This is a genomic window from Alcanivorax hongdengensis A-11-3 (assembly GCF_000300995.1).
Taxonomy (GTDB): Bacteria; Pseudomonadota; Gammaproteobacteria; order Pseudomonadales; family Alcanivoracaceae; genus Alcanivorax; species Alcanivorax hongdengensis.
In genome coordinates this window covers 1-53,982 of record NZ_AMRJ01000023.1, presented here as the reverse complement: position 1 = coordinate 53,982, position 53,982 = coordinate 1, and the positions used below count along the sequence as shown (strand labels likewise).

The 53,982-nt window shown below is 61.2% G+C and carries 40 protein-coding genes and 1 tRNA gene; 15 read left to right on the top strand and 26 right to left on the bottom strand.

Annotation, left to right across the window (positions count from 1 at the left end):
* Positions 1 to 24 precede the first annotated feature (24 nt).
* Complete coding sequence (locus A11A3_RS13150) at positions 25 to 900, bottom strand: tyrosine-type recombinase/integrase (RefSeq protein WP_008929802.1); 876 nt, start codon at positions 898 to 900, stop codon at positions 25 to 27.
* A gap of 308 nt (positions 901 to 1,208) precedes the next feature.
* On the opposite strand from A11A3_RS13150, the gene mutS reads away from it, so the two are divergent.
* Positions 1,209 to 3,731, top strand: coding sequence for a DNA mismatch repair protein MutS (gene mutS, locus A11A3_RS13145; RefSeq protein ID WP_008929801.1), 2,523 nt, complete (start codon positions 1,209 to 1,211; stop codon positions 3,729 to 3,731).
* A gap of 165 nt (positions 3,732 to 3,896) precedes the next feature.
* Positions 3,897 to 4,232 (top strand): ferredoxin FdxA, encoded by a 336-nt coding sequence (gene fdxA, locus A11A3_RS13140; protein WP_008929800.1) that lies wholly within the window; start codon positions 3,897 to 3,899, stop codon positions 4,230 to 4,232.
* A gap of 636 nt (positions 4,233 to 4,868) precedes the next feature.
* On the opposite strand, the gene A11A3_RS13135 is transcribed toward fdxA, so the two are convergent.
* From A11A3_RS13135 to arsS, 4 genes are all read right to left on the bottom strand, one after another.
* Entirely contained in the window at positions 4,869 to 5,207 is a 339-nt protein-coding gene (locus A11A3_RS13135; protein ID WP_008929799.1) for an Hpt domain-containing protein, read from the bottom strand.
* A gap of 86 nt (positions 5,208 to 5,293) precedes the next feature.
* A complete protein-coding gene (locus tag A11A3_RS13130) occupies positions 5,294 to 5,923 on the bottom strand; it encodes a TIGR04282 family arsenosugar biosynthesis glycosyltransferase (protein WP_008929798.1) in 630 nt (209 codons plus the stop codon).
* Positions 5,910 to 6,590, bottom strand: coding sequence for a TIGR04283 family arsenosugar biosynthesis glycosyltransferase (locus A11A3_RS13125; protein ID WP_008929797.1), 681 nt, complete (start codon positions 6,588 to 6,590; stop codon positions 5,910 to 5,912). Before A11A3_RS13125 ends, A11A3_RS13130 begins: the two co-directional genes overlap by 14 nt.
* A 2-nt stretch (positions 6,591 to 6,592) precedes the next feature.
* Positions 6,593 to 7,549: an arsenosugar biosynthesis radical SAM (seleno)protein ArsS gene (arsS, locus tag A11A3_RS13120; protein ID WP_008929796.1), complete on the bottom strand. Its 957-nt coding sequence runs from the start codon at positions 7,547 to 7,549 to the stop codon at positions 6,593 to 6,595.
* Positions 7,550 to 8,512: 963 nt separating this feature from the next.
* Here arsS and A11A3_RS13115 point away from each other — a divergent pair.
* The 3 genes from A11A3_RS13115 (at position 8,513) to A11A3_RS17520 (ending at position 10,165) form a co-directional block, all read left to right on the top strand.
* Positions 8,513 to 8,589: transfer RNA gene (locus A11A3_RS13115), tRNA-Arg, on the top strand.
* Positions 8,590 to 8,697: 108 nt separating this feature from the next.
* The gene (locus tag A11A3_RS13110) at positions 8,698 to 9,891 is read left to right on the top strand and encodes an MFS transporter (protein WP_040297197.1); all 1,194 of its coding nucleotides are present in this window, start codon (positions 8,698 to 8,700) and stop codon (positions 9,889 to 9,891) included.
* A gap of 97 nt (positions 9,892 to 9,988) precedes the next feature.
* Positions 9,989 to 10,165, top strand: a complete 177-nt coding sequence (locus A11A3_RS17520; RefSeq protein WP_008929794.1) for a PLDc N-terminal domain-containing protein — start codon at positions 9,989 to 9,991, stop codon at positions 10,163 to 10,165.
* On the opposite strand, the gene A11A3_RS13105 is transcribed toward A11A3_RS17520, so the two are convergent.
* Both A11A3_RS13105 and A11A3_RS13100 read right to left on the bottom strand, forming a co-directional pair.
* A complete protein-coding gene (locus tag A11A3_RS13105) occupies positions 10,110 to 10,868 on the bottom strand; it encodes an SRPBCC family protein (RefSeq protein ID WP_008929793.1) in 759 nt (252 codons plus the stop codon). The two genes, A11A3_RS17520 and A11A3_RS13105, sit on opposite strands and share 56 nt — an antisense overlap.
* A 160-nt stretch (positions 10,869 to 11,028) precedes the next feature.
* Entirely contained in the window at positions 11,029 to 12,480 is a 1,452-nt protein-coding gene (locus A11A3_RS13100; protein WP_008929792.1) for a phospholipase D-like domain-containing protein, read from the bottom strand.
* Positions 12,481 to 12,544: 64 nt separating this feature from the next.
* Between A11A3_RS13100 and A11A3_RS17790 the strand changes: the two genes are divergently transcribed.
* Positions 12,545 to 13,555, top strand: coding sequence for a helix-turn-helix transcriptional regulator (locus A11A3_RS17790; protein ID WP_008929791.1), 1,011 nt, complete (start codon positions 12,545 to 12,547; stop codon positions 13,553 to 13,555).
* Between the two features lie 341 nt (positions 13,556 to 13,896).
* A complete protein-coding gene (locus tag A11A3_RS13090) occupies positions 13,897 to 15,243 on the top strand; it encodes a KamA family radical SAM protein (RefSeq protein ID WP_008929790.1) in 1,347 nt (448 codons plus the stop codon).
* Positions 15,244 to 15,358: 115 nt separating this feature from the next.
* Here A11A3_RS13090 and A11A3_RS13085 read toward each other — a convergent pair whose 3' ends face one another.
* Positions 15,359 to 16,756, bottom strand: a complete 1,398-nt coding sequence (locus tag A11A3_RS13085; RefSeq protein ID WP_008929789.1) for an aminotransferase-like domain-containing protein — start codon at positions 16,754 to 16,756, stop codon at positions 15,359 to 15,361.
* A gap of 177 nt (positions 16,757 to 16,933) precedes the next feature.
* On the opposite strand from A11A3_RS13085, the gene A11A3_RS13080 reads away from it, so the two are divergent.
* The 4 genes from A11A3_RS13080 to recD all read left to right on the top strand — a co-directional run bounded on the left by A11A3_RS13080 (position 16,934) and on the right by recD (position 26,885).
* A complete protein-coding gene (locus tag A11A3_RS13080; RefSeq protein WP_008929788.1) occupies positions 16,934 to 17,629 on the top strand; it encodes a LysE family translocator in 696 nt (231 codons plus the stop codon).
* Positions 17,630 to 17,787: 158 nt separating this feature from the next.
* The gene (recC, locus tag A11A3_RS13075) at positions 17,788 to 21,171 is read left to right on the top strand and encodes an exodeoxyribonuclease V subunit gamma (protein WP_008929787.1); all 3,384 of its coding nucleotides are present in this window, start codon (positions 17,788 to 17,790) and stop codon (positions 21,169 to 21,171) included.
* A complete protein-coding gene (gene recB, locus A11A3_RS13070) occupies positions 21,168 to 24,794 on the top strand; it encodes an exodeoxyribonuclease V subunit beta (protein WP_008929786.1) in 3,627 nt (1,208 codons plus the stop codon). Before recC ends, recB begins: the two co-directional genes overlap by 4 nt.
* 144 nt (positions 24,795 to 24,938) lie before the next feature.
* A complete protein-coding gene (gene recD / locus A11A3_RS13065; RefSeq protein ID WP_008929785.1) occupies positions 24,939 to 26,885 on the top strand; it encodes an exodeoxyribonuclease V subunit alpha in 1,947 nt (648 codons plus the stop codon).
* A 71-nt stretch (positions 26,886 to 26,956) separates the two neighbouring features.
* Here the strand turns inward: recD and A11A3_RS13060 are convergent, their stop codons facing one another.
* Positions 26,957 to 28,063, bottom strand: coding sequence for an OmpA family protein (locus A11A3_RS13060; protein WP_008929784.1), 1,107 nt, complete (start codon positions 28,061 to 28,063; stop codon positions 26,957 to 26,959).
* 391 nt (positions 28,064 to 28,454) lie between these two features.
* On the opposite strand from A11A3_RS13060, the gene A11A3_RS13055 reads away from it, so the two are divergent.
* Together A11A3_RS13055 and A11A3_RS13050 are read left to right on the top strand one after the other, a co-directional pair.
* Positions 28,455 to 31,661 (top strand): Ig-like domain-containing domain, encoded by a 3,207-nt coding sequence (locus tag A11A3_RS13055; RefSeq protein ID WP_008929783.1) that lies wholly within the window; start codon positions 28,455 to 28,457, stop codon positions 31,659 to 31,661.
* Positions 31,662 to 31,690: 29 nt separating this feature from the next.
* Entirely contained in the window at positions 31,691 to 32,566 is an 876-nt protein-coding gene (locus A11A3_RS13050; RefSeq protein WP_008929782.1) for an OmpW/AlkL family protein, read from the top strand.
* Positions 32,567 to 32,637: 71 nt separating this feature from the next.
* Here A11A3_RS13050 and A11A3_RS13045 read toward each other — a convergent pair whose 3' ends face one another.
* The 8 genes from A11A3_RS13045 to A11A3_RS13010 all read right to left on the bottom strand — a co-directional run bounded on the left by A11A3_RS13045 (position 32,638) and on the right by A11A3_RS13010 (position 41,564).
* Positions 32,638 to 33,369 carry a PepSY-associated TM helix domain-containing protein gene (locus tag A11A3_RS13045; RefSeq protein WP_008929781.1) on the bottom strand — a complete coding sequence of 244 codons (732 nt, stop codon included), beginning with the start codon at positions 33,367 to 33,369 and terminating at the stop codon, positions 32,638 to 32,640.
* Positions 33,366 to 33,920 (bottom strand): FMN-binding protein, encoded by a 555-nt coding sequence (locus A11A3_RS13040; RefSeq protein WP_008929780.1) that lies wholly within the window; start codon positions 33,918 to 33,920, stop codon positions 33,366 to 33,368. Before A11A3_RS13040 ends, A11A3_RS13045 begins: the two co-directional genes overlap by 4 nt.
* Positions 33,920 to 35,572, bottom strand: coding sequence for a lipoprotein insertase outer membrane protein LolB (locus tag A11A3_RS13035; protein ID WP_008929779.1), 1,653 nt, complete (start codon positions 35,570 to 35,572; stop codon positions 33,920 to 33,922). The genes A11A3_RS13040 and A11A3_RS13035 overlap by 1 nt, the downstream gene beginning before the upstream one ends.
* A 53-nt stretch (positions 35,573 to 35,625) precedes the next feature.
* Positions 35,626 to 37,320 (bottom strand): AMP-binding protein, encoded by a 1,695-nt coding sequence (locus A11A3_RS13030; RefSeq protein WP_008929778.1) that lies wholly within the window; start codon positions 37,318 to 37,320, stop codon positions 35,626 to 35,628.
* Positions 37,321 to 37,325: 5 nt separating this feature from the next.
* Positions 37,326 to 38,237 carry an oxygenase MpaB family protein gene (locus A11A3_RS13025; protein WP_008929777.1) on the bottom strand — a complete coding sequence of 304 codons (912 nt, stop codon included), beginning with the start codon at positions 38,235 to 38,237 and terminating at the stop codon, positions 37,326 to 37,328.
* Between the two features lie 123 nt (positions 38,238 to 38,360).
* Positions 38,361 to 38,984 (bottom strand): TetR/AcrR family transcriptional regulator, encoded by a 624-nt coding sequence (locus tag A11A3_RS13020; protein ID WP_008929776.1) that lies wholly within the window; start codon positions 38,982 to 38,984, stop codon positions 38,361 to 38,363.
* A gap of 230 nt (positions 38,985 to 39,214) precedes the next feature.
* Positions 39,215 to 40,348, bottom strand: coding sequence for an acyl-CoA dehydrogenase family protein (locus A11A3_RS13015; RefSeq protein WP_008929775.1), 1,134 nt, complete (start codon positions 40,346 to 40,348; stop codon positions 39,215 to 39,217).
* 13 nt (positions 40,349 to 40,361) lie between these two features.
* Positions 40,362 to 41,564 carry an acyl-CoA dehydrogenase family protein gene (locus tag A11A3_RS13010; protein WP_008929774.1) on the bottom strand — a complete coding sequence of 401 codons (1,203 nt, stop codon included), beginning with the start codon at positions 41,562 to 41,564 and terminating at the stop codon, positions 40,362 to 40,364.
* A 197-nt stretch (positions 41,565 to 41,761) separates the two neighbouring features.
* Between A11A3_RS13010 and ylqF the strand changes: the two genes are divergently transcribed.
* Complete coding sequence (gene ylqF, locus A11A3_RS13005; protein WP_008929773.1) at positions 41,762 to 42,700, top strand: ribosome biogenesis GTPase YlqF; 939 nt, start codon at positions 41,762 to 41,764, stop codon at positions 42,698 to 42,700.
* A 26-nt stretch (positions 42,701 to 42,726) separates the two neighbouring features.
* On the opposite strand, the gene A11A3_RS17505 is transcribed toward ylqF, so the two are convergent.
* From A11A3_RS17505 to A11A3_RS12965, 9 genes are all read right to left on the bottom strand, one after another.
* Entirely contained in the window at positions 42,727 to 42,975 is a 249-nt protein-coding gene (locus tag A11A3_RS17505; protein ID WP_202802688.1) for a YhfG family protein, read from the bottom strand.
* Complete coding sequence (locus tag A11A3_RS13000; protein ID WP_008929772.1) at positions 42,936 to 43,646, bottom strand: M48 family metallopeptidase; 711 nt, start codon at positions 43,644 to 43,646, stop codon at positions 42,936 to 42,938. The genes A11A3_RS17505 and A11A3_RS13000 overlap by 40 nt, the downstream gene beginning before the upstream one ends.
* Position 43,647: 1 nt before the next feature.
* The gene (locus A11A3_RS12995; RefSeq protein ID WP_008929771.1) at positions 43,648 to 43,977 is read right to left on the bottom strand and encodes a helix-turn-helix domain-containing protein; all 330 of its coding nucleotides are present in this window, start codon (positions 43,975 to 43,977) and stop codon (positions 43,648 to 43,650) included.
* Positions 43,961 to 44,314, bottom strand: a complete 354-nt coding sequence (locus A11A3_RS12990; RefSeq protein ID WP_008929770.1) for a hypothetical protein — start codon at positions 44,312 to 44,314, stop codon at positions 43,961 to 43,963. The genes A11A3_RS12995 and A11A3_RS12990 overlap by 17 nt, the downstream gene beginning before the upstream one ends.
* Before the next feature lie 219 nt (positions 44,315 to 44,533).
* Entirely contained in the window at positions 44,534 to 47,686 is a 3,153-nt protein-coding gene (locus tag A11A3_RS12985; RefSeq protein WP_008929769.1) for a type I restriction endonuclease subunit R, read from the bottom strand.
* A complete protein-coding gene (locus A11A3_RS12980; RefSeq protein ID WP_008929768.1) occupies positions 47,673 to 48,431 on the bottom strand; it encodes a hypothetical protein in 759 nt (252 codons plus the stop codon). Before A11A3_RS12980 ends, A11A3_RS12985 begins: the two co-directional genes overlap by 14 nt.
* An 88-nt stretch (positions 48,432 to 48,519) precedes the next feature.
* Positions 48,520 to 49,806, bottom strand: coding sequence for a restriction endonuclease subunit S (locus tag A11A3_RS17295; RefSeq protein ID WP_008929767.1), 1,287 nt, complete (start codon positions 49,804 to 49,806; stop codon positions 48,520 to 48,522).
* A complete protein-coding gene (locus A11A3_RS12970) occupies positions 49,799 to 51,541 on the bottom strand; it encodes a type I restriction-modification system subunit M (protein ID WP_008929766.1) in 1,743 nt (580 codons plus the stop codon). Before A11A3_RS12970 ends, A11A3_RS17295 begins: the two co-directional genes overlap by 8 nt.
* 82 nt (positions 51,542 to 51,623) lie before the next feature.
* The gene (locus A11A3_RS12965; RefSeq protein WP_008929765.1) at positions 51,624 to 52,331 is read right to left on the bottom strand and encodes a restriction endonuclease; all 708 of its coding nucleotides are present in this window, start codon (positions 52,329 to 52,331) and stop codon (positions 51,624 to 51,626) included.
* Positions 52,332 to 52,525: 194 nt separating this feature from the next.
* Between A11A3_RS12965 and A11A3_RS12960 the strand changes: the two genes are divergently transcribed.
* Complete coding sequence (locus A11A3_RS12960; RefSeq protein WP_008929764.1) at positions 52,526 to 53,914, top strand: tyrosine-type recombinase/integrase; 1,389 nt, start codon at positions 52,526 to 52,528, stop codon at positions 53,912 to 53,914.
* Positions 53,915 to 53,982 lie beyond the last annotated feature (68 nt).

Genomic DNA, 53,982 nt, shown 5'->3' with positions numbered 1-53,982 from the left:
TTGGTGTCCGGATTCATTAGACCACTACACTTCGCCTGTCCGACACCCAGTCCAAAGCGTAAAGCGCATGACATTTTTCTGGGTAGGGGAATAACCTGAACCCGGCAGCCAGGCCAGTACAGACGCCAGCTCTTTGTCCGAAAGCACCCTCTTACCCTTGTTGGGACTCATACGAATCCTGGCAGTCTTCAAGCTGGCCTTAGCCAACCAGGCCGGGTTAGGGAAATCGTCAGGCAGGCGTTCAAGCCCAATGGCGTACTCATAGGCAGCGATGAACTCCCTTAGCACATTCCCGGCCTGGACCCGCGCACCTCGATCCAGGATCTCCTTGATCAGGTCGACGACATCCTTCCGCTTTACCTCCGCCGCTGGCTTGTGACCCAATACCCGAACGGCGTCATTATGGAGGGTACGCCGCACCTCCCACTGCCCCTTGGGCTTCCTGGCCCCTGGCACCCGACGCTTCTCCCCGGTTCTGGGGTCCGTCACCGTCCGATCTTCAATAACCTCCGTCAGATACTGCTCAACCAGATCCGTCACCGTATAGGCAGTAACGGCCTCAGCCTTCGCCCGTGCAGCCTTTGCTTCCTTCTCCGCCTGGAGCTGGCGATCCCGCTCGGCTTTGGGGCAGATTCCTTTGGCCCTGAGCTCCTTCATCTTGGAGACCTCAAGGCGGGCCTCAGCCAGCTTCATCCCTGGGAAATTACCGATCTTGACCTGAACCAGCTTGCCAGTCTCGGGACTACGGTAACGATAAGTGAAAGTTTTCAGACCCGAGGAGCCGCAGGTAACCCGCAGCCCGGTATTCTCAGCCCCGTCGGTTTTGACCTTATCCCCTGGCCGCATTGCCTCAATGGCACGGACCGATAGTTGCTTGCTTCCTTGTTTGCTATGCTCCATCGCTTTGATCCACCAACACTAACGCTTTCAAGCAAATCCCCGCATCGCAGGCCCCGTCTGACCTGCAGAGGATTTGGTATAGGTTTTTGACAGTATATCACCTTCAAAATCACCTTTTCGAAGGAAAAACCAAAAAGCTATACTAAAACCTATACTAATTTTGCGGATTGGGGTGGATTTCCGTGGACCTCCACGGACACTACCGGAAATTACGAATTTCGCTAACCAATTGAATATATAGCGAAATAAAAGGAAAAACAGGCTGAAACGCAGATATGACGAACCCCGATTTATCCGCACACACACCTATGATGCAGCAATACCTGCGTATCAAGGCCGAGCACCCGGACCAGCTGGTGTTCTACCGCATGGGGGATTTCTACGAACTGTTCTTCGGTGACGCACAAAAAGCCGCACGGCTGCTGGACATTACCCTGACCCAGCGCGGGCAGAGTGCCGGCAAACCGATTCCCATGGCGGGCATTCCCTACCACGCCGCCGAGGGCTACCTGGCCCGGCTGGTGAAGCTGGGCGAATCGGTGGCCATCTGCGAGCAGATCGGTGACCCGGCGCTGGCCAAGGGGCCGGTGGAGCGCAAGGTGGTACGTATTGTCACGCCGGGCACGGTCAGTGACGAGGCGCTGCTGGAAGAACGGCGCGACAATCTGCTCTGCGCGGTCTGCGAGCAGCAGGGCCAGTATGGCTGCGCCAGCCTGGATGTGGCCGCAGGCCGCTTTACCGTCACTCAGGTGACCGGGGCCGAACAACTGCAGGCGCTGCTGGAACGCTGGGCACCGGCGGAGCTGCTGTTCAGTGAAGACCAGAGCCTGCCCGGGCGCTGGGCAGAGCAACCGGGCAGCCGCAAGCGCCCGGACTGGGAGTTCGATGAAGAGTCCGCTCGCCGCCAGCTGTGCCAGCAATTCCAGGTGCAGGACCTGTCCGGCTTTGGCGAGCCCTCACCGGTGGCGGTGGCCGCCGCCGGCGCCCTGCTCGGCTATGCCCGGGAAACCCAGCGTGGCGACCTGCCCCATGTGACCGGCCTGGCGGTGGAAAGCTTCGACGACACCGTGGCCATGGATGCTGCCACCCGGCGCAATCTGGAGTTGACCGAAACCCTGGACGGCCAGGAGCAACACACCCTGGCCTGGGTGCTGGACAGCACCAAAACCGCCATGGGCGCCCGTCAGCTCAAGCGCTGGGTGCACCAGCCGCTGCGCAACCGCACCACGCTCGGCCAGCGCCAGGACCAGATCGCCGCCCTGCGCCAGGGCTGGTGCTTCGAGTCCGCCCGCGATGTGCTCCATGACATCGGCGATATGGAACGGATTCTCGGCCGGGTGGCACTACGCTCCGCCCGCCCGCGGGATCTGACCCGCTTGCACGCCAGCCTGTCGGTGCTGCCGGCCCTGGTCGGCGCCCTGCCCGGCGAAGACTGCTTTTACGAATTGATCGAGCGCATCGGCCAGTTCCCCGCCCAGGTGGAGCTGCTCGGCAAGGCGGTGATCGAAAACCCGCCCATGCTGATCCGCGACGGCGGCGTTATCGCCCCGGGCTACAGTGACGAGCTGGACGAGCTGCGCTCCATCAGCGAAAACGCCGGCGCCGTACTGGTAGATATCGAAAAACGCGAGCGCGAACGCACCCAGCTCTCCACCCTGCGGGTGAAATACAACAAGGTGCACGGCTACTATATCGAGCTGTCCCGCCGGGAAGCCGAACAGGCGCCAGCGGATTACCAGCGTCGCCAGACGTTGAAGAACGCCGAGCGCTTCATCACCCCGGAACTCAAGGAGTTCGAGGACAAGGCCCTGTCTGCCTCCAGCAAGGCGCTGACCCTGGAGAAACGCCTTTACGAGGAACTGCTGGAAAAGGTGGCCGCCGACCTGCACGCGCTGCAACGCAGCGCCACCGCCGTGGCCGAGCTGGATGTACTCGCGGCGCTGGCCGAGCGGGCGGAAGCGCTCAACTGGGTACGCCCGCAATTGGTGGACGACCCCATCATCGAGATCGTCGATGGCCGCCACCCGGTGGTGGAACAGGTACTCGACGATGCCTTCGTGCCCAACAGCCTGCATCTGGATGATGCCCGCCGCATGGTCATCATCACCGGCCCCAACATGGGCGGCAAATCCACCTACATGCGCCAGACCGCCCTGGTTGCCCTGCTCGCCCATCTGGGCAGCTGCGTGCCGGCGGCCAGTGCCCGTATCGGCAGTCTGGATCGCATCTTTACCCGCATCGGCTCCTCCGACGATCTGGCCGGCGGGCGCTCCACCTTCATGGTGGAAATGTCGGAAACCGCCAACATTCTCAACAACGCCACCGCCCACAGCCTGGTGCTGATGGACGAGATCGGTCGCGGCACCAGCACCTTCGACGGCCTGAGCCTGGCCTGGGCGGCGGCGGAACACCTGGCCCGCCACCTCAAGGCCTTTACCCTGTTCGCCACCCACTACTTCGAGCTCACCCAGCTACCCGAGCAGCTGCCCGGCATTTACAACGCCCACCTGACTGCCAGCGAGCACGACAATCGCATTGTCTTCTTGCACCGTGTGCAGGAAGGCCCGGCCAGCCGCAGTTACGGCTTGCAGGTGGCGCAGCTGGCGGGGGTGCCACAGAGCGTGATTCAGCAGGCCGGCGAAAAACTGCGCGAGCTGGAACAGGGCGCCCCGGCCACGCCGGCCCTGGCCAACAAGGCGCCAGCGCCCGCCCAGGCCAGCCTGTTCAGCGAACCCAGCGCCGTCGAACGCGCCCTGGCGGAGCTGGACCCGGATGGCATGAGCCCCCGGCAGGCACTGGAGACGCTCTATCGGCTCAAGGAAATGGGCTAAATGTCATCTGCCGCCAGCACGGGCTATATCCTTATATCAACGCCGTGTTTGCCTGCCTCAGGGCATGTCGCTAGACTAGCGCCACCCCAAGAGAGACCGCGTTGAAGCTGTTACCATCAGCCTCTGACGCTGTACAAAGATCAAGACACCTGGCGAGGACAGGCTATGACGTTCGTAGTAGGTGAAAACTGCATTAACTGCAAACACACCGATTGTGTGGAAGTGTGCCCGGTAGACTGTTTCTATGAAGGCCCGAACTTCCTGGTTATCCACCCGGACGAGTGCATCGACTGTGCACTGTGCGAACCGGAATGCCCGGTTAATGCCATTTTCTCCGAGGATGAGCTGCCGGATGACCAGCAGGACTTCCTGGAAATCAATGCCGAGCTGGCCGAGAAGTGGCCGAACATTACCGAAATGAAAGATGCACCGGACGATGCGGAAGACTGGGACGGTGTGGCCGGCAAGCGTGACAAGCTGGTCCGTGAGTGGGAAGGCTGAGGCCTTCCTGCCACGCGGCGAACACCTCCCCCGGTTTTCGCCAGACAAAATAAAAGGGCGGCATCCTGCCGCCCTTTTTTGCGTCGAGTAATCCTTACCCGTTTGCGCTCACATCGACTTCCGTGTCTGTGCCATCCTTTGCGTTCCTTGTGCCCTTGTCCCTAGGCACGGCTTCACTATATCAACGGGATTTGTAAGCGGGGGTAAAATAACTATTAAATCTCCCGGCCAAGAGCCGTCAGAAAAACTGAAAATCATTTAATATCAAAGCCTTACAACCAAAGACAGTGTAAAGTTGTCGCCAATTTCGGGCAAAAATAACTGAATTTTCCTACAGCTTTGTAAGCCTTTTCCTACAAAGCGCCTTCCGCTTTTCCATGACCGACCGGCAAACCGGCCTAAAACCGGGCGTCCAGCAACAATGCACCGCCATAACGCGGCCAAGTTTTTACATTTTCTCACTGGTTTTTACAGCACCCCCAGCGGGTTGGAGGTAGCATGATTTTCATGGGAAACAGAGGATTAAACACCGTTTCCCGACCAGTATCCCCCCAAGGCGCTAGCAATAGCGCTCACAACCCCCCCTCTTCCACTCCCTTTTGGAAGAGGGTTTTTTTTGCCGGTTTGCGGACAACATCAGAGCCCTTCCAGTGCCTCGCAGGCCCGGGAAAAAGCACTTTCCAGCTGCTCCACCAGGGCCGGCAACGGCGCCAGATCGCCATCGGCGGCGTGTTGTTCAATGGTCATGCAAAGGCGGGAAACCTGCAGGGCCCCCAGGTTGCCACTGCTTCCCTTGAAGCTGTGTGCCTGGCGACGCAATACATCGCTGTCGTTATCCTTGAGCGCTTTGTGCAGGGCAGCCAGGCGCTGTTCGCCATCGCGCTGAAATGACAGCACCAGCATCTCGAAGTCATCGCCCATGATGTCTCGCAGCTCGCTGATGATGTCATTATCTAGAATCGGTACGTCCTGCATAACACACTCCGTCATCCATTACGGGGGCCACCATAACAAGTGTTAAGCCCATCTTCTGTGCACAGACATCACAAATCTAATACTAACTACTGAGCATATAAAGCCAGCAGATAACCGCTACGGGCGGCGCGGACCACGTCGTCGGGCTCGTCCACATCCCACAGAGCCGGCAATACCGCCACGTCCCCCTGGGCAAAACAGGCCTGGCTGTCGGCCAGGGCATGCCGGCCTCCAAAGCGTACACCTTTCAGGCGCGCCTCAGACCAGAGAGATACGCAATGACTGCCAATCAATACATAACCGCCATCTTCGCTGGCACCGAACACCACCGGGTGGTCTTCCAGCGCCTCCGTCGCCAGGCGCAGGTAATGGCCATCCATGACAGGGCAATCGCTGCCAATCAGTACGGCCTTGCCGGCGACCTTGAGACCTTCCGACAGGGCATGGGCCATTCTCTCGCCCAGATCGCGGCCCTGCTGCAGGCACACCTGCCAACCCGCATCCCGGGCCTGTTGCTGCAACGGCGGGTCCACTTGGTCCAGCCATAGCTGCACCGGCCCCGGGTGCTCACCCGCCACCGCCAGAGTACGCTGCAACAGCGCCTGGTAGATCGCCAGGGCCGCGTCGTCGCCGTAGCGGGGAATCAGGCGGGTCTTTACCTGGCCGGCCCGCCGGGCACGGGCAAAGACCAGTAACGCGGTATCAGTGTTCGCCATAATACTCCCGATGCAGGGCCACAGGGTCAGCCCCGCGCCAGTAGCGCCAGCGCAGTCGCCACATCAGCCAGATGGTGCGCCAGCTGCCGTGCTGGCGCCAGCGTCGGCTGCTGGTTTGCAGCCGCGGTCGCAGGCAACGGGGCCAGCGCTGTTTGCGCAGTCGCAAACTCAATGCAATGTCTTCCATCAGTGGCTGATCCGCAAAACCGCCCAGTGCCAGAAAGCGCTGGCGTTGCACAAAGATGCCCTGGTCGCCGGTGGCAATACCGCTGATACGTGAACGCAGATTGATCAGGCCACCGATGAGCCGAAACAGGCCCCCCTCACCGGACAACCGCACATCAAACCGCCCCCAGGGGCGATCCGGCGATACCGCTCTGAGCGCTTGCAGGTGAGCCCGTTCGGGCCGACAGTCGGCATGCACAAACCACAGCCAGTGACCGCGAGCCTCCGCGGCGCCGGCATTCATCTGCCGGGCCCGCCCCGGAGCCGTTCGCACGCAGCCGGTGGCCCACTGGCGCGCCACCAGAACGCTATCATCAGTGCTACCACCGTCCACCACCCACAGCTCGTCTTCCGGCATCAGCAGCCCGGCCAGGGCGGGCAGGAGCTCACGCAGGTTGGCGGCTTCGTTGAGCACGGGTACCACGATGCTGATGGACGCCATGGCTATTCCAGCGCACCGCCACAGCTGCTGCCCGCCCCGGCGGTACAACCAAAGCAGTGGTCCGCCACGTAAATGGGCTCGCCTTCCAGGCTGGTCGCCATCAGGTCGCCAACATGAAGCCCCCGGTCGCGATGACCCAACGGCATATCCAGCATCTGATTGAAATCACAATCGTAGAGGTAACCGCGATAATCCACGCTGATGGTGGAACGGCACATGACCGCCGGCAGGGTATGGTCGTTGAAGTTATCCCGCAGCAACTGCATGTAATCGTTGAACTGGTCATGGGCCAGCAGCACGGCCCCGAAACGACTGATCGGCATGTTGGTCAGCGTCAGCAGGCGGTTGAAGCGAATGCCGAAACGGTCAGCCAGCTCGCGTTTGTAATCGGCCTCCAGCGCCGCCTGGGGCGGTGGCAGGCTGGGCCCTACCGGGTTATAGACCAGATCCAGCATCAGGCTGTCGCCATAGCCCAGCCGGTTGAGTTGCCGGATCGCCTCGATACTATCCTGGTAGACCCCCTTGCCGCGCTGTTTGGTGACATTGTCTTCCAGGTAGCACGGCAATGACGCCACAATCTGCACTTGCTGCTCGGCCAGAAAGGCGGCCAGATCCTCATGGCCCGGCTCCAGCAACACGGTCAGGTTGCAGCGGTCGATGACAGTGACGTCAAGCTTGCGGGCCTCGCTCACCAGGTAGCGAAAATGCGGATTCATTTCCGGCGCTCCGCCGGTCAGATCCAGCACGCGGATGCGCCGATGGCGCAATACCGCCAGCACCTGATCCACTGTATCGCGATCCATCAATTCGGTACGGGTAGGGCCGGCATTGACGTGGCAATGGACGCAACTGAGATTGCACAGGTAGCCCAGATTGACCTGCAAAATCTCCGTGGCCCCGCGCCGCAAGGCCGGGAAGTCGGTACTGCTGCGTACCAGAAGATCATGGGTGTCCTGCATTACGCACCTCTGAATTTTTTCCCATGCTACATGGATGCACAGTGGCGGCAAAAGTTGCGTGAAACCTGACATCTGCCGACGATTATTCTGCTGTTCGTTTAACTCTTGCCGACTATCTGGAAGGCGCCCTCTCCCCCAGCCCCTCTCACGTTGGGGGGAGAGGGGCTAAAAAAGGGTTTATCGCGGAATGACGGGGATGCAGCCGGGTCCAACGTCTGAGGTCGGACGTCAGACGCGATAGGTTGAAACCCCAAAACCTTCACCGGCTTCCCCCTGTGGGTGTTTGTTTGAAAACCACCAGAGGCTTGTTCGCGTGCAAGCACGCTCCCACAGGCAATGTCAGTGTTATAGAAGACAGCTTGCACCTGACACTGGCACCAGGATTCAAAATCCTTACAATCTTTCGTTCTTTAAGCCCCGGTAGCTCAGTGGGGTGTGGCCGGGGTTTGCCAAAGTGCCGCTTTGGCCCGGACACACGCGAGGCGGATACCGCCGCCTCGCCGGCGTCCGGAGGGCGAGTAAGCGCCGACAAAAAAGCCGCTTGCTCCCTGACACTGGCACCGATGACAGAAGTCCTTACAATCAGCATTTCTTTAGCCCCGGTAGCTCAGTTGGGTGTGGCCGGGGTTTGCCAAAGTGCCGCTTTGGCCCGGACACACGCGAGGCGGATACCGCCGCCTCGCCGGCGCCCATCAGGGCGAGTAAGCGCCGCCATAAAAAGTCGCTTGCTCCTCGAAAGTGGCACCCATGCTGAAAATCCTTACAATCTCTCGTTCTTTAGCCCCGGTAGCTCAGTTGGGTGTGGCCAGGGTTTGCCAAAGTACCGCTTTGGCCCGGATATACGCGAGGCGGATACCGCCGCCTCGCCGGCGCCCGGAGGGCGAGTAAGCGCCTCAATAAAAAGCCGCTTGCTCCTCGAAAGTGGCACCCATGCTGAAAATCCTTACAATCTCTCGTTCTTTAGCCCCGGTAGCTCAGTTGGATAGAGCAAGCGCCTCCTAAGCGCTAGGTCACAGGTTCGACTCCTGTTCGGGGCGCCATTTCCCTCACCATGATCACTTTTTTCGATCACACCGCTGCACTTTTCCTGCTGGCTATTCGCTGACACCTTGCAGACACTGTAGCGCCCTCACCTAGCAGGAGCCTGCATGACCTCGAGGCAGACGCTTTCGCCCCTTCTGGTTCTGCTCATGGCCACCACCACCGGCCTGGTGGTAGCCAGCAACTACTATGCGCAGCCGTTGCTGCACACCATTTCCAGCCAGCTCGGCCTGTCCTATGCCAAGGCCGGCATCATTGTTACCGTGGCCCAGGCCAGCTATGCGCTGGGCCTGATCCTGCTGGTGCCGTTGGGGGACCTGGTGGAGCGTCGCCGCCTGATTGTCATCATGATGCTGTTTGCCACCGCCGGGCTGCTGGTCAGTGCCACCGCCGACTCGCTGACGGCCCTGCTGGTTGGCACCGCCGTTACCGGTGCCTTTTCCGTGGTCGCCCAGGTGCTGGTGCCGTTTGCCGCCACCCTGTCGCCGGCAGCACAACGGGGCAAGGTGGTGGGCACGGTGATGAGTGGCCTGTTACTGGGCATCCTGCTGGCCCGCACGGCCGCCGGCGCCCTGTCGAGCCTGGGGGACTGGCATACGGTCTACTGGGTAGCCGCCGCCCTGATGTTGCTGAACACCCTGGCCCTGTGGCGCGCGCTGCCCCGCTACGCCCAGAGTGCCCGAATGCACTACGGGCAGCTGATCGCCTCGGTGTTCGCCCAGTTTGCCCGCCACCCGCTGCACCGCCAACGTTCCATGCTGGGCTGCATGATCTTTGCCATGTTCAGCATTCTGTGGACGTCACTGGCGTTTCTGCTGTCCAGCGAGCCCTGGTCGTTCTCCGATGCCACCATCGGCCTGTTTGGCCTGGCCGGAGCCACCGGCGCCCTGTCCGCCCGCCATGCCGGGGTCCTTACCGACCGGGGCCATGGTGCCCGGCTGACCGTGCTGGGAGTGGTAACGCTGTTGATCTCCTGGGGACTGCTGGGGCTGGGCGCCGTGTCACTGATAGCGCTGATTGCCGGCATTGTGCTGCTGGACCTGGCCCTGCAGGCGGTGCACATCACCAACATGAACATGATCTTTACCCTGGATGAGGCTGCCCGCAATCGCCTCAACTCCGGCTACATGTTCCTCTACTTTGTCGGCGGCGCCCTGGGCTCGCTGGGTTCCGCCGCGGCCTATCAGCACCATGGCTGGACCGGCGTCTGCCTGCTCGGCGGTGTGGTGGGCGTGGTGGCAGTGGCCTACGGTATCGCCATCCATGCCGGGCCCCCGGCGCGCCGCAACGCTGACGCATGACAGTCTTTTACAGCGGTGTTGTTTACCTGGCCGGCAAGCTTGCCTAGATTGAGGGGACCGGCGTAACGCCATGGACCAAAGGTAGAGAGGGACGACGATGAAACTGCTGGGACTGTTGCAACTGGCACTGGCGATTTACGCCATCGTGATGATTATCCAGTCCAGCGCCGAAACCGGCGCCAAGGTGCTGTGGGTGCTGCTGGTACTGATCGTACCGCTTATCGGGCTGATTCTCTGGGCCCTGCTGGGCCCGGGCTCGCCGTTGAAGCGGTAATGGCCTGACCGGCGCCGGCCGGCTGCTGCCAGCCGGCCGGCGTCTTGTAATAGCCGTGGGCAATCCCCTGGAAGCGCGGTTGATTGACGGCCCGCCGCAGGCGCTTGAGGGAGTAGTAGGGAATATCACTGAGAATGATGTTGGCCAGCCAGGCCGGCAGGGAGCCGCCCGGGTCCAGCACCACCTGCAAGGTCACATCCATCTGCCCCGGCATCACCGGTTCGAACCGGAAAAAGCCCTGCATCTGCGGCATGCGGATGTAACCCTCCTGCTCCGGCATGGCGTCCTGATTGATGTGGAACGGCATCACCAGTGCCATGGTGTCCGGCTCCTGGTAAAACGTCACCCGCAGCGGCGCATCCCGGTCATTCACCGGCCAGGGTAGCTGGGTGGTGATATAGACATCGCGCACAAAGGGCGACTCACGTTTGACGTTGTGGATGGCCGAGACCATGTGCAGCACATCGGCCATGGCCTCGTAATCATCCAGCAGGGCGCCGACAGCGTTAAAATCCTTGATGGCAATGCGGGCCTTGCCCCGGAAGGTTTCGATGCGGGAATGGTTGTCGGCACGATAGACTTCGATACCGTCACGGTCGGTGACCTTGGTCCAGGTCACGCTGTCCGGTAGCAGCGCGCGGTCGGCGTGGGCGGCCAGACTCCACAGGCAGGCTGACAGCAGCAGCAATGTCTTGATTGTCATGACGTCATCCTGACGGCTTTATTATTGGTCTTATCAGAGCCCGGCGCTTCGGCCCGGTCAGAAAACGGTTTTCAGGCCCAAGGCCGGCGAGCTTACCCTGTCACAGCCGCAAACAACGTGATCCAGGTTGCACTTTGATGTCATTTTGACCTTATCGCAATCAGAGATAGGGCTCCATCATGTGCGCCAACGCATTGCGCACCCGCCGCCAGGGCGCCATCTGCTGGAAATCCGCTGAAGTCATGTGACGCCCCTGCTCGATACGCCGGTCGATCCAGCGATCCAGCTGGCCGGCCAGCGCTTCGCAGTAGCACTCCAGATCAAATTCAAAATTGAGTCGCAGACTGCGGGCATCCCAGTTGCCGGAACCCACCATCACCCAGTGCTGGTCCACGCTCATCACCTTGCTGTGATCAAAGGGCGCTGCCGACAGGTGCAGCTCGGCGCCCTCATCCACCAGCCAGCGCAGGGCATGCATGCTGGCCCAATGCACCAGCCGCAGATTGTTTCTGGCCGGCACCACCACCTGGACTTGCACGCCCTTGAGCATGGCCAGCTGCAAGGTGGCCAGCAAGGTCAGGTCCGGCACGAAATAAGGGGTGACGATTCGAATGCGGTGCTCGGCACTGCCAATGGAGGCCAGCAGGGTTAGCCGGCGTTTGTCGAAATCCGCATCCGGGCCGGCGCTGATGCCACGGGCCTGCACGTCACCGACCCGGGCCGCCCCGCAATAGCTGGTCTCCAGCAATTCCCCGCAGGTGAAATACCAGTCGGCGGCAAAACTGCGCAGCAGCTGCCCTACTACCGGCCCTTCCACCGCCACGTGCAGATCAGTGATACGCGGCGGCGACTGGATATAACCGGCACGGATATTCATGCCACCGGTGAATCCCCATTGCCGATCCACCACCATGAATTTGCGGTGATTACGCAGGTTCATGTAAGGCATGCGCCAGGGCGCCAGGGAGTGCAGAAAACGCTCCACGCGTACGCCCTGGCGGCGAAGCCGGTAGATCACCGGCGGCAGCGAATACAACGACCCCACCCCGTCGATCAGCACCCGCACGCGCACACCCCGCGTCACTGCCCGGGCCAGGGCGTCGCTGAGGGGTTTGCCGGCGGCATCGTTACCGAAAATATAGGTGGCCAGATAAACGCTTTCCGTGGCCGCATCGATCCGGGCGATCATGGCCTGCAGCGCCCCGGGGGCATCCATGGGGGTAATGGCATTGCCGGCGGTCAGGGGAAGATGCGTCAGGCTGCCCACCAGGCGGCTGAGCACCTGCAGATGTTTGGGCTCGGGCTGAGCCTCTGCGGCCACCCGCCAGCCATCGGCGGCATCGATGATCCCCCCGGTGAGCTGCCTTGCCCGACGGCGGATACGATTGACGCCCAGTAACAGATAAAGAATCGCCCCCAGCAATGGCACCAGCCATACCAGCCCGGTCCAGGCCGCTGCGGCACGGGAGTCGCGCTTGTGCTGGGTGACATGAACGGTCACCACCACCGCCAGACTGATACTGATGGTGGCCGCAATCTGCGGCCAGAACGGGCTGATCATGTCGACCCAGCCACTGAGCACGGTTTTCCAACCGCTGGTGTGCAAATCCATTGAGCTCCGTCTCCCCAACAGGCATCAACAAGATAACACACTGGCCGGATCAGGAACGATCGGCATGCCCAAGGACAGCCTGACACCCACCGCTTCCGGCATCATGGTGGCCGTACTGTGCCGCGCGCTGGCCCGGCGTTCGCGGGACTGGCACGGCATACTGCGCGAATGCGGGCTGGAGGAAAACCTGCCGCAGCTGGCCCACCAGCGCATTGATCTGCTACAGCTGGCGGATGTCTATGGCCTGGCCAGCAGCCGCTACCGGGACCGCTCCCTGGGTTTGCTGGCCGGCCAGCAACTGCAGCTGCATGATCTCTATGCCCTGGGCGTGGTGATGCGTTTCAGTGACAGCATGCTGGAAGCCTGCGAAGCGCTGGGCCACCATTTCGACTGGCTGCTCGAAGGGCTGCATCTGAGCGTGGAGTCACAGCCGCCACAATTGCACATCACCCTGCGGGCCGCGCCGCTGCAACTGTATCGCGGCGCGCTGATGGACTGGCTGATGGCCGGCATTGCCCAGCTGGTCGGCCAACTGGGCAGCCGGCGCATCACCCCCCTGATGATCGAGATGAACGCCAGCCACGCCGCCGCGCACCAGTGGCCCTGGCCGGTGGTCACCGGCAGCAAGCACAACCGCCTGGTCTATGAACTGGCACCCTTTCTCGCCCTGCAACCCCAGCGCGACCGGGAGCTGTGCCGCCATAACCAGGCACTGATTACCCGCGGGCTGCAACACCGCAGCCAGTACCACCTGGCCCTGCGGGCGCGCACCTGCCTGGAGCAGCTGCTGCTGGAGGGCCAGCTGGGCGAACCGCAACTGGCCCGGCAAATGAAGATGGGCATACGCACCCTGCAGCGGCGCCTGAAAGACTGTGATACCAGCTACTCGGACCTGCTCACCCAGGTGCGCAAAAGCCTGGCCGCAGACCTGCTGATGACGACCCGCACACCCATCGAGGAGGTGGCCCGCCAGCTGGGCTTCAGCGAACCGGCCAATTTCAGCCGCGCCTTCCGCCGCTGGTTCGGCACCTCCCCCAGCCACTACCGGGGCCGCCAGGCCGGCCCGTCGCCCTGACAACATCCCCCGTGTTTTTGCGCTATTGAGCCAGTTTCCCTAGAATACGCGCTCTTCTGGAGGGGTCGCCGCTGGCGGCACCGGGTTTCAGCCACCGTGATAACCACAACCGCTGGCCCCGCACACCCCTCCATGCCTCCCGCGCCACCAGGACCGGCGCACTGCAGTACGGGCCCTTGAGCCCAAGCCATGCCAGCGTTGCTGGCCACCTGAACCGAACAATGTAGATCAGCTGGTGACCTTCACCAGCCGAGCGTTTTCTGGCCCGGCCAGAGCCTCACGTGGCCCCCGTTTGTCCGGCGCCCGGTGGCTTTGTGCAGGCAACAACGAGGAGTGATGCCATGAGAGACACCAATACCGTGATTCCGCTGCACCAGAGCACGGAAGAACCGCGCCGTTTCAAGGTATTCACCGCCAAACAGCTGGACAAGATCGAGCCGCTACAGCGCCTGGACGAGGACACCCGCTTCGCCATGGAGGTGGTGGCCAGCGTGCTGCCCTTCCGCGTCAACGAGTACGTGATCGACGAGCTGATCGACTGGGACAAGGTACCCAATGACCCCATCTACCAGCTGACCTTCCCGCAGAAGGGCATGCTGGCGCCGGAGCACTTCGACCATGTGGCCAACGCCATGCGAGATGGCGACAAGGACACCATCAAGCAGGCCATCGCCGAAGTCCGTGAAGCACTCAACCCGCACCCGGCCGGCCAGATGGAGCACAACATCCCGGAGGTGGATGGCGAGAAGATCAACGGCATCCAGCACAAGTACAACGAGACCGTGCTGTTCTTCCCCAGCCAGGGGCAGGTGTGCCACAGCTACTGCACCTTCTGTTTCCGCTGGGCCCAGTTCATTGGCGACAACGATCTGAAGATCGCCGCCAAGGAAGCCGGCCAGCTGAAAAAATACATCCAGGCCCACCCGGAAATCACCGATGTGCTGATCACCGGCGGCGACCCGCTGGTGATGAAAACCAAAAACCTGCGTGCCCACATCGAACCGCTGCTGGAACTGGAACAGATCCGCACCATCCGCATCGGCTCCAAGGCGCTGACCTTCTGGCCCCACCGCGTGGTCTCCGACGCCGATGCCCAGGACCTGCTGGACCTGTTCCGCGAAGTGATCGACAGCGGCAAACACCTGGCGCTGATGGCCCACTACAACCACTGGCAGGAACTGCGCACCGACATCGCCAAGGAAGCGATTCGCCGCGTGCGCGACACCGGCGCAGAAATCCGGGCCCAGGGCCCGCTGCTGGCCCACATCAACGACAACGCCGATGACTGGGCCAAGCTGTGGCAAAGCCAGGTGGAGCTGGGCATCATCCCCTACTACATGTTCGTGGAGCGCGACACCGGTGCCCGCCATTACTTCGAAGTGCCGCTGGCGAAAGCCTGGCAGATCTACCGCGATGCCATGAAGCAGGTCTCCGGCATTGCCCGTACCGCCCGTGGCCCGAGCATGTCCAGCCACCCGGGCAAGGTGGAAATCCAGGGCGTCACCGAGATCAAGGGCGAGAAGGTCTTTGTGCTGCGCTTTATCCAGGGCCGCAACCATGACTGGGTACAGCGTCCGTTCTTCGCCAAGTACAACGAGGACGCCACCTGGCTCAACCACCTGGAACCGGCCCTGGGCGATTCGCAGTTCTTCTTTGAAGAGGAACTGGCCGAGATGGAAGGCGAGTAAGGATCCGTTGACGGCGGCGCGCAAGAGCGCGGCACGGATCTGAACGCAAAGAGGCCGCGCCCAGGGTTTGGGCGCGGCCTCTGGCGTTAGTATGGCAAGCCGAAGCTTGTCAGGCCTATAGCAGCCGCGACAGCGTCACCAGCGCCTGCTCCACCCGGTTATCCCATTTCACCGCGCAATTGAGTCGCAGGCAGTTACCGAACTTGCCGGAGGCGGAAAACATGGCGCCGGGGGCGAAACTGACGCCGGCTTCCATGGCCGTTTCCATCAGCTCGGTGGTATCCAGCTGGCCGGGCAGCTCCACCCACAGCACAAACCCGCCGGCCGGGCGGCTGACCCGCGTTTGTGCCGGGAACAGCTGGGTCACCCTTTCCGTCATGCGCGCCACGCCGCGGGCAAAATCGCCGCTCAGTTGACGCAGCAGCCGATCATAACGGCCCTTTTCCAGAAAGCCGGCCAGTGCCAGCTGCGAAGGCGTGGAGACGCACACGGTATTGAGATACTGCAGATACTCCGCCCGCGCCTGGTCGCCACCGGGCACCAGCCAGCCCACGCGCATGCCGGCGGACAGGCTCTTGGACGACGACGCGCAGTAATACACCAGCCCCTCCCGGTCCCAGCTTTTCACCGGGCGCGGACGCGGGCCGCCAAGCGGCAGGTCACCGTAGATATCATCCTCCACCAGCGGCACCTGGTGCCGGGACAGCAATTTCAGCAGCGCCTGCTTGCGGGCATCGGACAGGCACACCCCCAGCGGGTTGGAGAAATTGGTGACCATCACACAGGCTGCTACCGGCCAGCGCTCCAGCGCCAGGGTCAGCGCCTCCAGGGACATGCCCTGCTCCGGATCGGTGGGAATTTCCAGCGCCTTCAGCCCCAGGGATTCGATCACCTGCAGCAGGCCGTAATAGGTGGGCGACTCGATGGCCACCGTATCCCCCGGCCTGGTCAGCATGCGCAGGGCAATGGTCACCGACTCCTGGCAGGAATTGGTAATCAGCACCTGGTCCGGGCTTACCGCACACTGCATGCCTGCCAGTCGCCGGGCGATCTGCGTGCGCAGCTCCGGCGCCCCCGGCGGAAACTCGTAGCCCACGCAGCGGCGGCGTTGCTCACGCAGCACGGTATGAAAGGCCCGCTCCACCGCCGCCACCGGCATGAAATCCGCGTGTGGCACCGCCGCCGCCAGATTGACCATGGCCGGGTCGTTGGCCGATTGCAGCATACGCAATACCCGCTCCTGGCCGGTGACCGGGCGCGGGCGGCGGCTGGCACGGGGAATGCTGGGGGTATCGCGCAACACCGGCGGCTGGCAGACGAAATAACCGGCCCGCGGCCGGGCTTCCAGCACGCCGCGCTGCTCCAGTTCCCGGCAGGCATTCACCGCCGTGGACACACTGACACCCTGCTGCCGGGCCAGCACCCGCACACCGGGCAGGCGGCTGCCCACCGGAAAGACATCATCGCGAATCAGCCCCTGCAGCCGATCCGCCAGACTCTGGTACAGGCTCATTGCTCTCCCCTGGCGCTGTCATGGCTTTTGGCCATCAATACAGTGGTGAAAAGAAAAAGCAGTACAGATCGCAAAAGAACACATCTGTACTGTATCAATTTCATTTTTTTATATCTGTATTGCCGTGCGCTGTCCACCTACTCTGAACATCCCATAACGAGATACCAGGGAGCCACAATGCAAACGGAATCCTTACTGCCCCTGTTCGGTTTTGTCGCCGTGATGACCGGCACCCCCGGCCCCAACAATCTGATGTTGATGGCCTCCGGTGCCAATGCCGGTTTCCGCCGCTCCCTGGGTCATATCTTCGGCATTCTGGTGGGCTGCCAGGTCATGCTGCTGTGTGTGGCGCTGGGCCTGGGCCAGCTGCTGGCGCGTTATCCCCAGGCGCTCAATAGCCTGCGCATCGCCGGGGCCCTCTACCTGCTCTACCTGGCCGCACAATTGCTGCGCAGCCGACGCCTCGATAGCGAACCCACAGCGCGCCCGCCCCTGGGTTTTCTGCAGGCGGCACTGTTCCAGTGGGTCAACCCCAAGGCCTGGATGATGATCGTCACCGGCGTGGCCACCTTTGCCGATCCGGCCCATTTCAGCCTCAGCGTGATGCTGGTGGCCGGCAGTTTCTTCCTGCTCGGTCTGCCGCTGATCAGCAGCTGGAACCTGTTTGGCGTGGCGCTCAAACAATGGCTGCAACAGGGCCAACGGCTGGCCACCTTCAACCGGGTGATGGCGGCATTGCTGGTGCTGTCGCTCTACCCCACCTTTTTCATTGCGCCGGCGCGGGCCGACGACGCGGCCAGCGCCCCGTCCAGCGACGTCACCCCGCCCGCCCCGGACCGCCAGCGCCCGCAATGGTGGACCAGCGTCCTCTAACCCGAAACCCTCCCCCTCTTGGAGGGGGAGCCGGAGGGGGTGCGACCACAAAACCGGATACATTCCCTGCCACCGGCGCCTTTGCCCTTTCTCCCCGCCCCGGACTCCCTTAGGCTTAACGTTTTCACGTCACGCCTTCTTTTTTCCAAGGAATGTCCATGCAAAACGGGCTGATGGTGCTGCACAGCAACCGTCTGGAAACCCTCACCGAACTGGTGGCCGACTGGCTGCAACGCCAGCCCCTGGCGCCACTGGAAGCGGAAACCTTCCTGGTGCAATCCAACGGCATGGCCCAGTGGCTGAAACTGCGGCTGGCCGATGCCCTTGGCATCAGCGCCGGGCTCAGCTTCCAGATGCCGGCCCGTTTTCTGTGGAGCGCCTACCGCACCGTACTCGGCGAAGACCGGGTACCGCGCACCTCGCCGTTCGACAAGTCACGCCTGCTGTGGCGCCTCTACCGGTTGCTGCCCACCCTGCTGGACCAGCACAGCTTCGGCCCGCTGCGCCACTTTCTTGCCGACGACAACGACTGCCGCAAACGCCACCAGCTGGCCGAACGGCTGGCGGATCTCTTTGATGCCTACCAGGTGTACCGGGCCGACTGGCTGCGGGACTGGGAAAACGGCGACGACCGGCTGCGCCGCGCTCAGGATCTCAATGCCTTTGATGACTTCCCCGACAGCCAGCGCTGGCAGGCCCACCTGTGGCGAGCCCTGCTGGCGGACATGGACCGCGACAAACAGGGCCTGAGCCGCAGCGCCATCCACGACGCCTTTGTGCAGTCACTGGCGCAAGACACCCCTGCCGGCCTGCCCAAACGGCTGGTGATCTTCGGCATCAGCGCCCTGCCCCAGCAGGCCCTGGAAGCGCTGGCGGCATTGAGCCGGCACTGCCAGATCCTGATGCTGGTGCAGAACCCCTGCCAGCATTACTGGGCGGACATCGTCGAAGACAAGCAACTGCTGCGCCGTCAGCTGGACAATCGCAAACGCCACCTGACGGCGCTGCCGGAAAACCGCGTCAATCCACTGCTGGCCGCCTGGGGCAAACAGGGCCGCGACTTTATCGGCCTGCTCTACGACCATGACGACCCGGCCAGCTACCGCAGCGCCTTCCAGGACCAGATCGACCTGTTCGAAGAGCAGCAGCCGCAGACCCTGCTGCAACAGCTGCAGCAGGACATTCTGAATCTGGAACCGCTACCGGCGCCGGACCAGCGCACACCCCTGAAGGCGGACGCCTCGCTGCGCTTTCGCATCGGCCACAGTGCCCAGCGGGAAGTGGAAATCCTGCAGGACGAATTGCTGGCGCGCTTCAGCCAGGACCCGAGCCTGCAACCGCGCGACGTGATCGTCATGGTGCCGGACATTGAAGCCTATGCGCCGCACATCGATGCGGTGTTCGGCCGGCTGCAACGGGACGATCCGCGCTACCTGCCCTACACCCTCAGCGACCGCAGCACCGGTGCCGCCTCGCCCATGGCCCAGGCGGTGGAATCGCTGCTGCATCTGCCGCAGTGGCGCTTCACCGCCAGCGATATTCTCGACCTGCTGGATGTGCCGGCGGTGCGCCAGCGCTTCGGCATCCAGGAAGGTGACCTGCCGCAACTGGCCCGCTGGATCGACCAGGCGCGCATCCGCTGGGGCCTCAACAGCCAGCAGCGCCAGACCCTGGAGGTGCCCGGCTTCGAACAGAACAGCTGGGCCTTCGGCCTCAAGCGCATGCTGGCCGGTTACCTGATGGGCGACGGCCCGGCCTGGAATGCGATCCAGCCGCTGGACGAAGTGGCCGGGCTGGGCGCCGAGCTGGCCGGGCGCCTGTCACGGCTGCTCGATACCCTGCACCTGCACTGGCAGGCCTGCCGCCAGGACGCCAGCGCGGTGGACTGGCAACAGCGCTTCACCCACCTGCTCGATGACCTGTTCGCGCCGCAGGACGAAGACGACCTGAACCTGGATGCGGCCCTGCGCGATGCCCTCAACGACTGGCTGGCCGCCTGCGCCGAAGCCGACTTCGACAGTGCCCTGCCCCTCACCGTGGCGCGCCGGCCACTGCTGGATGCGCTCAACGCGCAAAGCCTGTCCCAGCGGTTCATGGCCGGGCGCATCAACGTCTGCACCCTGATGCCCATGCGCGCCATCCCGTTCCGCCATGTCTGCCTGCTGGGCATGAAGGACGGCGACTACCCGCGCCAGCAGCAACCCATGGATTTCGACCTGATGCGCCAATGGGGAAACTACCGGCCGGGGGATCGCTCGCGCCGCGACGATGACCGCTACCTGTTTCTGGAAGCGCTGCTCAGTGCCCGCGACAGCCTCTACATCAGCTGGACCGGCCGCAATGTGCGAGACAACGGTGAACGGCCGCCGTCGGTGCTGGTGGCGCAACTGCGCGACCATATCAACCAGCGCTGGCACGCGGACCGGGGCGAGCCGGTGGACGCCCTGACCCAGAGCCACCCGCTGCAACCGTTCAGCACCCGCTACTTTCTGGCTGACGATGACCGTCCCGGCAACCACCGTCTCTTTACCTATGCCAACGAATGGCGGGCGCTGCACCAGCCGGCGCCGGCCGTCGACAACGGGCAACCGCTGCCACCGCTGACCATGGACGAGCCGGTCAATGGCGCCGCCCTGGGCCGCTTTCTCAAGCAGCCGGTGGCACACTTTTTCGAGCAACGCCTCAAGGCACGGTTGCGCCAGGACCGCCAGGTACTGGACGACAGCGAACCCTTCGCCTTCGATGGCCTGCAACGCTTCCAGCTGCAGGAGCAACTGCTCAGCGACGCCCTGCAGGCCGGCCCGCAACAGGCGGACGCCGCCATGCAGGCCACCCTGGACCGGCTCGCCGGCAGCGGCGACCTGCCGCTGGCGCCCTTCACCGAAGGCAGCCGCGACAGCCTGCTCGCGCCCCTGTCGCAACCCCTGCAACATTACTTTGCCCTGCTGGCGGACTGCGGCCCGCTGCAACCCCAGCAGGAAATCCGTCTGCGCGCCGGGCCGCTGATGCTGGAAGACTGGCTCACGGATCTGCGTGGCGGCGCCGCCAACCCGCAACGGCTGGTGCTGCACACCGGCAAGCTGGAAAACCGCTGGGACAAGTTGGTACGTGACTGGGTCATCCACCTGGCGGCCTGCGCTGCGGGCCATCCGCTCAGCACCCATGTGCAGGGCCAGGAGGGCCGCTTCACCCTGCCTGCGCTACACCGCGAGGCCGCGCAGCAGCAGCTGGATCGTATCGGCCAGGCCTGGCAGCAGGCCCTGTGCGAACCCCTGCCGGTGGCCTGCGCCACCGCCTTCGCCTGGTTGCAGGGCGAAGAAAAGGACAACGGCGAAGCGCAGGCCCGCAAGGCCTTCGAATCCGGCTTCATGCACACCGGCGAACAGGAAAAGGACGCCGCCCTGGCCCGCGCCTGGCCGGACTTCGACGCCCTGCTGGCCGCCTGCCACCAACAGCAAAGTGCTTTCGCCTACTGGACCGAACAGCTCTATGCCCCGCTCTATCAACAGGCGGACTGGATCGCAGCAGGAGACGTCTCATGACAGAACCGCGCCCCTTGCCGATCACCTTTCCGCTACATGGCACCCGACTGATCGAAGCCAGCGCCGGCACCGGCAAGACCTTTACCCTGGCCGCGCTCTACCTGCGTCTGGTGCTGGGCCATGGCGGCGACAACGCCTTTCACCGCGCCCTGTTGCCGCCGGAAATTCTGGTAGTGACCTTTACCGAAGCGGCCACCGAAGAACTGCGCGAACGTATCCGCGACCGGCTGGCGGATGCCGCCCGCATCTTCGCCGACCCCACGGCCAAGGCCAGCGACCCGGTGCTCGCCGAACTGCTCAATGACGTTGCCGAGGCCGAGCAACGCGCCCAATGTGCCCAGCGCCTGGACGCCGCCGCCCAGTGGATGGACGAGGCCGCCATCTACACCATCCACGGTTTCTGCAACCGCATGCTCAAGCAACATGCCTTCGACTCCGGCAGCCTGTTCAGCCTGGAACTGCAGGAAGACGCCAGCGACGAACAATTGCAGGCAGTGCGTGACTACTGGCGCACCATCGTGTCGCGCTTCCCGGTCAGCGCCGCCAACGCCCTGCGCAGTGAAAACCTGGGCCACCCGGATGCCCTGCTTCAGGAAGCCCGCCCGCTGCTGGGCCTCCGGGAAGCGGACCCGCAGGTGCTGCCGCAAAGCGTGCAGCACTGGTTAAACCAGACCGGCCCGCAGGCACAATTAACCGATAGGGTTCGCCAAACACTGAGCATTGAGAAGGATGCGCTTCTCCACTGGACCCGCGACGCTATCGACAACAAATGGCTGCACGGTGGCAGCTACAAGGCCGCTAACCTGGGTCGCATGGCACAGTCCATCGAGCACTTTATTCGTGGCGAAAAACTGGATAAGGATGCGCTGAAAATACTGAAAAACTTTTCCGCATCCGGACTCAAACTGAATAAAAACCACCAGGATAAACACCCGGCTCTGGACTCACCGGCCATGCTGGATGCCTATTTCGACAGTCAGGCCAGCAATGCCCTGCCACGCACGGATCTGCTTGCCCATGTGGCCGCCTGGATTGACCAGCGGGTGGACAGCCTGCGCCGCCAGTCCGCCACCATGGGCTTCGACGACATGCTCAGCCGCCTGCATGAGGCGCTCAAGGGCAGCAACGGCGAACGCCTGGCCCAGGTGATTCGGGATCAGTTCCCGGTGGCGCTGATCGACGAATTCCAGGACACCGACCCGACCCAGTACGGTATTTTCTCCGCGCTCTATGAAAAACAACCGGGCGATAGCGGGGAAAAAAGCACCGGCTGGTTCATGATCGGCGATCCCAAACAGGCCATTTATGCCTTCCGCGGCGCCGACGTGTTCACCTACCTGAAAGCGCGCCGCGCCACCGAGGGCCAGCACTACACCCTGGACAGGAACTTCCGCTCCGCCAGCGCCATGGTGGATGCCGTGAACCATCTGTTCGCCTATAGCCAGAGCGCCTTTGGCGATGTGTTCATGATGGACAACGCCATCCCGTTCGAGCCGGTAAAAGCCCAGGGGCGCAAGGATGTACTGCTGGTCGACAATCAGCCAAAAGCCGGCGTCACCCTGTGGGTGGAGCAAGGCGACGCGCCGGTGAGCGCCGGCCAGTATCGCGATCAGCAGGCCGCCCGCTGTGCCACCGAGATTGCCCACCTGCTCAATGGCGCCGAACAGGGCGTCACCGGCTTTCGCAAGGAGGATACGTTCCGGCCCCTGCAACCCAACGACATCGCCATCCTGGTGCGCGACCGCACCGAGGCCAAAGCCATCCGCGATGCGTTGATGGCGCGCAATGTGCGCAGCGTGTATCTGTCCGATCAGGAAAGTGTGTTCGCCCAGCCCCAGGCCCAGGACCTGTTGCTGATGCTCAATGCCTGCGCCAGCCCGGACTCCGACACCCGGGTGCGCAGCGCGCTGGCCTGCGCCTCGCTGGACCTGGCCTACGCGGAGCTGGACGCCCTCAACCAGGACGAAGTGCGCTGGGAAGCCATGCTTGAGCAGTTCCACGGCTACCGTCAGCAATGGCAACACCAGGGCGTACTGCCCATGCTGCGCAACCTGCTGATGGATTTTCACGTGCCGGCCCGGCTTAGCCAGAGCCTGGATGGCGAGCGTGCCCTGACCAACCTGCTGCACCTGGCGGAGCTGCTGCAACAGGCCGCCACCCAGCTGGACGGTGAGCAGGCGCTGATCCGTTATCTGGAAGACGCCGTGGAAGAGCAGCGCGGCAACAGCAAGGAAAGCATCCTGCGGCTGGAAAGCGACGACGACCGGGTCAAGGTCATCACCATCCACAAATCCAAGGGGCTGGAATATCCCCTGGTCTATCTGCCCTTTATCTGCAGCTTCCGCCCGGCGGACAAGAGCAAACCGCCACTGCGTTACCACGAGAACGACCATCTCAATGTGTCGCTGGAACCGGACGACCAGGTGGAGAGCAAGGCCGACCATGAGCGCCTGGCCGAAGACCTGCGCCTGCTCTACGTGGCCCTGACCCGCGCCTGCCATACCTGCACCCTGGGCCTGGCGCCCTACATCCGCGGCCGCGGCAAACAGAACCAGCTGGAGCGCAGCGCCATCGGCCGATTGCTGTTCGGCAAGGGCGTCGCCAACGATGGCCTGATGGACGCCCTGGCACCGCTGGCCTACGACGCCATCCGCGTGCTGCCGGCGCCAGACAGTGACGATCAACCCTATCGCCCCACCGCCAGCGAGCAGACCCTGCGCGAGCCACTGATCCCCACCGCCCGCCAGCGCGAGCCCTGGTGGATCGCCAGCTACTCGGCCCTCAAGCACGTGCAGGAAACCCTGGCGCCGGCGGACCCGCGCGGCGATCAGCTGGCGGAACTGCAGGACGAACACCCTCCGCTCCCGGCGCAGTCACCAGCCCCCGGCAGCATCCATGCCTTCCCCCGGGGCGCCGCCCCCGGCACCCTGCTGCACGACATTCTGGAGCAGGCCGCCAACCAGGGCTTTGTGACCACCCAGGCCAACCCGGACGACTTCGATCAGAGCATCGCAGAAAAACTGCAGGCCCGTGGCTGGCAGGATCATCAGGCCACCATTGGCCAGTGGTGGCAACAGACACTGAGCACCCCCCTGCCGCTGGGCCATGATGGGCAAGCAGAGCGCCTGGCCCTCAACCAGATGCAGACCTATGTGGCAGAAATGGAATTTATGTTCCCGGCCCACGGGGTCAGCGTGGCCGCCATGGACCAGCTGATCCGCCAGCACATTCACCCCGAGCAGCGCCGCGCCCACCTGGAAGCGGACACCCTCAACGGCATGCTCAAGGGCTTTATCGATCTGGTGTTCGAACACCAGGGCAAGTACTACGTACTCGACTACAAATCCAACTGGCTGGGCGCCGACAACGACGCCTACACCCGCGAGGCCATGACCGCCGCGGTGCTGGAAAAACGCTACGAGGTGCAATACGTGCTCTACCTGCTGGCCCTGCACCGGCTGCTGAAAAATCGCCTGCCCGATTATCACCCGGAGAAGCACCTGGGCGGTGCCGTCTATGTGTTCCTGCGTGGCCTGCAAGGCCCGGCGGCGGGCACCGTGTTCGACCGGCCGGCCATCGGCCTGATCGAAACGCTGGATGCCATGTTTGGAGAATCACCATGACCTATGCCCTGGCAGCATGGTCACCCTCTCCCTGTCCCTCTCCCCTCAAGGGAGAGGGAACCCTCTCGATCATTCCGGTGGTAACGCCCCTCTCCCTTGAGGGGAGAGGGGTTGGGGGAGAGGGTGAGAAGACGGAGACACGCCATGCAGACTGATCTGTTCGCCGCCCTCGACTGGCAGGACGCCCTGCTCACCCTGCGCGACAACCAGCTGCTACGCGATCTAGATGTGGCCATTGCGCGTTTTCTGCAACAGCAATGCCCCCAGGCCAGCCACGAGGTGTTGCTGCTGGCCGCCTTCACCAGCCAGCAACAGGCCAGCGGCCACCTGTGCCTGGACCTGGGCAATGACGAACTGGACCGCCAGCTGTGGGGCAACGCCCCGCCCGACGGCATTCGCACCCTGCTGCCCGGCGGCCCGGGCGACTGGCTCAGGGCCCTGCAACACAGCCCGCTGGTCAGCGACAACGGCACCACACCACTGGTCCTGGATGGCCCACGCCTCTACCTGCGCCGCAACTGGGCCCAGGAAGTGGCGGTGGCCGAGGCCATTGGCACGCGCCTGCACACCCCCACCGAGGTGGACGCCCGGGCCCTGCGTGAACCGTTAAGCCAGCTGTTCCCGGATCACAGCGACGGCATCAACTGGCAACAGGTGGCCTGTGCCCTGGCCACTCGCCGTGCCCTGGCCATCATCACCGGCGGCCCCGGCACCGGCAAAACCACCACCGTGGTGCGCCTGCTCGGCCTGCTGCAAAGCCTGGCCATGGCCGACGACCAGCGCCTGCGCATCCGCCTGGCGGCGCCCACCGGCAAGGCCGCCGCCCGCCTCACCGAATCCATCGGCGAACAGGTCAAGGCCCTGCAAGTGGCCGATAACGTGCGTGATGCCATCCCCACCGAGGTCACCACCCTGCACCGTCTGCTGGGCACCCGCCCGGACAGCCGCCACTTCCGCCACCATCGCCACAACCCGCTGCACGCGGACCTGGTGGTGGTAGACGAGGCCAGCATGATCGATATGGACATGATGGCCAGCCTGCTGGATGCCCTGGCGCCGACCACGCGCCTGGTGCTGCTGGGCGACAAGGACCAGCTGGCCAGCGTGGAAGCCGGCGCGGTGATGGGCGACCTGTGCCGCCATGCCCATGAAGGGCGTTACCGGCCGGAGACCGTCGCCTTCGTGCAGGCCAGTTGCGCCATGGATATCAGCGACTACCAGGCCGGCGCACCACACTCCGCCAGCGACCTGGGCCAGCAGACCGCCATGCTGCGTACCAACTGGCGCTCCAAGGATTCACCCGGCATCAGCGAACTGGCCACCGCCGTCAACGGCAACGATGCCGGCAGTGTCAGCCAGGCCTTCAAGGCCCATGACAGCCTGCAACGCCAGCGCCTGACCGACGACGACAACTCCCTGGAACAAAGGCTGCTGCGGGGCAGGAATGGCGACGACGGCCTGGCCGCCCTGTTCCAGGCGGTGGCCCAACCGCCACAACGTCGCGCCGATTTCGATGACTGGGCCCGTGAGCGCCTGCGGCAACTGACCCGCCAGCAACTGCTCAGTGGCCTGCGCAGCGGCCCCTTCGGCGTGGAGGCCCTCAACCAGCGCATCACCCACCACCTGCAACAACAGGATCTGATCCCGGAACGGGAATGGTATGCCGGCCGGCCGGTGATGATGACCCGCAACGATTACCAGCTGGGGCTGATGAATGGCGATATGGGGCTGGCATTACCCTTACTGGAAGAAACAGGGCGGGAAGAGCAGAACGGCCAGCCACACACCCTGTTGCGCGTGGCCTTCCAGCTGCCCGACGGGCGCATCAAGTGGGTGCTGCCCAGCCGCCTGGACGGGGTGGAAACGGTCTACGCCATGACCGTGCACAAATCCCAGGGCTCGGAGTTCAACCACGCCCTGTTGGTGCTGCCGGACACCCCCCACCCGCTGCTCACCCGCGAACTGATCTACACCGCCGTGACCCGCGCCCGCCAGCATTTCACCCTGCTGGAATACGGCCCACCGGCAGTGCTCAACCAGGCCGTGGCCCGCGCCACCCGACGCGCCTCCGGGCTGACCGAGCGGCTGTAGAGCTGGTAAGACTCCAGTCATAAAAAAACGGCGGGGTTTGAACCCCACCGTTTTTTCACTGCAGCCCGGGGTTACTTAAATTCCGGGACTCTCTCCTTGATATCAACAATGATATCGGCCCGCCGGTTTTGGGCACGCCCCTCTGCCGTACTGTTATCTGCAACAGGACGGCTTTCACCAAAGCCCTCTGTGCTCACCTTACTGGCATCAACGCTGTAATCGTTAATGAGCTTGTCTTTGACGGCTTGAGCACGACGTTCTGAAAGAGTCTGGTTGTAATCGGCAGGACCGATACTGTCAGTGTGCCCTTCAACGCGTATGAGGCCTTCATCTCCAGCATTCATACGGTCAGCCGCCTGTCTGACGTCATCACTGAACTGACCCTGCACCGCAGCCCTGTCGAATTCGAAATAAATTTCACCGGTCTGGGTACGAGTCTGCATTTTATAGACCTGACAACCTTCATCATCCACTACTGCGCTGGACGCACTGTCAGGGCATTGATCCACATCGTCGGCAACGCCATCACCATCGCCATCACCACTAACGACCGCTGCTGGTTCCGCAGGCACCCGCTCCTGTTTTGCATTGTCCTTATCATCATTACTGACGCCAAAGGCCAGGTTGAGTCCGGCATATATTTGACCTTCCCAGTACTCTCTATCCTGGCTATACGCGTGGCGGGTACCCAGATCAAATATCACATGTTTGAAGAAAGCTCGCTGCAAACCGAGTTCAACGCCTGTCATCAATTCATCATTCTCATCAGCCCCAGAAACCCTGGCATTCTCTATCAACTGCTCACCCGCATTGATACCTGCATAGGGTTCAAACCCAAGTAGTGAATAATCATCAAGGTGATAACGAATGCTAGCGAAATAATTCTTCATATCCAGTCGTCGACCGGAGTTATATTTACTTTCTGCATCGCCATCCACTTCCTCGTACCAGCCTTGAACAGACCAGTTACGATTAAAGCGCCAACCCAGTTGACCACCGTAAAACGGCTGGTCATCCAGACCATCCGTTCCATTGCCAATCACGTCGTTATCATAAAATGTGTAATAGCTGGCATGCCCACCTATGTACCCGTAATGGTCAGGGACATTTTCCGATGCCAGTGCCAGAGGAGATAAAATCAGAGGGGTCAATGAGGCTAAACGCAACACAATTTTCATGATTGGCTCCTTGCCAGAAACTCCAAGTGTTAGCTGAAAATCTACTCAGCAACCCCCTTGATAAACAGGCAGGAACACAGACGAGTGCCAGAATTTACCGAAATTTAACGGTTTGTATATCAACCCCTTACAAAGAACTAAGAAAATAAGGTTAATCACTGTTGCGAAAATAACCTCTTCTCCATTGCTCATATTTTTATATTAAAAATACATGCCCAACCCTCCCTGTCTGCTGGTTGTTCCTGTCTGGCTGGCCTTTCCTGTTTGTTGGAAAAATGTTGCTTGCGATAAACGGCACTGGACGCCACTGAGACAAAAAAAGTACTTTGTCTCTTGTGCATTAATTTGCGAGTGCTACAACACAACCCGTTAGGGACAATGGAGTCACGCAATGATAAGAAAAAGACTGCGTATCAATTATCTTGCTTTTCTGCTGCCCGCCTTTCTGTATGGCTGCGGCGGCGACAATGTGGATACCTTCGACCCACCGCAGCCCGGCGACGCGCTGATCTACGCCTACCCGGATGATGGTCTGGTGGATGTGCCGCTGAGCACCCACGGCCTGTGGGCGTTTTCCAACAAGGTCGATGCTGACGCGGTCACCACGGCCTGTACCGGTGGCCCCGGCGAAGAGCCGCAGGGCAGCTTCTGTATTACCGGCCCGGACGGCGCGGTGGACCTGAGTGACATGCTGTCGGTGATCAACAACGGCAAGACCATTCAGGTCGATATGGACGGCCTCAAGCCGGGCACCGAATACCAGGTATGGATTCGCCCCTCCGCCAATCCCGGCGCGGAAAATCTCAGTGACGAGGGGTCGCTGCTGAGCTTCCGCACTCGCCAGACCGACCCGATTCCCGATCAGGCGCCCTACATCCTGGCGGTCAACCACGACAAGCCGGAAGCCTTTGCCCCGGACAGCGAGGTAAAAACCCGCTTCCCGTTCATGGACTTCTCGCCGATCCGCGTGACCTTCTCCGAACCGCTGGAGCAGAACACCGTGCTACAGGGCCAGACCGTGACCCTCATGGAACTGGACGACAACGGCAATGACGTGGGCGAAGTGCCGGCCAGCATGCATGCCGAGCGCTACTATCTGTCGCTGCAGCCCAAGGATTACCTGAAACCGGGCCATCATTATCAACTGCGCCTGAGCGGCGACATCCGCGACCTGGACAATGAGCACCTGGCCGCCACCACACTGGAATTCGTGCCCAACCTGTCACGCCAATCCGCCGACAGTGACGAGCCCTTCATCACCCAGACCCTGCAGACCTACCCGGCACTGGGCGACCCGGGCTACCCGCGCACCTCGCACCTGACCGGCCGCCCGCTCAATCGCTTCGAGCTGGAAACCACCGCCCTGGGCGTCAACATGGCCGACTCCCTGCCCAATGGCCTGAAGGCCTACCTGGGCGACCCGCAGAAATACCCCGACGCCACCCCGGTGGTGGCGCCGGCCGGCCAACAGCTCTCTCTCACCGGCATCGACCCGGTGAAACTGGGCGGCAAGGTGCGTACCGACCTGGGTACCGGCAAGATCACCGGCACCTTCATCAACAACGTGACCGGGTACCTGACCACCAACCCTTTCCGGCCCCGGGATTTCCAGCCGGATGACGAGAAGGCCCCGCTCTACGTCTACATGGATTTTGACCTGGCCATGCAGACCGAAGACGCCACCGGTAACGCCACCCTCAACCAGAACCTGATGCACGTGGAAGCGGTGGGCATCGTCACCATTGAAGACAAGAAACTGACCTTCGAAGTCTTTCGCACCCTGGAATTCGACGTGCTCAGCGGCGCCACCACCATCGGTGCCGACTTCAGCCTGGGCGCACAAAGCGACCCGGATATTCCGGTGGATACCATGAATCACGAAGCGCCCATGGTGACCGGTGCCTTCCCGGCCAACGGCGAGCAAGCCTTTTCCGTGAACGAGAATATTCTGCTGACGTTCAATGAAACCCTGAGCGACACGGCCCTGGACCAGTTCCATCTGCTCAACATGAGCGCCGGCGGCGCGGAAGTCCCGGTACATGTTCGCCGCAGCGGCACCACCCTGGAAGTCGATCCGCAGGAAAAACTGGCAGCCAACAGTGAATATCGCCTGCAGATCCCCACCCAGCTCACCGACCAGAACCTGTTCAGTCCGCTATCCCTGACCAGCAGCCCGGACGATGCCCTGGGCGGCAGCGGCGAGCTGGCCTTCAAGACCGCTGACTACCGCTACACCGAAAGTGCCAACACCCCACCGATCATTCTCGGCCTGTACCCGGGCATCGGTTGCGCCCTGGTGGACACCGACAAGAAAGAGGGTTTTGCCGGGCGCTGTGCTGGGGGCCTGAGCAGCGAAAAGCTGTACCGGGACTTCCAGTACGAAACCTCCCGCGCCATCGAAATGGCCTTCAGCCAGCCCATGGACGCCAGCTCCATGACCGTAGGCACCATCAACAGCAGCGGGGATGGCTGTGACGGTGGCGCCATCTGTGTCGCACACAACGACGGCAATGGCGGCTGGACGCCGATCGCGACGTCACTGGTGGCCGGCGACAACCATGCCAAGCTGTACCCCGCTCCGGGCACCCTGCCACCGGGCGAGGGCTACCGTCTGGTCATCAATGGTAACGAACCGACCTTTCACAGCAGTGCCGAGGTCGGCGGCCTGCGCCTGAACACCACGCCGCTGGAAAGTGTTCGTGATGAAGGGGGCGCCAATATCGTCATCGACTTCACCGCCGTGGCACCGTTCGATACCGTGGCGGCCATGGTCTACAGCCGCCCCTTCACCGACACCAACGGCAGTGGTTTCCTGGACGATGGTGAAGTGCGACATGAACTGAACTCGGCCACCGGGGAAATCACCCAGGTGGGCGGCGCCCTGGCGGACGCCGAATTCGCCGATCCGGACAAGGACAAGATCTATGTGTCCGGCGCGCTGCCGATTGCCTTCCTGCCCAAGCAACCGCTGGACCTGGGCAAGCCCAGCCTGGGCTTTGAAGAACGCAGCCCGGGCCACTGGTGCGCGCCGGAGCCGGCGGACGACGGCACCGATATCTGTATCGATACCGTCGGCGACACCATGATCCCGGTGGAAGCCAACCCCACCCTGGTACTGGGCACCGGGCTGAAACTGAAGGCCACCGCGGGCATCAAGATTGCCGGCCTGCCACTGGGCATCCCGCTGACGCTGTCCACCAACGCCATCATGTTGCGCATTCAGCCCCGTGAAGAAGGCACCCGCTACGGTTACGTGGTCAACGTGCCCGGCAAGGACGCGGCCTACTTCATCATTCGCCTGGATGCCTACCTGGATGCGCCGGATCTGAGCATCGTCGCCGGCCTGGCGGGCCACAACCTGCACAGCACCCCGGCCTCGGCCTATCTGTACGGGCCCATCAAATTCCTCAACGACGGCCGCATCACACTGACCACCACCACCCTCAATGCCATCAAGAAGCGCATCAAGGTGAATCTGCTGGGTATCAACGGGCTGGATGTGGGCTATGCCGACCTGCTGCTGGACAAGGGCACATTCAACCTCAAGGTCGTCAATTACCCGTCCCGGGCGCGCAAGATCCCGCAGCCCGTGAACTGAGTACAAGAACACAGACAAGGACGATAACAATGATAAAGCGCTACACCCTTACCGGCCTTGCCGCGCTGACGCTGCTGGGCAGCCAGAGCGCCCTGGCCGGCAAGCCGCCGTCCTACGAGGACACCAAGCCGGACTTTTTTGGCACCGATACGATCCGCCATCTGTTCGGCGAAGACCGGCTCTACTTCCGGCTCGGCGCCCTGTACGTAAAGCCGGATATCGTGACCCACTCCATCACCCTGAAGAACCTCTCGGAAATTGCCTCGGTGGCGGTGGAACCTGGCCCGCAGGAAGGCGAAGCCTACAGCGACCCGCAACTGCAGCCCTTTGCCATCGTTGGCTACAAACTGCCCTGGGGAAACGATGCCAGCTGGTCACTGGAAACCATCATCGGCGCTCCGCCCACCCTGAAACTCAAGGCCAAGGGCAAGATCGCCGATGAACCGCTGGTGACCGAAGCCAACGGCATCCCCACCGGTGTCCCCGCTCTGGGTGAGGAAGTGGCGGAGACCAAGGTCATTCCGCCGGTGGTCACCCTGGTGAAACGCTTCAACATGGACAGCACCATCCGCCCCTACGTGGGCCTGGGTGTGACCTACCTGTACACCTACGACACCCACGTCACCAACCCGATCCTCACCGAATTCGGTGAGCCGGAACTGAACATCGACAACAAGTTCGGCTGGGTGGCACAGCTGGGGCTGGACATGCACCTGGGCGGGGGCTGGTGGGCGGCCGCGGACTTCAAGTACATCAGCGTACCGGACGTGACCGCCACCCTGGAGAAAACCTATATCCGCGCACCGGGCCTGCCGCAGTATCAGTATGCGGAAGTGGGGGATGCGGAATTCAAGGCAGACCTGAACAACCTGGCCTTCGGCCTGGGTGTCGGCTTCACCTTCTGATATAGCCCTGTGGCCCCTCTTACCGGTCCCTTCCCCTTAACAAGGGGAAGGACAGGATGGGGTCCCCGCCCTCAGGAACGGCGCCTACGCCATATCCGCCACCAGCTGATCAGCCCGGTGATTGCCAGCAGGCACATGAACAGCCCGGTGGCCGTCACCAGCCAGACACCGGCCTTGCCGCCCAACCGGCCGCTATGCAGATCCAGCAACACCCGCTCACGGCTGATGCCGGGTATCGGGCTGTGCACCTGCAAGGCATGATGCAGCGCCTCCGGCAGGGGCGACGGCTGGGCCCAGTGAACAGACAGCGAGGACGACGCCGGGGCCCACAGGCCACTGCTCACGTCATAGAGATAGGTAGCCTGGGCGGCACGCAATGCCAGGGGCGCATCACCTGCCGCCGCCTGGCCCAGTTGCCGGGGCGCCGCCGGCAAGCCGCGCTGCACCTCCAGCAGGCCGCCCTGGGCATCCAGCCACAGCAGACGCTGGTCACAGAGCACGGCGATGTCATCGCCCTGCATCAAGGCACCCCCCAGGGTGTCACAACGGTTGATGGCCTGCTGATCAAACAGCAGTGCCCCATCACGCAGTGACAGCCAGTGCTCGCCGGCCGCATAGCCCTGCTCGGGAATCGTGGGTTGCAGATGATAGAGACGGCCCAGCCAGGCCGAATAGACCGGCGCCCGCGACCAGCCCAGCGAGTCACTGGCGCTAATCAGCACCCCGGTGACCGCCAGGAAAATCACTGGCAGGGCCGCCAGCACGCCCAGCAGGCGATGCCAGCGCCACAGCCGCCGGCTCATGGCGTCGCGCCAGGGGCCTGCTGCATCACACGGCGATGCAGCAACAGGGCCAGTGACGCGGTGCGTTCCACCGCATGGACGGACAGGGTGGCGCCGGTAATGCCGTCGACGGTCACGGAAAGGCGGTTATCGTTATTCAAGGTGGCCCCTGTGAACTGTTGCCGGAATGCCGGGCGATGCACTTCACCACCCCGCTCTTCCCGGTAGACCAGGATATCCACGGCCTGGATGCCCGACGGGCCGACCACCACGCCGATGGTGATCGGGTCCTGCCGGCCGATCTCATCCAGCACCCAGGCCGTGCGTGTACCGTGACGCCAGTAATGAATGCGACGGGCCCGGTAGGCATGGCCGAGCACGGTGTCCATGGCCTGTCGCAAGCCGGCATCCGGTATCAGCAAGTTACCCTCATAGCTGTCACCGTCAAAGGCCTGCTGCAGGAACGCCCGGGTGCTCAAGTAGCGGGCGGCACCGCCATCGTACTCGTCGGCGGCGTACAGGCCGGCGGGCAACATCAGCAGTACCGCCAGCAGCACGGACACGCGTGTCATCAGTTCACCAGCTGCTCACGGCCCAGGCCCATGCGCAGCACCGCGCGCTGGTACCAGCCGGCGCGCTTGCCTTCCAGCCGGGCTTCGGCTTCGTGGTAGGCCGGGTTCATCATCATGCTATCGGGCAGAATGAAGTCGGTGACCTTGGCGCCGGCCATCAGCCAGGCGTTGTTGAATTTCTGCCACCAGCCGTACTTCATTTCAAAGTCCTCGCGCAGGTTGGGCGGCAGGTTGGCGGCGGTGATCTGCTTCTGGGCCCAGAGCGGGAAGATCATCCAGATGGAGCGCGCATCGAACAGATCGTTTTTCAGTTTCAGAGTTTCATCCGTCACCGTCAGCTGATCGCTGTGCCACATGGCCTTGTTGTAGGCCTCGAAGTCATCCCAGGTTTCCGGCAGCGCCGAGCGGGGCAAACCGAACAGCATGGCGAACAGCTTGCTCTCCTGATAGAACTGCTCTTTCTCTGCGTCGCTCAGTTCGCCGCGTTCCTTTTCGTACATGCGCACCAGCGTATCCCACAGCGTGGCATTGACCCAGACCATGGCGTTGACCTCGTTGGCCCGGTATTCGCTGCCCTTGGCAAAGGCGCCGGCATCGGTGGTCATCTCGCCCTGCACCTGCTCATGCATGGAGCGCACCTCATTGGCCGCCTGCATCACCTGGGGCATGCTGCCGTACACCATGGTGAGGATGTACATGAAGGTATTGCGGGCCCGTTTGAGCGGATCATCACGCACGATGGAATGCTGGTCGATACCGGCGGTCACCCAGGGGTGGGCAATCTGCAACAACAACGCCCGGCCGGCGCCCAGGCCCGCCGGGGTCAGCGGGCTGACCACTTTCCACATCATGGAATCCGGGCCGTAAAGACCGATGCGCGGGTCCGGCACATCGCCGTGGACCTTCTTGAGCTGATCACAGAAGTCGCTGCTGTCGATCCATTTGGGAATCGGCGCCGAGCCATCCGCCGGCACCAGCGCGGCGACCCGGTCCCGGGCCCCATCGTCGGGCTGCGGGCGTTGATAGCGATAGCTGGCGGACGGATCCGCACGGCTGGTCGCTTCACAGGGGCTGATCAGGTAAGCGGTTTCACCGCGCACCACCTGGATGTCGGCGCGGGCCTGGTCGCTCTTCATGCTAATCTCGCCGGGCATCAGGTAGTGGCCCATTTCGATGTAGTCATGGTAATCGAGTACCCAACCATGCTCGCGGATGCGATCCACCCGGTCGGTCTTCTTGCGCGAGACCTCGGCATTGCCGGTGGCGGCCAGCCCCCGCAGCCAGTAACCCAGGTCCGCCAGTGGCAGGTTGTAGTGCACCTGCTGGACAATGTCACGGGCTTGCCCGTCGGAGGAATCCGCCAGCCAGACCTTGCCATTGTCGTTGTTGAGCAGCGAGCCGGTGATCAGCGCGCGCGGGTCCCCCACGCGCTTGTCCGGACGAATCGACAAGGTGTAGTCATCATCAATCAGCTTGTAGGTGAAGTAGGTGTGTTCCTTGCCCGCATCGGACTTCACCGTCATTTCGCCTTCCACGTACCACTGGGTCATTTCCTCGGTGCTGACACCCAGAAACTCATCACGGCTGAGGGCCGAACAGCCCTGCAGTGCCACGTAGACCAGCAACAGACAGCCAAGTTGTAGCGCTTTCATTGTTATATGCCTCTGTACGGCGTTGCGTTGTGCGCACACACGCGCGGCGTTTGTTATTGCGCCACCGCGTGTTGCGGGGCGGCGTTGTTATTGGCGCGCAGGGCTTTCTTGTCCAGCTTGCCCACCGAGGTGAGCGGGATTTCGTCCACGAAAAAGATTTCCCTGGGCACCTTGTAGGGCGACAGGTTGGCGCGACAGTAATCTTCCAGTTCCTGACGGCGGGTCGGTTGATCGCCCGGCTCGCCTTGCAGCTGCACGAAAAGCTGCACCACATCGTTGCCCGGGCGCGCCTCATCTGGTCGACCGACCACCGCGCACAGGGCCACCCAGGGCAACGCCTGCACCCGGTTCTCCACTTCCACGGAGAACACCTTGTAGCCGCCGACGATCAGCATGTCCTTGCTGCGATCACAGACGCGGATATATCCCTCGTCATCCATCACGCCGATATCACCGGTATGCATCCAGACACGGCCATCATGTTCACGCAGGGCCTTGGCGGTGGCATCCGGCATGGCCAGGTAGCCCTTCATCACCTGCGGGCCGGTGGCGACGATCTCGCCGGCCTCGCCCAGCGGCATCTCGGTGACACCGTCTTCGGCATCGACAATGCGCACATCCGTGCCCGGCAGCGGAATGCCCACACAACCCACCTTGATACGGCGGGCCGGATTCAGGGTCAGCACCGGGCTGGTTTCGGTCATGCCATAGACCTCGAAGAACTTGCCCTTGCCGACCACCTCTTCCAGCCGCTGGATTTCCTCCACGGCGAACGGCGCGGCACCGGACACGGCGATACGCAGGCGGGAAAAATCCAGCGCCTGAAAATCCGGGTGCGCACACAGGCCCTGGTAGAGCGCCGGCACCGCCGCCAGCACCGTGGGCGGGCGGGTCTTCATTTCGTTGATGAAGTGCGCCAGATCCCGCGGGTCGGGGATCAGCAGAAAGGTGGAGGCGGTGCGCAGGGCATTGAAGAGCACCGCCGCCCCGCCGATATGGAACAGCGGGAACGCCGACGCGACAATTTCCTGGCCGTCTTCAAATCCGTAAAACACATTGGCCTGCACATTGTTCATGAACAGGTTGCGCGAGGTCAGTTGGGCGCCCTTGGGCAGGCCGGTGGTGCCGCCGGTGTACTGCAGATACAGCACGTCATCCAGCGGCACATTCAGCGGCACCAGTGGCGTTTCACTAAGATGGTCGAGCAGCGACAGCACCCGCACCTTGCCGTGTTTTTCGTCCACCGGCGGCAACGGCGCCCCGGCCAGCTCCGTGGGCGAGGACACCAGCACGGCGCTCAGGGTGTCGATGTTGTCCGCGGCGGGCTGGATCACGCCCTGCCAGAACGGCGCCAGGGTCAGCATTACCTTGACCCGGGCATCGTTGGCCTGGTGGGTCAGCTCCACCGTGGTCATCAGCGGCGAGATGCTGGTGGTGACCATGCCCAGCCGGGCGGCGGCGATAAAGGCCACCACATACTGGGGCGTGTTGGGCAACTGCACGCCCAGCACATCGCCCGGCCGGCAACCCAGATCCAGCAGTAGCCCGGCCAGCCGGTCGGCCAGCCGGTTCAACTCGGCATAGCTGATGGCCTGGCCAAGAAAGACCAGCGCTTCGCGCTCGGGGAAGGTCTCGGCGTGCTGGCGGATGTAGTCAGACAGGGTGCTGTCGGGCAGGTCCGGCAGGGCCTGCCAGTCGCAACCCAGTTCCTTGTAGGTCTGTAGCCAGGGGCGATTGTCGGTGTGCATGATGATTAGTCTCCTGCCAGCTGGTAGGCCTGCGGATTTTGTCGGGCGTCTTCCATGGCCCGGCGGGCCAGCGGAATGTAGCGACGCGAGCGCGGCGTCAGGCGGTGGATCACCCGGTAGACCCGGCACCAGAGACGGAAACGTCGCTCGTCCTTCGCCGTCCAGGTGATACCGACCTTTTCACGGAAAGCCGCCGGCAAGGTGCCGTACAGGTTGAGCCGCAGCAGCCGGCCAAATACCTGCAACATGGCCTTCCAGAGAAAGTCCGGCAGCTTGCTGCCCGGCGGTTTGGGGACGTCCAGGTAGTGGCGCTCTTGCAGCAGATCCGCGGCCACATCGGTGCGCTCCAGGCGGTCGCGGATCATGGTGTTGAAGTAGTCCCAGTAGTCGCTCTCGGTGGCCGGCAGATCCTGGTCACGGATGCCCAGCATTTTGCCCATCTCGCGCCACTCGTAGAACATCTGCGCCCGCTGCGCGGCGGAGGGTGAGTGACCGAACAGCTCATGCATGCGAATGGTGGCGTCATAGCCGGTGCCATGCACCCAGGCGTAGGCCTCCGGGTCCAGCGCGAAATACTTGTTGCCATTCTTGTCGACGCCCTTGATGGAGCGGTGCAGCTCACGCAGCTGGCGGCCCTTGCGGATGGCCTCGTCCGGGCGCGCATAGACCACCGGCCAGAGCAGCTCGGTGGAGCGCCTGGCCCGGCCCCAGGGGTCGGTCTTGTAAACGGAATGCTCGCCGACACCGGCGTCGATAATCGGATGCGCCACCTGCATGACAAAGGCCTGGGGCAGCATCAAATGGAAGCGCCAGGAGCCGAAATCCTGCCAGGTGCAGGAATCCGGGCCCAGCGGTTGCGGTTCGGCCTGGCTGGCGGCGGCAACATCGGCCGCCAGGGCGTCGGCAGATACAGACATGGTGTACTCCGTCATGTGAGATAAATATCAATATATGTCTCACAGTCTTGAAGTACAACCGTCGCAGGACAGTTTTTATGGCCAGATTGACGTTAAATCAGGCCAATTCGGCATCAGATTCGGTCAACCGAGCCAGGGGCGCAGGTAACGATCCGCCATGTCGCGGATGCTGGCCTCATCGGCCGGGTTCATCAGGCCATCCGGCGACAGCACCAGTGACTGCATCAGGCGCAACATCAGCTCGGCCAGCTGGTCGGCGTCGTGCACTTTCACGTGGCCGGCCTCCTCGGCGCGGCGGATCTGGCTGGCCAGCTGCACCCGGAACAGGGCAATCACCCGGGACCACTGCAACGTCAGCAGTGGCAGAATGTCTTCCGGCTCGGAGCTCAGCAACCGCTGCAACAGCGGGTGCACATGGGCGCGGGTCACCGCCAGCACAAAGGCTTCCAGCAACGCATCACGGGGGCTATCCAGGGTTTTCAGGTGCGCCTCGATCAGGCCCAGCTGATACTGGCACTCACGCAGGATCACCGCCTGGATCAACTGGTGCTTGTCACCAAAACGCCGGTAGGCGGTGGCCCGCCCCACCCCGGCCTTGCTGGCCACGTCTTCCATGGTGGTACGGCGCAGACCGAACTCGGTGAACTGCGCCAGCCCCGCGTCCAGAATTTTGATGTAGGTGGCATCGCCGTTGTTGAAATCCAGCTCGCTACCCAGGGACAGGGAAGGCATGGCCTGATCGGGCATCTTATTACTCCGTTGTCGCGGGTGGCCCCGCGTTTTCACGACAAGGCGGATATATACCGCAAAGGGCATCCGGCCGGCAAATCGAACAAATACCGTGTCGTTGTACCAAGGTGCCAGTGAACGGAGGGTAAAAAACCGCAGGTAACCCAGGAAATCACCCGCGGGGAAAGGGAAAAAGCGGAGAACGCCGCGGCGCCCTCCCGGCAAGGAGGGCCGCGCGGCGCTGTCGGTCAGGTCCGGGCCAGGGCCGCCAGATGCACGTCGGCGTTGCCGAACAGACCATCGGCGGCACTCAGGCGTTTGACGTAATGGCCCACGCCCAGCTCGTCGGTCATGCCCATGCCACCATGAATCTGGATGGCTTCCTGGGCGATCTTGCGCCCGGCCCGACCCAGCTGGGCCTTCATGGCATGCACCGCAAAGGCGGCATCGTCATGGCCTTCGGCGGTTTTCAGGGTGGCCGCCAGCAGCAGCGAGCGGGTCTGTTCCATGGCGATGAACATGTCCGCCATGCGGAACTGCAGCGCCTGGAACTTGCCAATCGGCAGGCCGAACTGCTTGCGGGTCTTGCTGTATTCCACCGTTTCGTTGAGCAGCACCGACAGGCTGCCCACGGACTCGGCGCTGAGTGCCAGCAGGCCCTCCATCAGCACCGTGTGGGCCAGTGCGTAGCCGTCGCCCAGCGCACCGATGCACGCCGTCTCGGGCACAGTCACGTTGTTGAAGCGAATTTCGGCGCCCTGGCGGCCATCCACGGTGCGGTGGGCCAGGCGCTCCACACCATCGGCGTTGGCATCCACCAGAAACAGGCTCAGGCCGCCCCGGTCGCCGGGCTGGCCGGCGGTGCGGGCCAGCACGATCAGCTGGTCGGCCTGGTCGCCGTTCATCACGCAGGCCTTGGTGCCGTCGAGCACAATCTCGCTGCCGTTTACCCGGGCGGTCATGGCGGTGTTTTCCAGGCTGAAGACGCGCTCGTATTCTTCCGCGGCAAAGGCCAGCTGCCGCTTGCCCTCCACCAGCGCCGGCAGGGTCTGGGCCTGCTGCTCGGCACTGGCGCGGCGCAGGAACCCACCGCCCAGTACCACGGTGGCGATGTAGGGCGCCATGATCAGGCCTTCGCCCAGGGCCTCGAGCAGCACCATGGTTTCCAGCACGCCCATGCCCAGGCCGCCGTGCTGTTCGTCAAAGGGCACCGCCAGCCAGCCCAGCTCGGCAAATTGCTGCCAGGTGGCCTGATCCAGGGGCATCAGTTTTTTATTCTGGCGATGTTTTTCCACATCGCTGCTCTTTACGAAATGATCGCGCACAAACCGCTTGGCACTGTCGGCCAGCATCTGTTGTTCTTCACTGAGTTGAAAATTCATCGCGCTCTCCTCCTTACAGACCCAGCACCGCTTTGGCGATGATGCCGCGCTGCACTTCGTTGGAGCCGCCATAAATGGAGCAGGCCCGAGAATTGAGATAATGGGGCATGGCGGTCATGGCATACTCGGGGCCGATCACCGGCTGGTCGGCGCCGGGCACCAGTACCTGGGGCTGCCAGATCACCGCCTGGCTGCCCAGGGTTTCGATGCGCAGCTCGGTGACCTTCTGCAACAGCTCGGTGCCGAGGATCTTGGTCATGGACGACAGCGCGCCCGGGTCCTTGCCGGCGGACAACGCCGATTTGATGCGCATCTCGGTGAACTCCAGCGCCAGCACATCGGCCTCCAGCGCCGCCAGCTTGTGCTGCCACACCGGGTCGTTCTTGAGCGGGCCGCTAACGGTCTGCTGCTTCTCGGCCATCAGGCGGATCTTCTCCAGCATCACGTTCAGGCCCGGCGCATACTCCTGGCCGCCGCGCTCGAAGGTCAGCAGGTACTTGGCCACCGTCCAGCCGTCGTTCTCGGCGCCCACCCGGTTCTTCTGCGGCACGCGCACATTGTCGAAGAACACCTGGCACTGCTCCGGCACTTCATCCAGGCCGACAATGGGCTCGATGGTGATGCCCGGCAGGTCCATATCCAGCAACAGGAAGGTAATGCCCTGCTGGGGCTTGCCGTCCCGGTTGGTGCGCACCAGTGCGAACATCTTGTTGGCGTGGTGGGCGTAGGTGGTCCAGATCTTGGTGCCGTTGAGGATGTAGTCATCGCCATCCTTCTCGGCAAAGGTCTTCAGCGAGGCCAGGTCCGAGCCGGCACCCGGTTCGGAGTAGCCCTGGCACCAGAAGTGCTCGCCGTTGAGAATCTTCGGCAGGTATTCCTGCTGCTGCGCCTCGCTGCCACAGCCGATCAGGCAGGGCCCGCACATGTGCAGCCCCATGGGAATCAGCGGCGGCGTTTCCGCGCGGACCAGCTCCTCGGCAAAAATGGCCCGCTGGCTGACACTCCAGCCGGTGCCACCATACGCCTTGGGCCAGTGGGGCGCGGCCCAGCCCTTGTCATTGAGAATGCGCTGCCAGGCCATGGCCTGCTCCACCGGCGCAAACACCGACGTGGACAGCTTGCCCGCCTGGCGAATATCGTCCGTCAGGCTCTCCTGCAAAAAGGTACGCACCTCTTCACGAAAGCTCTTTTCCTGTTCCGGTACCCGCAGATCCATACCGTACTCCGCTACTGTTTGACTGTGGCCACAGGGTAAGCGAGAAACACTGAGGCAGCAGTGACGATTCGTATCACCCCCCTGTCCAAAACCGTCAAAACCCCACCCCCCACCCTCTCAACTCCCCCACCCCCACACCACCCCACGAACCCGCTATACTCCCCCCACCACACAGCCACCGCCCAGACAATCGCCCCATGAGCATCAACTGGTACCCCGGCCACATGAACAAGGCCACCCGCGAGATCCGTGACATCCTGCCCAAGGTGGATCTGATCATCGAAGTGGTCGACGCCCGCCTGCCCTACAGCAGCGCCAACCCGGTGATTGAGAATTTCCGTGCGGACAAGCCCTGCCTGAAACTGCTCAGCAAAAGCGACCTGGCCGACCCGGCCATCACCCGGCAGTGGCTTGAGCACCTGCAACAGGACCCTAAAGTCCGCGCCCTGGCCATCACCACCCACAAGCCCGAGCCCATCCGCAAACTGGCCGACACCTGCCGGCAGATGGTCAACAAGAAGATCGACCGGGCCACCACCATCACCGCCCTGATCACCGGCATCCCCAACGTGGGCAAATCCACCCTGATCAACACCCTGGCCGGCCGCCAGGTGGCCAAGGCCGGTAACGAACCGGCGGTAACCCAGCGCCAGCAGCGCATCGAACTGGGCGACGGCCTGATCCTCATCGACTCCCCCGGCATCCTCTGGCCGAAAATCGAAAACCGTAACAGCGGCTACCGCCTGGCCCTGTCCGGCGCCATCAAGGCCACCGCCATGCAGGAAGACGACGTGGCCCTGTTCGCCGCCGAATACTTCATGCAGGCCTACCCGGCCCTGATGAGAGAACGCTTCAAACTCGACGCCCTGCCCGACCAGGGTGTGCCCTTCCTGGAAACCATCGGCAAACAACGCGGCTGCCTGGGCCGCGGCGGCCACGTGGACTTCGACCGCACCGCCGCCCTGCTCATCAACGAATACCGCAGCGGCAAACTGGGCCAGATCACCCTGGAAACCCCGGCCATGGCCGAGAAAGAGCATGTGAAGGTGGCGGAGATACGCCGGCTGAAAGAGGAGCAGAAAGAGGCGAAGAAGAAGGCCAGGAAGGCGGCGTTTAAGGCGAAGGGGCAGAAATAGGTTATCCCAGCGAAAATGGTTAGAGATTATCGCTGCCGGGAATGAAAACGTACCGCTTCTTCTTTCGAAGAAAACCGTTGTTCAGACGTCTTTTCGGGAACATCAAAACCCTCTAACCGCAAACTCGCTGCGTAATTACGGCGGCGAACGCTGGCGAAATATGCCCTTTTGGTTTTTAAAGAGGGAGAAATCATCACGTCACCTCGGGCAAATTCATCATGCTGTTGAGTAGCTTTTACAACGCAACCATCACATGCCCATGCCGCTTCAGCCATTCCCGGCATTCTTCATAATCTGGCAGCACCCTGCCCACCTCTCCCCAGAACTGCGGCGAATGATCATGGCGTAACAGGTGACATAACTCGTGCACCACCACGTAATCCACCATCCGGTTCGGGGCCATCATGATCTGCCAGTTGAACTGCAGCTCGCCTTTGGCGGTGCAGCTACCCCAGCGGGATTTGAAGGTTTTGATAGACATATTGGGGACAGTGACGCCCACCTGGGGCGCCCAGCGGGCGACTTTTTCGTTTAGCTTCGTTTCGGCCTGACGCTTGTACCAGCGGATCAGGGCATTGCGGATCATGTGGGGTTGTTCCGCGCCCAGGGGCACGGACACGACCAGACGGCCCTGCACCAGCTTCACCGGAGCGAAGGGGCCTTTTTCCACTTTCAGGCGGTAGTTGCGCCCCAGGTAGGAGAAGGATTCGCCGGAAACGTAACGCTTGCTGCCGGGCGGGGTCATCTCCTGATGGAGCGCGACCTTTTCCTTGATCCAGCGGCGTTTGTCCGCCAGCAATTCGCCGATACGCTCCAGAGAGGTGTCCACTGGCACCACCACCGACACCGCCCCTTCTTCCACACGAATATCGGCAGACTTACGGCGATGGGTGCGGATCACTTCAGCAATGAAGCCATTGCCGTCGATAAATTCAGGACGCTTCAAGCTATAACTCTCTGATCCATTCCAGCGTTTCCGGGTGGCGCTGAATCAGGCGCATCAGGGTGGCCGAGCCCTGGTCCGGTTTGCCACGGTCCTGCTCCCAGCGCTCCAGTGTGCGCACACTCATACGCAGCATGTTGGCGAAGATCGGGCGGGACACTTTCAGGCCTTCCCGCAGCGAACGAATTTCTGCAGCGGTAATTTCCAGCGGGTCTTTCAATTCCAGCTCGGTGGTCTGCAGGGTTTGCTTGCCCTCCCGGGCATCCTGCAACGCCTCAAAGCCTTCGGCCAGTTCGCCGAAGACATCGCGCTTGTTGTCAGTCTTCTTTGCCATGGCTTCTCGCCTCCACCTCTCGCGCCAGCAGCGCCTTGAGAGCTTTCTTCTGGTCGGCGGTTAAATCGGTTGCCTCATCCTTGTCATACAGGGTGAACAACCAGAACTGTGCGCCACCGGCGTACCAGTAATAGATAATCCGCACCCCACCACGCTTGCCCTTGCCGCGCCGCTTGTCTACCCAGCGTACCTTGCGTAGCCCGCCCGTGCCCCGAATCACATCCCCCATGTGGGGCGATTCCAGCAACATGGCCTGGAGCAACCGGTATTCCTCGTCTTTCAGGTAGTCCGCCCGGTGGCGGCTGAACGGCGGCAGCTCGACAAACAGGGCCTTCACGGGGTGCTCAGCCCAAAGTATACGCGATTCGCGTATATCGGCAAGCCATCGACTGTCTCCGACAGCCCATCAGCATACAAAGCCATCCTTGGCTCCTTGTATTTCAATTAGTTAGTTGGTAGCTGGCTCTTATCTTATTTGTAGGAGCGTCGCTGGCGGCGCGATTTCAGCGTTAGTGATCGCGCCGCCAGCGACGCTCCTACGGCAGAGGCCTGGCCATTACCGAAACTTCGTCTTCGCCAGATCCATAAACCGCTCCTGCACCACATTCACAATCGTCTTGTCGCCAAAGCTGCAGTCCAGGATCGCCCGCTTGATGGCTTTCTTCATGCGCTTGATCTCTTCGCCTTTCTTGAAGAAATCCACGATCTGGGTGGCTTCGTCGAACATCTCAACCAGTGCCTGGGTGGTGGTCTTGATCTCGTCCTCGACGCTCTCGCCCACCACCTCTTCGCCTGTATGGCGAACCACTTCCGACATCAGAATGCGGAAGAAAGCCATCTCGGTTTCATCCAGGCCCTTGTCATCTCCCTCTTGCTTGCGGTTACTCTCGATAGAACCAACCATGTCCAGCAGCAGCTCCAGCTGCTGCTCCCACTTGCCGTTGGTCTTCTCGATGATGTCGCGCAGGCGCAGGCTCAGGGACTTGTAGTATTCCGGGTCTTCTTCCAGGTTCACGGTGATGTGGTGCTTGATGGCGCTTTCGATCTCGGAGGCGCGGGATTCCGGGGATTTGATCTGCTCCACGGATTCGCGGAAGTTGGCCGCCATCAAGTCCACCGGCGGGATCTTCGGGTCAACCCCGGTGCTGATGATGTGCTCATCCACCAGTTGCCGCACCTTCTCGCCAGCATCGGCGATATTCAGGCCCGGGTCGCGGTAACGGTTGCGGGCGGCGTTCTGCACCTTGCCCCACAGCTTCAGGTCGGGAATAAACGGCTTGGCCGCCGGGTCGGGCAGCACCACGTCCATCTGGCGGGCAAAGCGCTTGTAGGCCAGTTCGAACTGCTGGCGGATGTCTTCGTCCTTGAGGAACAGCACGTAGTCATCGATATCTCTTTCTACCTTCTTTGGCCCAAGGCTGTCCTTCAGTCCACTGAACACCTGAGCCACCCGCGTATGGGTCGCCTTCAGCTTGGGGATCTCGTCCTTGAGGGTGACATAGGTGCCCTCCACGTCATCGCTGCTGAACTGCTCCAGCGCCTCGGTGAGGTAATCGGACAGCCCGTAGTAATCCACCACAAAGCCCGCCTGTTTCCCCTTGTAGGTACGATTCACCCGCGCAATGGCCTGCATCAGGGTGTGATCCTTCAGGCTGCGGTCGATGTACATCACCTGAGCAATGGGAGCATCGAAGCCGGTGAGCAGCATGTCCTTCACAATCAGGAAGGCCAGCGGGTTCTCGTTCAGGGGCTTCTTGAAGCCCTCGATGGCCTGCTTCTGCTGGGTCTTGTCGGTGTACTTGGCAATGTAGCCCTCATCATTGTGGCTACCACTGATAATCACCTCGGACGGTGGCGCGCTCAGCTCATCCAGGGTCTTCTTGTACACCGTGGCCGCATGGCGGCTGCCCACCACCACCATGGCCTTGAAGCCGTTGGGCTGGATATGTTCCCGGTAGTGCTTGAGCAGATCCAGGCACACCCAGCGAATCCGCGCCGGGGCTTCGCGCACCGCCCGCTCTACTCCGTACTTCTTCTTGATCTCGCGCTTCTCGTCGTCGCTCTTCTCCTTGAAGTACTCATCAAACAGCTTGTCCAGGGATTCGCCCACCACCTCGGTCTGGGCCTGGCGGCCTTCGTAGATGATGCGCACCGTGGCGCCGTCTTCCACCGCCTCATTGATCTTGTACTGGTCAATGTAGCCACCGAAGGCCTGATCCATCTTCTGGGTCTTCAGCAACGGCGTGCCGGTAAAGCCGATCTTGGGGGCATTGGGCAGGGCCGCGTTGATGGTGGCCGCCAGCCCGCCAAACTGGGTGCGGTGGGCCTCGTCGGCCAGCACGATGATCTTGTCGCTGGGGTTCAAGTCGGTGAAGTCGCCCTCGGCTTCCGCATCCTGAAACTTCTGCACCATGGCGGTGACAATGTCAGAGGCATCCTTGGTGAGCAGCTCCTTCAGCTTGGCCACCGAATTGGCGTTGTAGATGGTTTCGTTCTGGGCATCGCGGAAGGTAGCGGAGAGCTGGCTGTCCAGCTGGGTACGGTCGGTGACGAACACCAGCTTGTACTTCTGCAATTCAGGATCGCGGCGCATCTTCACCGCCAGCATGACCATGGTCAGCGACTTGCCCGAGCCCTGGGTGTGCCACACCACGCCGGACTTTTCTTTACGGGTAGTGCCGTGCTTCAGCCGCTCGATCACCTTGTTCACCGCCCGGTACTGCTGATAACGGGCCACCTTCTTGATCAGGCGACCTTCCACCGGCTCGAACAGGATGAAGTTGCGGATCAGATCCAGGAAGGTGTCGTGGCTGAACATGCCCATCAGCAGGCGTTGCTGCGCGGTGATATCACCCTGCCCCGTTTCGCATGCACCATTGGCCGTCGCCATGGCCCTGGCCTGTTCCAGATAGGCCATGGACGGCACATCTTCAACCTTGCTGGCAGGCTCCGCGCCAGCCGCCCCACTCCCGGCCACCGGTTGCGCCAACAGCCCACGGATATCCGCATCGTTATAAGGGTAGGCATCCTTCCAGTCGCCGTAATGCTGGGCCATGGAACTGATGGTGCCGACCCGGGCCTGATCCCGGCAGCTGGATACCATCAATTGGTTATACCAGAACAGCTTCTGCGCCCCCTCAAAGTCTTCCGGGCGGCGCAGGTTGGCGTAGCGGCGTAGTTGGTTGATGCCCTCGCCAATGGCATCGGCCACATAGGGAGATTTGCACTCGATCACCGCCAGCGGCAGGCCATTCACGAAACAGACAATATCGGGAATGATGTTCTGGGTCGCCCCTTCCACCTTGAACTGGCTGGTGCAGAGAAAGTCGTTGTTGGCCGGGTTGTCGAAATCGATAACGGTGACGGTCTGGCCCTTGCGGCCCGAGCCCAGATCCTGCTCCACCGAAATCGCGTTATCGCCGGTGCAGCAGAGCATCTCCCACAGGGCCTGGTTGTATTCAATCAAGCCTGCGAAATTGGGGTGGGTGAACTCGCGCAACACCTTGCGCAGGTTTTCCTCGCTGATCCACGGGTTCAAGCGGCGCAGGGCGGCCTCCAGCCGTTTCGCCAGCACTACATCGCGGTAATAGCTGCGCTCATCCCCCGGCTGCCCCGGTGCCAGTTCGGCACCGGAAACAAAGGCCCAGCCTTGCTTTACCAGCTGCTCGATGGCAGGGGTTTCGACTTTATCGGCTTCATCCTGGAACATTCGCAAATCCAAACTTTGAGAGTAGGCGCTCGGACTCGAAAAGGCACTTTTTTATCCAAACGTCGTCGTGCTTTCCTTGGCTATGAGGAAAAACCCCCAGATAGATATTGGCTCCAACCTCTTGTCTACTAATCAACCAATGGCCTGTCATTCTTCCTCCCTTTCTAGCCCCTCTCTGGCTTATCTCCTCCTCGACGGAATTAAGATCAAACTTGCCCTCTTTTAGATTGATGGCCTCAAGCAGAGCAGTTTCATTGATAAGAGAGCCATCCTTGTTGGCCTTTCCGATCATACTCAGATACGAATTTGGCAATAAAGGCACATGATGGTGCTTATATCCAGCGAACGATCCAGAGCCCTTAAAGGGTATGTTGTACTTAATCAAATCCACACTTGGTGGTGCCGCCCCCTCAAGCTTATTAATAACGTCTTTTAGTGCTGCTAAGTTATAGCAGCACACTCCTTTCATTTGAGCCAGAGTGAGCATGGCCCATTGCATTTTCAGGTACGGAGAAACAACACTTTCATTGTTTGAGAAGAATCCATGATCACCAAGCTCCTCGATAAAACTACCGAACTCAGCAGATTTCTCCAACATCCTGACGCGATCAAAGGATCTTCCACGTGGCAATTTATTGCCAAATCTATATTTAAATAAGTAGTCAACTAATGAGCTGCGATCCTTATTTTTCGGAATCGCATCTTCAATAACGCCCTGAACGACATCTACAAAATTGTTATCCATTCCTTTCGCAACCTTATTAGCAATAATCACCCCTAAGAATGTTCGAATGTACCAATCTAGCTAACGCCATCATACACACGAGCGGCGACTAGCCAGCCACACGCGCCTCCAAATTATTGTTATCGACGTTAACTCTGACCTTGCCGGTGAGCAGGTCTTGCATAAGGGATTTTTTGATGCCGAATAACCCCATTAGTCTATGCTCCGTCGCAAGAATCTTATCCCCGATAGAAGTGACCGCTTTTGTTATAAGGTCACGCTCCGTCGTGGGTGGTACTGGAACATATAGCTGCTCAAGGTCTGATTTTGTGAACGATGCCTGATTCACGGCTGGTTTTGAAATAAGCTGAATCTCGTTTTGGAAACGGCTTGTCATAAAGATCATTTGCAGATATTCCGACGAATAGTCTTTCTTCGGAACGATCCGAAAAAGATTCGTCGTGTAAATGGCAGGTCGTCCAATGTCTCTGAAAATACAGCTTTTCCCTATTTGGCTCATGCTGTTAATGAAGCACATGAGAATATCGCCATCGTTGAGCATGTAATTGCTGGTATTGGCACCCTGAGGGTCATCGACGTACCAGTACCTGAGTTCTGTCGTATCGAGAGACCCATGCTTGATGTTTCCTGATATCAACAACGGAATGCCGATATCCTGTGACGAAATACGCCTAGAAAGCCCGCTCTTTATCAAGGATGTAAGTTCACCTAAAGCCTTAACATCCCATGAATCTGGAATCCGCCCCACCGGGGAATCCTTGAACGCGGTATGCCCAATGCCTTTGGTCAACAGCTCCTGCATCATGCCGGTTTTCAGGTCTTTCAGCTTGTCGATCTGTGCGCGTGTCTTTTCGATCACGTCATCGACGGAGGACAGGATGGCTGCGATTTTTTGTTGTTCGTGGAGAGGGGGAATATCTACAGATATTGATTCTAACTGCGAGCTACTGATATTGAGCTGCGCAGCGCCAGCTGCCAGCCCTATAATCTCCATTTTTACCGGCTCTGAAAGGTAACAATATGAAGTAAAGAGCGGATCAGAATCTCCCTTTGCCCGAAGACAACCCACTCGCTGATTAAGGTAGCAACAACCATCCTGTTCTCGAACCCAAGCATAGTTATCCAGGCTACCCGACATCCCAAAGAGAAAGTCACCGGGAGTCAACTTAAACTTATCCAACCCTTCCAGGGAATCAGCAGATACAAATTTTGCGTCTTCGAGGTCAATTTTTCCGGCTTTAAGGTTGCTCATTCTGATAACGGCCGCAAAACCAGAATCTGAGAAATCCGAGCTTTTGAATGCAAAACCATTCTGAACTTTAGCCAGATCTCCAAATATACCGGAGGCCCAACCCTCAGGAACCGTATTACTCATAACCCAGCTCCTTCAGATAGCCTTTCATCACGCTTTCCGCTTCCGCCACCCGGGCATCCAGCTCACTCAGCGATACCCGATACTTGTCCCACCAGCGTTCCAACTGAGTAATGACCTTGGCATCCGCCTCACCCAAGGCCTCACGAATGGCTTCCTTGCTGTCGAGCTCCGGCTTGAAGTCGTAATAGCCTTCACCCGCTTCGGCGCTGTCATCCCGCTTCACAAACACCGCAGACACATCAAAGTCTTCCAGGATTTCTTCACGGATATACTCGTTCTCCACTTCCCGCACCGGGATGCCGCCATGGAGGATGGCGCGCACATCGAAGATTTCCGGGGGCGGGCTGGTGTCGGCGTAGCGGCGGATGTTGAGGTTAAAATCGTTTTCCTCGATCTCGGCCAGCGGCACCACTTTGGAGTAGCGCTTGATCTCTTCGAAGTTCTCGAAGGTGTGGACGATCTTGTCGATATCCTGCTGGCGCAGCTTGTTCTGGTTCTTGCCTTCTTCGTAGTCCAGTTCGCTGTTGATAAACAGCACCTTGCCCTTGCGCTCGGCAGGCTTGGCCTTGTTGATGATCAGCAGGCAGGCGGGGATGCCGGTACCGTAGAACAGGGCGGCAGGCAGGCCGATGACGGCTTCCAGCAGGTCGTCGTTGAGAATGCCCTGGCGGATGGCCTTTTCGCTGGAGCCCCGGAACAGCACGCCGTGGGGCATGACCACGCCCATCATGCCCTCGGCATTGAGGCTGGCGATCATGTGCTGGACAAAGGCCAGGTCGCCGGCGTCCTTGGGCGGGGTGCCGTAGGGGAAGCGGCCATAGGCATCGGCGTCGGCTTCCTCCTTGCCCCACTTCTTCAAGCTGAAGGGGGGATTGGCGATCACCCGGTCGAAGGTCATCAGCGCGCCGGCTTCGGTGTGCTGCGGCTCGCGCAGGGTGTCGCCCTTCTTGATGTCGGCGCTGTAGACCCCGTGCAGGAACATGTTCATCTTGCAGATGGCCCAGGTGTTCAGGTTCATCTCCTGCCCGTAGAGGGACAGGTTGGACGGGTTCTCGCCGTGGGTGGCCAGGTAGTTGCGGGTTTGCACCAGCATACCGCCGGAACCGGCGGTGGGATCGTAGATGCGCATGCCGGCGTGGGGCTTGAGCAGGGACACCAGCAGCTGCACCACTTCCGACGGGGTATAGAACTCCCCGCCCTTCTTGCCGGCGCTGTCGGCAAACATCTTGATCAGGTATTCGTAGGCGGTGCCGAGCAGATCCGGGCGCTCGAAGTCTTCATTGCGCAGGCGGTGCTGGCTGAAGTGGCTGAGCAGGTCGCGCAGCTTCTTGTCAGTGAGCTTGTTCTTGATGTTGAAGTCGATGGACACCAGTACCCCTTCCAGGGAGCCGTTGTGTTCTTCAATGGCTTCCATGGCCTGGTTCAGCTCGGAACCGATATCGTGTTTCAGGTCTTTGAGGGCATCCCAACGGGCGTTGGCCGGGATGTAGAAGGTCTTGTCGTACTCATCTTCATCATCGGCCAGCGCTTCTGCCTGCTGCTGGCTCTTGCCCTTGTCCAGATAGTACTGCACTACGGTTTCCCGGGCTTCCTCGAAGGCATCGGACAGGCGCTTGAGGAACATCATGCCGAAGATGTAATCCTTGTACTCGGAGGCATCCATATTGCCGCGCAGGATATCGGCGGCTCCCCAGAGGAAGGATTCGAGTTGTTGCAGGGTGAGCTTCTGGGTCATTTACGTTTCTCTATATCCAGCTTCGTAAGGTGGATAGGTATGTTCATTACTGTGATCAACATGACGACGCTTGAGCGGCTTATTATGCGGGCCAGTATAAGCGCTTCAATGGCACCAACCGCTTGGTTTCCGTATCGGTATTGTCATAGTGATCAATGAGCGCTCGCACCAACTGGTCCAGGGTCCACAGAGTAAGGGGCACGTTGGCGCGGTCGCCTTCGTACAGGGCATCGCGGGTAAAGCCCCCGGTGCTGACGTAGAGCCCTCGGTCGTCCTTGTGGCGGCCACCAAGGAAACTGCGAATCGCCTGGCTGCCCATCTGGCCATTACGATGCTTTACCTCTACCACGATGCGCGGGTTTTCAAAGCCGAAGCCATCCGGGGAGGCGATAATGTCCTTGCCCCGATCTGCGCCGACGGCGGAGACCTGTGTCTTGTAACCCATGGCGCGAAGGATTCCGGCGACCAGTAATTCCATTTCCTTGTCATCCAACCCGCTGACCAGATCCTTGATGCGCTCCAGGGCCTGATTCTCGATATCGGCCAGCGGGTCGACAGCCTCTTCATCGCTGTCATCTTCCACAGGTTGTGGGCGCGTCGGCTCACCATGGACCTGGGCCAGTACATCCTCCTGGATATTCTCCGGGACCATGAACACCGTCAACGTGGAGCCCAAGCTGTTCTTGGTGGCATTGGCCAGGCTATCGCGCCCCACTTCTTTTTCAAGCCACTCGGTCTTGCGCGCCAGGGTGGCGCTATCATGTTCCTCGCCTTCGGGCCGATAGAACATGGGGCCAGTTACCTTGCCAACCATAAGTGTAAAGCACTGTCCGCCTACGTCCACAGAAATCCACTTTATCTTTATTTTCAATTAGTTATAGAAACGCGATTAATTGTATTGTCCTACAAAGTCCACTAAAATCCGCCGGAAGCGATTGAGAAACGGCAACCGAACGGCAACCAGAGCGAAACGATAGTACCATTATGTCCAAAATCCTCACCGACAAGCAGCTTGCCATTAAGGTTGAAAAAGTTGCCTGGATCACTGAAGCCTCCCCTCGTGGTCACGGACGTCTATCGGTCCGCCTCCGCCCAACCGGCGGACCACTATTCTACTTTCGCTATTCCGACGAGGACGGCAAACGCCAATACATTCCTCTGGGGGCCTACTCCCGCACAGGGACTAACGGTTTAACCCTGAAAACGGCCCGCGCCAAAGCCAACGAACTCTCCCAGCTGTATCTCACAGGAATCAAGAACCTCACTGAACACCTCGATGCTGAACGCGATGCTGAGAAGGCGATTCGTGAAGCGGAAGTTCGCCGCCTGGAGCAAGAAGCGGCACAAAAAGCGGCCGAGGCCGCTGCACTGGCTTCTCGACAGACCGTTTCCCAGCTCTTCGAGCGCTGGATGGAGATTGACGTGTCGCACCGGAAGGACAAGGGAGCAGAAGTCCGGCGCATGTTCGAGAAAGATGTACTCCCCCTCATTGGCCAGGTCTTCGTCGCAGACATCCGTAAAGGGCATATCACTCAGGTTACCGACGCCATGGCGGCACGGGGAGTCACCCGCATGGTGAAAGTGGTTTTCAGTCTGATGCGACAAATGTTCCGCTTTGCCGTGGATCGGGACATTATTGAATTCGATCCGACAAGCAGCATCCGCAAGGCCAAAATTGGCGGCAAGGAAACGGAAAGAGATCGGGTACTGTCCGAAGACGAAATCTTGCAACTCAAGCAGGCCATACCCAACGCCAATTTGCTGTTCAGCACGCAGTACGCCATCTGGATAGCCCTATCTACATGCTGCCGCATCGGGGAGCTACTCGCGGCCCGTTGGGAGCACCTGGACTTTGATAAGGACACCTGGCTCATTCCCAGAGAGAACAGCAAGAACGGCAAGCCTCACAACATCCATTTATCCCCGTTTAGCAAACACTATTTCCTGAAGTTACGGGAAATCCATGGCAACACCCCGTGGTGCTACCCCAATAGAGAAGGCACCGGGGCTCTGTGCTCGAAAACGGTCACAAAGCAGCTGTCTGACCGCCAGCGTCCCTCCAGCCAGGGCACCATGAGCAACCGCAGCAGCAAAGCACAATCCTTGATTCTGCCGGGTGGGAAATGGACGCCTCACGATCTACGCCGGACTGGGGCCACCATGATGACGGCACTTGGCGTTATTCCAGAGGTGGCTGAGCGCTGCCTCAATCACACGGAAGAAAATCGCATCAAACGCACCTACCAAAGGCACAGCTACACCAGTGAGTGCATCGATGCCTGGCGTCGACTTGGAGAAAAGCTGGAAGAAATCACGAATCAGCCCACCAGCGAGGAGGCTGACAGCCAATCCTGCTCCTTGCAAATGCCATGATCTGTAGTAATTCAGACTTGATCTGACAGTTACCGGTTTTTGGGTATACGGATTTAATGGTTGATGGG

What these genes read in the sequence shown, in the direction of transcription:
- A11A3_RS13150 (WP_008929802.1), bottom strand. Translation starts at nt 900, where the DNA reads ATGGAGCATAGCAAACAAGGAAGCAAGCAACTATCGGTCCGTGCCATT.
- mutS (WP_008929801.1), top strand. Translation starts at nt 1,209, where the DNA reads ATGATGCAGCAATACCTGCGTATCAAGGCCGAGCACCCGGACCAGCTG.
- fdxA (WP_008929800.1), top strand. Translation starts at nt 3,897, where the DNA reads ATGACGTTCGTAGTAGGTGAAAACTGCATTAACTGCAAACACACCGAT.
- A11A3_RS13135 (WP_008929799.1), bottom strand. Translation starts at nt 5,207, where the DNA reads ATGCAGGACGTACCGATTCTAGATAATGACATCATCAGCGAGCTGCGA.
- A11A3_RS13130 (WP_008929798.1), bottom strand. Translation starts at nt 5,923, where the DNA reads ATGGCGAACACTGATACCGCGTTACTGGTCTTTGCCCGTGCCCGGCGG.
- A11A3_RS13125 (WP_008929797.1), bottom strand. Translation starts at nt 6,590, where the DNA reads ATGGCGTCCATCAGCATCGTGGTACCCGTGCTCAACGAAGCCGCCAAC.
- arsS (WP_008929796.1), bottom strand. Translation starts at nt 7,549, where the DNA reads ATGCAGGACACCCATGATCTTCTGGTACGCAGCAGTACCGACTTCCCG.
- A11A3_RS13110 (WP_040297197.1), top strand. Translation starts at nt 8,698, where the DNA reads ATGACCTCGAGGCAGACGCTTTCGCCCCTTCTGGTTCTGCTCATGGCC.
- A11A3_RS17520 (WP_008929794.1), top strand. Translation starts at nt 9,989, where the DNA reads ATGAAACTGCTGGGACTGTTGCAACTGGCACTGGCGATTTACGCCATC.
- A11A3_RS13105 (WP_008929793.1), bottom strand. Translation starts at nt 10,868, where the DNA reads ATGACAATCAAGACATTGCTGCTGCTGTCAGCCTGCCTGTGGAGTCTG.
- A11A3_RS13100 (WP_008929792.1), bottom strand. Translation starts at nt 12,480, where the DNA reads ATGGATTTGCACACCAGCGGTTGGAAAACCGTGCTCAGTGGCTGGGTC.
- A11A3_RS17790 (WP_008929791.1), top strand. Translation starts at nt 12,545, where the DNA reads ATGCCCAAGGACAGCCTGACACCCACCGCTTCCGGCATCATGGTGGCC.
- A11A3_RS13090 (WP_008929790.1), top strand. Translation starts at nt 13,897, where the DNA reads ATGAGAGACACCAATACCGTGATTCCGCTGCACCAGAGCACGGAAGAA.
- A11A3_RS13085 (WP_008929789.1), bottom strand. Translation starts at nt 16,756, where the DNA reads ATGAGCCTGTACCAGAGTCTGGCGGATCGGCTGCAGGGGCTGATTCGC.
- A11A3_RS13080 (WP_008929788.1), top strand. Translation starts at nt 16,934, where the DNA reads ATGCAAACGGAATCCTTACTGCCCCTGTTCGGTTTTGTCGCCGTGATG.
- recC (WP_008929787.1), top strand. Translation starts at nt 17,788, where the DNA reads ATGCAAAACGGGCTGATGGTGCTGCACAGCAACCGTCTGGAAACCCTC.
- recB (WP_008929786.1), top strand. Translation starts at nt 21,168, where the DNA reads ATGACAGAACCGCGCCCCTTGCCGATCACCTTTCCGCTACATGGCACC.
- recD (WP_008929785.1), top strand. Translation starts at nt 24,939, where the DNA reads ATGCAGACTGATCTGTTCGCCGCCCTCGACTGGCAGGACGCCCTGCTC.
- A11A3_RS13060 (WP_008929784.1), bottom strand. Translation starts at nt 28,063, where the DNA reads ATGAAAATTGTGTTGCGTTTAGCCTCATTGACCCCTCTGATTTTATCT.
- A11A3_RS13055 (WP_008929783.1), top strand. Translation starts at nt 28,455, where the DNA reads ATGATAAGAAAAAGACTGCGTATCAATTATCTTGCTTTTCTGCTGCCC.
- A11A3_RS13050 (WP_008929782.1), top strand. Translation starts at nt 31,691, where the DNA reads ATGATAAAGCGCTACACCCTTACCGGCCTTGCCGCGCTGACGCTGCTG.
- A11A3_RS13045 (WP_008929781.1), bottom strand. Translation starts at nt 33,369, where the DNA reads ATGAGCCGGCGGCTGTGGCGCTGGCATCGCCTGCTGGGCGTGCTGGCG.
- A11A3_RS13040 (WP_008929780.1), bottom strand. Translation starts at nt 33,920, where the DNA reads ATGACACGCGTGTCCGTGCTGCTGGCGGTACTGCTGATGTTGCCCGCC.
- A11A3_RS13035 (WP_008929779.1), bottom strand. Translation starts at nt 35,572, where the DNA reads ATGAAAGCGCTACAACTTGGCTGTCTGTTGCTGGTCTACGTGGCACTG.
- A11A3_RS13030 (WP_008929778.1), bottom strand. Translation starts at nt 37,320, where the DNA reads ATGCACACCGACAATCGCCCCTGGCTACAGACCTACAAGGAACTGGGT.
- A11A3_RS13025 (WP_008929777.1), bottom strand. Translation starts at nt 38,237, where the DNA reads ATGTCTGTATCTGCCGACGCCCTGGCGGCCGATGTTGCCGCCGCCAGC.
- A11A3_RS13020 (WP_008929776.1), bottom strand. Translation starts at nt 38,984, where the DNA reads ATGCCCGATCAGGCCATGCCTTCCCTGTCCCTGGGTAGCGAGCTGGAT.
- A11A3_RS13015 (WP_008929775.1), bottom strand. Translation starts at nt 40,348, where the DNA reads ATGAATTTTCAACTCAGTGAAGAACAACAGATGCTGGCCGACAGTGCC.
- A11A3_RS13010 (WP_008929774.1), bottom strand. Translation starts at nt 41,564, where the DNA reads ATGGATCTGCGGGTACCGGAACAGGAAAAGAGCTTTCGTGAAGAGGTG.
- ylqF (WP_008929773.1), top strand. Translation starts at nt 41,762, where the DNA reads ATGAGCATCAACTGGTACCCCGGCCACATGAACAAGGCCACCCGCGAG.
- A11A3_RS17505 (WP_202802688.1), bottom strand. Translation starts at nt 42,975, where the DNA reads ATGGCTGAAGCGGCATGGGCATGTGATGGTTGCGTTGTAAAAGCTACT.
- A11A3_RS12995 (WP_008929771.1), bottom strand. Translation starts at nt 43,977, where the DNA reads ATGGCAAAGAAGACTGACAACAAGCGCGATGTCTTCGGCGAACTGGCC.
- A11A3_RS12985 (WP_008929769.1), bottom strand. Translation starts at nt 47,686, where the DNA reads ATGTTCCAGGATGAAGCCGATAAAGTCGAAACCCCTGCCATCGAGCAG.
- A11A3_RS12980 (WP_008929768.1), bottom strand. Translation starts at nt 48,431, where the DNA reads ATGGATAACAATTTTGTAGATGTCGTTCAGGGCGTTATTGAAGATGCG.
- A11A3_RS17295 (WP_008929767.1), bottom strand. Translation starts at nt 49,806, where the DNA reads ATGAGTAATACGGTTCCTGAGGGTTGGGCCTCCGGTATATTTGGAGAT.
- A11A3_RS12970 (WP_008929766.1), bottom strand. Translation starts at nt 51,541, where the DNA reads ATGACCCAGAAGCTCACCCTGCAACAACTCGAATCCTTCCTCTGGGGA.
- A11A3_RS12965 (WP_008929765.1), bottom strand. Translation starts at nt 52,331, where the DNA reads ATGTTCTATCGGCCCGAAGGCGAGGAACATGATAGCGCCACCCTGGCG.
- A11A3_RS12960 (WP_008929764.1), top strand. Translation starts at nt 52,526, where the DNA reads ATGTCCAAAATCCTCACCGACAAGCAGCTTGCCATTAAGGTTGAAAAA.